Source organism: Oceanobacillus sp. FSL W7-1293 (assembly GCF_037969815.1).
GTDB classification, from domain to species: Bacteria; Bacillota; Bacilli; order Bacillales; family Amphibacillaceae; genus Oceanobacillus; species Oceanobacillus oncorhynchi.
This window is the reverse complement of sequence record NZ_CP150212.1, coordinates 854,045-911,715: the sequence shown is the minus strand read 5'-3', so window position 1 is coordinate 911,715 and position 57,671 is coordinate 854,045. Positions and strand designations below refer to the sequence as shown.

58 protein-coding genes and 2 riboswitches (2 of these 60 running past the window's edge) are annotated in these 57,671 nt (G+C 39.9%); of the genes, 29 read left to right on the top strand and 29 right to left on the bottom strand.

Translation table 11 applies throughout. The features are described 5' to 3' along the window. Together MKY65_RS04495 and MKY65_RS04490 are read left to right on the top strand one after the other, a co-directional pair. A protein-coding gene (locus MKY65_RS04495) for a MarR family transcriptional regulator (protein WP_339182729.1) crosses the window boundary here: on the top strand, nt 1–196 show its end. The gene continues 239 nt to the left of window position 1, outside the view; the window shows 196 of its 435 coding nt (coding positions 240–435); its start codon lies beyond the left edge, outside the window; it ends in the stop codon at nt 194–196. A gap of 24 nt (nt 197–220) precedes the next feature. Continuing rightward, entirely contained in the window at nt 221–820 is a 600-nt protein-coding gene (locus tag MKY65_RS04490) for an alpha/beta hydrolase (protein WP_339182727.1), read from the top strand. A 26-nt stretch (nt 821–846) separates the two neighbouring features. Here the strand turns inward: MKY65_RS04490 and MKY65_RS04485 are convergent, their stop codons facing one another. Continuing rightward, complete coding sequence (locus tag MKY65_RS04485; RefSeq protein ID WP_339182726.1) at nt 847–1,797, bottom strand: calcium/sodium antiporter; 951 nt, start codon at nt 1,795–1,797, stop codon at nt 847–849. 86 nt (nt 1,798–1,883) lie between these two features. Next, nucleotides 1,884–2,741 carry a VOC family protein gene (locus tag MKY65_RS04480; protein ID WP_339182725.1) on the bottom strand — a complete coding sequence of 286 codons (858 nt, stop codon included), beginning with the start codon at nt 2,739–2,741 and terminating at the stop codon, nt 1,884–1,886. 366 nt (nt 2,742–3,107) lie between these two features. Here MKY65_RS04480 and MKY65_RS04475 point away from each other — a divergent pair, with 366 nt between their 5' ends. From MKY65_RS04475 to MKY65_RS04455, 5 genes are all read left to right on the top strand, one after another. Next, nucleotides 3,108–3,950, top strand: coding sequence for an ABC transporter ATP-binding protein (locus MKY65_RS04475; protein ID WP_339182724.1), 843 nt, complete (start codon nt 3,108–3,110; stop codon nt 3,948–3,950). Continuing rightward, the gene (locus tag MKY65_RS04470; RefSeq protein WP_339182722.1) at nt 3,883–4,662 is read left to right on the top strand and encodes an ABC transporter permease; all 780 of its coding nucleotides are present in this window, start codon (nt 3,883–3,885) and stop codon (nt 4,660–4,662) included. Before MKY65_RS04475 ends, MKY65_RS04470 begins: the two co-directional genes overlap by 68 nt. Nucleotides 4,663–4,679: 17 nt before the next feature. Then, entirely contained in the window at nt 4,680–5,666 is a 987-nt protein-coding gene (locus MKY65_RS04465) for an ABC transporter substrate-binding protein (RefSeq protein WP_339182721.1), read from the top strand. A gap of 192 nt (nt 5,667–5,858) precedes the next feature. Further along, nucleotides 5,859–5,903: riboswitch (PreQ1 riboswitch) on the top strand. A gap of 8 nt (nt 5,904–5,911) precedes the next feature. Beyond that, nucleotides 5,912–6,394, top strand: a complete 483-nt coding sequence (locus tag MKY65_RS04460; protein WP_339182720.1) for a QueT transporter family protein — start codon at nt 5,912–5,914, stop codon at nt 6,392–6,394. 145 nt (nt 6,395–6,539) lie between these two features. Then, nucleotides 6,540–7,307: a DUF3891 family protein gene (locus MKY65_RS04455; RefSeq protein WP_339182719.1), complete on the top strand. Its 768-nt coding sequence runs from the start codon at nt 6,540–6,542 to the stop codon at nt 7,305–7,307. An 88-nt stretch (nt 7,308–7,395) separates the two neighbouring features. On the opposite strand, the gene metA is transcribed toward MKY65_RS04455, so the two are convergent. After that, nucleotides 7,396–8,310, bottom strand: coding sequence for a homoserine O-succinyltransferase (gene metA / locus MKY65_RS04450; RefSeq protein WP_339182718.1), 915 nt, complete (start codon nt 8,308–8,310; stop codon nt 7,396–7,398). A gap of 345 nt (nt 8,311–8,655) precedes the next feature. Between metA and MKY65_RS04445 the strand changes: the two genes are divergently transcribed. Continuing rightward, nucleotides 8,656–10,254, top strand: a complete 1,599-nt coding sequence (locus MKY65_RS04445; RefSeq protein ID WP_339182716.1) for a catalase — start codon at nt 8,656–8,658, stop codon at nt 10,252–10,254. Between the two features lie 48 nt (nt 10,255–10,302). Here the strand turns inward: MKY65_RS04445 and MKY65_RS04440 are convergent, their stop codons facing one another. Together MKY65_RS04440 and MKY65_RS04435 are read right to left on the bottom strand one after the other, a co-directional pair. Next, the gene (locus MKY65_RS04440) at nt 10,303–10,797 is read right to left on the bottom strand and encodes an SRPBCC family protein (protein ID WP_339182714.1); all 495 of its coding nucleotides are present in this window, start codon (nt 10,795–10,797) and stop codon (nt 10,303–10,305) included. An 89-nt stretch (nt 10,798–10,886) separates the two neighbouring features. Further along, nucleotides 10,887–11,492, bottom strand: a complete 606-nt coding sequence (locus MKY65_RS04435; RefSeq protein ID WP_339182712.1) for a TetR/AcrR family transcriptional regulator — start codon at nt 11,490–11,492, stop codon at nt 10,887–10,889. A 171-nt stretch (nt 11,493–11,663) separates the two neighbouring features. On the opposite strand from MKY65_RS04435, the gene MKY65_RS04430 reads away from it, so the two are divergent. Further along, nucleotides 11,664–13,370 carry an FAD-dependent oxidoreductase gene (locus MKY65_RS04430; protein WP_339182711.1) on the top strand — a complete coding sequence of 569 codons (1,707 nt, stop codon included), beginning with the start codon at nt 11,664–11,666 and terminating at the stop codon, nt 13,368–13,370. A gap of 481 nt (nt 13,371–13,851) precedes the next feature. On the opposite strand, the gene aroD is transcribed toward MKY65_RS04430, so the two are convergent. From aroD to MKY65_RS04415, 3 genes are read right to left on the bottom strand one after another with little or no spacing between them, the layout of a single operon-like run. Continuing rightward, nucleotides 13,852–14,622, bottom strand: coding sequence for a type I 3-dehydroquinate dehydratase (gene aroD, locus MKY65_RS04425; RefSeq protein ID WP_339185119.1), 771 nt, complete (start codon nt 14,620–14,622; stop codon nt 13,852–13,854). A 41-nt stretch (nt 14,623–14,663) separates the two neighbouring features. Further along, nucleotides 14,664–15,077, bottom strand: coding sequence for an MFS transporter (locus MKY65_RS04420; RefSeq protein ID WP_339182709.1), 414 nt, complete (start codon nt 15,075–15,077; stop codon nt 14,664–14,666). After that, nucleotides 15,046–15,894: an MFS transporter gene (locus MKY65_RS04415; protein ID WP_339182707.1), complete on the bottom strand. Its 849-nt coding sequence runs from the start codon at nt 15,892–15,894 to the stop codon at nt 15,046–15,048. The genes MKY65_RS04420 and MKY65_RS04415 overlap by 32 nt, the downstream gene beginning before the upstream one ends. Before the next feature lie 325 nt (nt 15,895–16,219). Between MKY65_RS04415 and MKY65_RS04410 the strand changes: the two genes are divergently transcribed. From MKY65_RS04410 to MKY65_RS04390, 5 genes are read left to right on the top strand one after another with little or no spacing between them, the layout of a single operon-like run. After that, nucleotides 16,220–17,098 carry an ABC transporter ATP-binding protein gene (locus MKY65_RS04410; RefSeq protein ID WP_339182705.1) on the top strand — a complete coding sequence of 293 codons (879 nt, stop codon included), beginning with the start codon at nt 16,220–16,222 and terminating at the stop codon, nt 17,096–17,098. After that, nucleotides 17,095–17,790 carry a hypothetical protein gene (locus tag MKY65_RS04405; protein ID WP_193064020.1) on the top strand — a complete coding sequence of 232 codons (696 nt, stop codon included), beginning with the start codon at nt 17,095–17,097 and terminating at the stop codon, nt 17,788–17,790. Before MKY65_RS04410 ends, MKY65_RS04405 begins: the two co-directional genes overlap by 4 nt. A 30-nt stretch (nt 17,791–17,820) precedes the next feature. Further along, nucleotides 17,821–18,198 (top strand): GntR family transcriptional regulator, encoded by a 378-nt coding sequence (locus tag MKY65_RS04400; protein ID WP_339182702.1) that lies wholly within the window; start codon nt 17,821–17,823, stop codon nt 18,196–18,198. After that, nucleotides 18,195–19,076 (top strand): ABC transporter ATP-binding protein, encoded by an 882-nt coding sequence (locus MKY65_RS04395; protein ID WP_339182701.1) that lies wholly within the window; start codon nt 18,195–18,197, stop codon nt 19,074–19,076. The genes MKY65_RS04400 and MKY65_RS04395 overlap by 4 nt, the downstream gene beginning before the upstream one ends. After that, nucleotides 19,073–19,780, top strand: a complete 708-nt coding sequence (locus MKY65_RS04390) for a hypothetical protein (protein WP_339182700.1) — start codon at nt 19,073–19,075, stop codon at nt 19,778–19,780. Before MKY65_RS04395 ends, MKY65_RS04390 begins: the two co-directional genes overlap by 4 nt. A 76-nt stretch (nt 19,781–19,856) precedes the next feature. Here MKY65_RS04390 and MKY65_RS04385 read toward each other — a convergent pair whose 3' ends face one another. Together MKY65_RS04385 and MKY65_RS04380 are read right to left on the bottom strand one after the other, a co-directional pair. Continuing rightward, complete coding sequence (locus MKY65_RS04385) at nt 19,857–21,590, bottom strand: ABC transporter ATP-binding protein (protein WP_339182698.1); 1,734 nt, start codon at nt 21,588–21,590, stop codon at nt 19,857–19,859. Beyond that, nucleotides 21,591–22,403 carry a MerR family transcriptional regulator gene (locus tag MKY65_RS04380; protein ID WP_339182697.1) on the bottom strand — a complete coding sequence of 271 codons (813 nt, stop codon included), beginning with the start codon at nt 22,401–22,403 and terminating at the stop codon, nt 21,591–21,593. A gap of 387 nt (nt 22,404–22,790) precedes the next feature. Between MKY65_RS04380 and MKY65_RS04375 the strand changes: the two genes are divergently transcribed. Genes MKY65_RS04375 through MKY65_RS04365 form a run of 3 tightly spaced genes read left to right on the top strand, consistent with a single transcriptional unit; the run spans nt 22,791 to nt 24,942 of the window. After that, nucleotides 22,791–23,243, top strand: coding sequence for a helix-turn-helix transcriptional regulator (locus tag MKY65_RS04375; RefSeq protein ID WP_339182696.1), 453 nt, complete (start codon nt 22,791–22,793; stop codon nt 23,241–23,243). Further along, nucleotides 23,240–24,157, top strand: a complete 918-nt coding sequence (locus MKY65_RS04370; protein ID WP_339182695.1) for an ATP-binding cassette domain-containing protein — start codon at nt 23,240–23,242, stop codon at nt 24,155–24,157. The genes MKY65_RS04375 and MKY65_RS04370 overlap by 4 nt, the downstream gene beginning before the upstream one ends. Beyond that, nucleotides 24,157–24,942, top strand: a complete 786-nt coding sequence (locus tag MKY65_RS04365; protein ID WP_339182693.1) for a hypothetical protein — start codon at nt 24,157–24,159, stop codon at nt 24,940–24,942. The genes MKY65_RS04370 and MKY65_RS04365 overlap by 1 nt, the downstream gene beginning before the upstream one ends. A 162-nt stretch (nt 24,943–25,104) precedes the next feature. On the opposite strand, the gene MKY65_RS04360 is transcribed toward MKY65_RS04365, so the two are convergent. The 10 genes from MKY65_RS04360 to MKY65_RS04315 form a co-directional block, all read right to left on the bottom strand. Then, a complete protein-coding gene (locus MKY65_RS04360) occupies nt 25,105–26,316 on the bottom strand; it encodes an MFS transporter (protein ID WP_339182692.1) in 1,212 nt (403 codons plus the stop codon). A gap of 215 nt (nt 26,317–26,531) precedes the next feature. Next, a complete protein-coding gene (locus MKY65_RS04355) occupies nt 26,532–27,461 on the bottom strand; it encodes a prenyltransferase (protein WP_339182691.1) in 930 nt (309 codons plus the stop codon). Between the two features lie 144 nt (nt 27,462–27,605). Then, nucleotides 27,606–28,193, bottom strand: coding sequence for a hypothetical protein (locus MKY65_RS04350; protein WP_339182690.1), 588 nt, complete (start codon nt 28,191–28,193; stop codon nt 27,606–27,608). Nucleotides 28,194–28,489: 296 nt separating this feature from the next. Beyond that, entirely contained in the window at nt 28,490–28,741 is a 252-nt protein-coding gene (locus MKY65_RS04345; protein ID WP_339182689.1) for a hypothetical protein, read from the bottom strand. Nucleotides 28,742–28,915: 174 nt separating this feature from the next. After that, on the bottom strand, nt 28,916–30,586 hold the full coding sequence (ilvD, locus tag MKY65_RS04340; RefSeq protein WP_339185117.1) for a dihydroxy-acid dehydratase: 1,671 nt from the start codon (nt 30,584–30,586) through the stop codon (nt 28,916–28,918). Nucleotides 30,587–31,205: 619 nt separating this feature from the next. Continuing rightward, on the bottom strand, nt 31,206–32,543 hold the full coding sequence (locus MKY65_RS04335; protein WP_339182687.1) for a CitMHS family transporter: 1,338 nt from the start codon (nt 32,541–32,543) through the stop codon (nt 31,206–31,208). A gap of 158 nt (nt 32,544–32,701) precedes the next feature. Further along, complete coding sequence (locus MKY65_RS04330; RefSeq protein WP_339182686.1) at nt 32,702–33,430, bottom strand: response regulator; 729 nt, start codon at nt 33,428–33,430, stop codon at nt 32,702–32,704. Then, nucleotides 33,423–35,078 (bottom strand): sensor histidine kinase, encoded by a 1,656-nt coding sequence (locus MKY65_RS04325; protein ID WP_339182685.1) that lies wholly within the window; start codon nt 35,076–35,078, stop codon nt 33,423–33,425. The genes MKY65_RS04330 and MKY65_RS04325 overlap by 8 nt, the downstream gene beginning before the upstream one ends. A gap of 485 nt (nt 35,079–35,563) precedes the next feature. After that, complete coding sequence (locus tag MKY65_RS04320; RefSeq protein ID WP_339182684.1) at nt 35,564–37,156, bottom strand: ABC transporter permease; 1,593 nt, start codon at nt 37,154–37,156, stop codon at nt 35,564–35,566. After that, complete coding sequence (locus tag MKY65_RS04315) at nt 37,153–38,055, bottom strand: ABC transporter ATP-binding protein (protein WP_339182682.1); 903 nt, start codon at nt 38,053–38,055, stop codon at nt 37,153–37,155. Before MKY65_RS04315 ends, MKY65_RS04320 begins: the two co-directional genes overlap by 4 nt. A gap of 147 nt (nt 38,056–38,202) precedes the next feature. On the opposite strand from MKY65_RS04315, the gene MKY65_RS04310 reads away from it, so the two are divergent. Further along, the gene (locus MKY65_RS04310; protein WP_339182681.1) at nt 38,203–38,802 is read left to right on the top strand and encodes a TetR/AcrR family transcriptional regulator; all 600 of its coding nucleotides are present in this window, start codon (nt 38,203–38,205) and stop codon (nt 38,800–38,802) included. Between the two features lie 35 nt (nt 38,803–38,837). On the opposite strand, the gene brnQ is transcribed toward MKY65_RS04310, so the two are convergent. Beyond that, a complete protein-coding gene (gene brnQ, locus MKY65_RS04305) occupies nt 38,838–40,175 on the bottom strand; it encodes a branched-chain amino acid transport system II carrier protein (RefSeq protein ID WP_339182680.1) in 1,338 nt (445 codons plus the stop codon). A gap of 257 nt (nt 40,176–40,432) precedes the next feature. Here brnQ and MKY65_RS04300 point away from each other — a divergent pair, with 257 nt between their 5' ends. The 6 genes from MKY65_RS04300 to MKY65_RS04275 all read left to right on the top strand — a co-directional run bounded on the left by MKY65_RS04300 (nt 40,433) and on the right by MKY65_RS04275 (nt 45,864). Beyond that, nucleotides 40,433–41,602, top strand: a complete 1,170-nt coding sequence (locus MKY65_RS04300) for a pyridoxal phosphate-dependent aminotransferase (RefSeq protein WP_339185115.1) — start codon at nt 40,433–40,435, stop codon at nt 41,600–41,602. Between the two features lie 61 nt (nt 41,603–41,663). Then, nucleotides 41,664–41,760, top strand: a riboswitch (SAM riboswitch). Between the two features lie 137 nt (nt 41,761–41,897). Further along, nucleotides 41,898–42,917, top strand: coding sequence for an ATP-binding cassette domain-containing protein (locus tag MKY65_RS04295; RefSeq protein ID WP_339182678.1), 1,020 nt, complete (start codon nt 41,898–41,900; stop codon nt 42,915–42,917). Further along, the gene (locus MKY65_RS04290) at nt 42,913–43,581 is read left to right on the top strand and encodes a methionine ABC transporter permease (RefSeq protein ID WP_339185113.1); all 669 of its coding nucleotides are present in this window, start codon (nt 42,913–42,915) and stop codon (nt 43,579–43,581) included. Before MKY65_RS04295 ends, MKY65_RS04290 begins: the two co-directional genes overlap by 5 nt. A 14-nt stretch (nt 43,582–43,595) precedes the next feature. After that, nucleotides 43,596–44,741 (top strand): alpha-hydroxy-acid oxidizing protein, encoded by a 1,146-nt coding sequence (locus MKY65_RS04285; protein ID WP_339182676.1) that lies wholly within the window; start codon nt 43,596–43,598, stop codon nt 44,739–44,741. Between the two features lie 105 nt (nt 44,742–44,846). Further along, nucleotides 44,847–45,617, top strand: coding sequence for a 2-keto-4-pentenoate hydratase (locus MKY65_RS04280; protein ID WP_339182675.1), 771 nt, complete (start codon nt 44,847–44,849; stop codon nt 45,615–45,617). 28 nt (nt 45,618–45,645) lie between these two features. Further along, nucleotides 45,646–45,864 carry a hypothetical protein gene (locus tag MKY65_RS04275; RefSeq protein WP_339182674.1) on the top strand — a complete coding sequence of 73 codons (219 nt, stop codon included), beginning with the start codon at nt 45,646–45,648 and terminating at the stop codon, nt 45,862–45,864. Between the two features lie 109 nt (nt 45,865–45,973). Here MKY65_RS04275 and MKY65_RS04270 read toward each other — a convergent pair whose 3' ends face one another. Together MKY65_RS04270 and MKY65_RS04265 are read right to left on the bottom strand one after the other, a co-directional pair. Next, entirely contained in the window at nt 45,974–47,098 is a 1,125-nt protein-coding gene (locus MKY65_RS04270; protein WP_339182673.1) for a tyramine oxidase subunit B, read from the bottom strand. Further along, nucleotides 47,095–48,441: a sodium/glutamate symporter gene (locus MKY65_RS04265; RefSeq protein WP_339182672.1), complete on the bottom strand. Its 1,347-nt coding sequence runs from the start codon at nt 48,439–48,441 to the stop codon at nt 47,095–47,097. The genes MKY65_RS04270 and MKY65_RS04265 overlap by 4 nt, the downstream gene beginning before the upstream one ends. Before the next feature lie 147 nt (nt 48,442–48,588). Between MKY65_RS04265 and MKY65_RS04260 the strand changes: the two genes are divergently transcribed. The 3 genes from MKY65_RS04260 to MKY65_RS04250 all read left to right on the top strand — a co-directional run bounded on the left by MKY65_RS04260 (nt 48,589) and on the right by MKY65_RS04250 (nt 51,706). Next, nucleotides 48,589–49,434, top strand: coding sequence for a MurR/RpiR family transcriptional regulator (locus tag MKY65_RS04260; protein WP_339182670.1), 846 nt, complete (start codon nt 48,589–48,591; stop codon nt 49,432–49,434). Nucleotides 49,435–49,784: 350 nt separating this feature from the next. Continuing rightward, nucleotides 49,785–51,041: an acyltransferase gene (locus MKY65_RS04255; protein WP_339182668.1), complete on the top strand. Its 1,257-nt coding sequence runs from the start codon at nt 49,785–49,787 to the stop codon at nt 51,039–51,041. Between the two features lie 5 nt (nt 51,042–51,046). Further along, on the top strand, nt 51,047–51,706 hold the full coding sequence (locus MKY65_RS04250) for a DUF6320 domain-containing protein (RefSeq protein WP_339182666.1): 660 nt from the start codon (nt 51,047–51,049) through the stop codon (nt 51,704–51,706). Between the two features lie 69 nt (nt 51,707–51,775). Here the strand turns inward: MKY65_RS04250 and MKY65_RS04245 are convergent, their stop codons facing one another. Together MKY65_RS04245 and MKY65_RS04240 are read right to left on the bottom strand one after the other, a co-directional pair. Then, nucleotides 51,776–52,207, bottom strand: a complete 432-nt coding sequence (locus MKY65_RS04245) for a hypothetical protein (RefSeq protein WP_339182664.1) — start codon at nt 52,205–52,207, stop codon at nt 51,776–51,778. A gap of 167 nt (nt 52,208–52,374) precedes the next feature. Beyond that, nucleotides 52,375–53,115, bottom strand: a complete 741-nt coding sequence (locus MKY65_RS04240) for an Rpn family recombination-promoting nuclease/putative transposase (protein WP_339182662.1) — start codon at nt 53,113–53,115, stop codon at nt 52,375–52,377. Between the two features lie 193 nt (nt 53,116–53,308). Here MKY65_RS04240 and MKY65_RS04235 point away from each other — a divergent pair, with 193 nt between their 5' ends. Together MKY65_RS04235 and MKY65_RS04230 are read left to right on the top strand one after the other, a co-directional pair. Next, nucleotides 53,309–53,674 (top strand): YugN family protein, encoded by a 366-nt coding sequence (locus MKY65_RS04235; protein ID WP_339182660.1) that lies wholly within the window; start codon nt 53,309–53,311, stop codon nt 53,672–53,674. A 58-nt stretch (nt 53,675–53,732) separates the two neighbouring features. Next, a complete protein-coding gene (locus tag MKY65_RS04230) occupies nt 53,733–54,089 on the top strand; it encodes a DUF1992 domain-containing protein (protein ID WP_339182659.1) in 357 nt (118 codons plus the stop codon). Between the two features lie 89 nt (nt 54,090–54,178). Here the strand turns inward: MKY65_RS04230 and MKY65_RS04225 are convergent, their stop codons facing one another. From MKY65_RS04225 to MKY65_RS04210, 4 genes are all read right to left on the bottom strand, one after another. Further along, on the bottom strand, nt 54,179–55,201 hold the full coding sequence (locus MKY65_RS04225; protein ID WP_339182657.1) for a serine hydrolase domain-containing protein: 1,023 nt from the start codon (nt 55,199–55,201) through the stop codon (nt 54,179–54,181). A 296-nt stretch (nt 55,202–55,497) separates the two neighbouring features. Beyond that, nucleotides 55,498–56,349 carry a DUF72 domain-containing protein gene (locus MKY65_RS04220; protein ID WP_339182656.1) on the bottom strand — a complete coding sequence of 284 codons (852 nt, stop codon included), beginning with the start codon at nt 56,347–56,349 and terminating at the stop codon, nt 55,498–55,500. A 21-nt stretch (nt 56,350–56,370) separates the two neighbouring features. Further along, a complete protein-coding gene (locus MKY65_RS04215; protein WP_339182654.1) occupies nt 56,371–57,405 on the bottom strand; it encodes an AbrB family transcriptional regulator in 1,035 nt (344 codons plus the stop codon). Nucleotides 57,406–57,605: 200 nt separating this feature from the next. Next, nucleotides 57,606–57,671: the 3' end of a PTS glucose transporter subunit IIA gene (locus MKY65_RS04210; RefSeq protein WP_339182652.1), read on the bottom strand. Its footprint extends 423 nt past the window's final position; 66 of the gene's 489 nt are visible here — the last part of the coding sequence; its start codon lies beyond the right edge, outside the window; its stop codon occupies nt 57,606–57,608.

The window sequence follows — 57,671 nt, the reverse complement described above, 5'->3', positions numbered from 1 at the left end:
CCGGACAAATTGTCCTGATGACAGAAGAGCAGTCTATTTAGAAATTACAGCAAAAGGAAAACAAATGATGGATGAAATTTTCCCGAAGCATCAGCAGGTGATTGAAGAGGTTTTCCAAGGAATTTCAGAGAACGATAAGGAAACCGTTATCGAGGTATTAAAAAAGGTTGGCCATCAAGCTGCCGAAAAAGAATAACGCAAGTGGGAAGGATGAACATCAATGAAGTATATCTATGAAGAAAAAGCGGGTCCAGATGGACCTACCCTGCTTCTCCTGCACGGAACAGGCGGTACAGAGAGTGATTTATTACCTTTAGCGAATATCATTGATTCAGAGGCAAATGTTTTGAGCGTTCGCGGTAACGTATTGGAAAACGGCATGCCCCGTTTTTTCCGCCGTTTGGAGGAAGGTGTTTTTGATGAAGAAGATTTAATCAAACGCACAGAAGAATTACATGAATTTTTAAATGAGGCTAGCCAAAAAGAAGGGTTTGACCGAAAGCAAGTTACAGCACTCGGCTATTCGAACGGAGCTAATATTGCCGGAAGCCTTTTATTCCATTATAAAGGCTCCCTGCAAAAGGCAATCCTTCATCATCCGATGGTTCCGAGAAAAGGCATTGACCTTCCGGATTTAACTGGTACAGACGTATTTATTGCTGCGGGTAATAATGATCCGATGTGCCCTCCAGAAGAAGCGGAGGAATTACAGCGTTTGCTCGCAAACGCCGGAGCTAGAGCTGATATTCATTGGGAGAGTAATGGACACCAGCTGACGATGAGTGAAGTGAAAGCAGCTGCCAGCTGGTATACAAAGTAAAAGAAGGAGACCGGTTCTCCTTCTTTTTAATTTCTTATAATAATATAGACGGTATACGCTACATATATAAGAGCAAGTATAATCCCCTCTCTCCTTCCAATTCGAAAGCTCGTTCGGGAAAAAATCAATAATAGGATGGTCAGCACAATCATTATCCAAATATCTGTGAAGATAACAGGATTAATGGGTAAAGGAGAAATCAGCGATGCTGCACCAAGAACGAATAAAATATTAAAAATTCCGCTGCCAACCACGTTCCCTAAGGCAATTTCACTTTCATTTTTTAGTGCTGCAGATATAGAGGTAACTAATTCAGGCAGGGAGGTTCCTACTGCGACGATGGTCAGACCGACCAGTGCTTCACTCATCCCCCATGACAAAGCAATTTCTGTTGCATTGGTCACAACGAATTGTCCTCCCAGAATAATCGCAGCCAGCCCAAGAAGGGTGATTAAGGTACTCTTCCCCCATTTTACATTGGAATCTTTAACAGCTGTGGTTTCTTTCCTGCTTTTCAAACCGACCTCAATGATGTAATACATAAAAATCGCTAAGAACAGAAAGAATATGATTCCATCGCTTCTGCTGAGGATATCTGTTGTCGAACCTTGCAGCAGCACATCGCTACCTAAGGCAAACAAAGCTACTGCCGCCAGCAATGCAAAAGGAATCTGTTTGACGATCATTTCATTTTGAACCCGAAGCGGATAAATCGCAGCTGCCAAACCGATAACCATGGTAATATTAAAGATATTGCTTCCAACGACGTTTCCTACTGCCACATCAGCTGTTCCTTGCACTGCCGCAATAATACTTACCGTTGCTTCCGGCGCACTTGTTCCTAAAGCAACAATCGTTAATCCGATTAAAATCGGGGGAACGCGCAGCAGCTGAGCAACATTAGAAGAACCGTCAACAAACCAGTCTGCCCCTTTTACTAACAATCCAAATCCAATAATTAATAAAATATATTCCATGGAGGTGCTCCCATCTCTCACTGTATATTGTGTTTTTATTCTACCGCAATTGGATTTACCTATCCACTTTTTCAAGCAGATGTTTTTTATTTTGCTGCAGCAGTTAGAAAAATATGATTCCCCGCAGGGTCCTTTACCATTCCTTCGTCAGCCGGATAACCTAATGCTGCCAATCTTTGAACCGCTTTGTCTATCTCCTCTTTATTCGGGTACGTTATTGTAAAAAACTGCATCCCAGCCGCTTGTAAATCTGGAATCGGCACCCCTTCCCCATTCCATGTATTAATCGCAATATGGTGATGATAACCGTTGTCAGATAAAAAAGAAGCTCCGGGAAGTCCAGTTACCTCTTGAAAGCCCATTCCTTTGATATAAAATTCCCTTGCTGCCGGTAAATCATTCACATGGAGATGCACATGTCCAATACGTGTTTCCACAGGCATCCCCTGCCAATCACCAGCAGCCTCTGCCAGCAGTCCATCTGCATCAAGCGGATCCGTACTCATTTGCACGGATTCATCTACCCACTTCCAGCTTTCAGACAATCGGTCTCTGGCAACTTCGATTCCATTTCCATCCGGATCAGAAAAATAGAGTGCTTCACTGACAAGGTGATCGGCAGCTCCTAATTGCAGGCTATATGCTCTCCCCGCTTGCAGAATATGCTTTAAAAATGCCGCCAAATCCGCTCTTTGAGGCAATAAAATGGCAAAATGATACATCCCTGTTGTTCTGCCTTGTTTTGGCAGTACTCCTTCCGGCTGTTCCAGCGTAATTAAAGCCTTCCTTCCATCTGTTGAAAGAATGGCTTGGTTTCCCTTCTCCTTCATCACTTGAAAGCCTAAAAAAGTATGATAAAACTCGACAGAGCGCTGTAAATCAGATACTTGAATGGTTATATCTGATACATACATTGCCGGAGCTTCAAAAAATTTATTTTCCATTTTATACTTGTCACCTTCCTTAATCGATTTATATTTAACTAAAAATAATAAACTTACTTTATGTAACTCATTATAAATAAAGTAAGTTCGATGGTCAAAATTTTTGCAAGGCTTTTCTTTTTTTATGTTTTTTTCGAATATTTAAATCTCTCTTTCCAAATAGAAAAATTTTTTCTAAAACTGCTTTTGAGAGAAAACTCATGAATCTTTCCCTCCATACCTGTTATTTAGACAGGATTTTATAATTCATTGGATAAAATATAAAACCTATTATAATACAAGTTCCCTTGACGCTTTTTTTTGCATAATATATAATCCTTATAAGTTTACTTATATTTATTTAATATTTTGAAGGAGAGGGTCTTTATGAAGGTAAAACTGGAGCAGGTAAATAAAAGCTTTCCCAAAGGCAAAACAGATTCGCTCCATGTCCTGCATGATATCGATCTCCAAATTGAAGCAGGCGAGTTCGTTTCTTTGCTTGGACCTTCCGGCTGTGGCAAGTCCACGATTTTGAATTTAATCGCTGGTTTGGACAGTCCGACATCTGGAGAAGTGTATGTGAATGATAAAAAAGTCCAAGGACCGGGTACAGACCGGGTCGTTGTTTTCCAACAAGGCGGTTTATTTCCATGGATGAATGTAATGGATAATGTTACATATGGACTGCTGTTGAAAAAAATGAGTAAAAAAGAAGCGGAAGAAAAAGCAATGGAAGGACTTCGGATGGTGCATCTCGGGAATTTTGCGCAAGCTTTTCCCCATGAATTATCCGGAGGTATGCAGCAGCGCGTAGCAATTGCCCGTGCTCTCGTGATGGACCCTGACGTTCTTTTGATGGATGAACCATTTGCGGCGCTTGATGAGCAGACACGGCTTATTTTGCATCAGGAGTTGCAAGAAATTTGGCAAAAAACCGGAAAAACCATTCTGTTTATCACGCATAATATTCGTGAAGCACTCACCCTATCGGAACGGGTATTGCTTATGAGCACAAGACCGGGAGCAATCAAAAAATCTTTCAGAGTACAGGCGGCGCGCCCGCGTAACCCTTCAGATAGTGTAATTGTAGATTTGGAAACACGTGTGATGAAGGAATTGGAAGAAGAAATGGAAAAAGTGTTGAAGGAGGAGTTCGGGGATGATTACCGCCTTAAGACGAGTGCTGTTCGTGATCGTGATCGTGACTATATGGGAGATCATATCTAAAACCAACCTGTTTCCGACCTTTATGTTTCCTCCTTTGCTGATTCCGAATGATCCCGGCGGAGTCACGGTGTTAAGCACATTAGTGAACGGTCTGATTTCCGGGCAAATACTCGGAGCTACCGGAATGACGCTTGGGAGGCTGCTGCTCGGTTTTTCCATAGCAGTGGTTTTAGGTCTAATTTTTGGATACTTGATCGCCCGTTATAAATGGGTGGATGACACGCTTGGATTTTTTGTGACTGCGTTACAGTCCATCCCGAGTATTGTCTGGTTCCCTCTGGCTATTGTCTGGTTTGGGCTTGGGAACGTAGCGATTTTATTTATTGTCACTATTGGAGCAACCTGGACAATGACAGTAAATGCAAGCACCGGATTTAAAAATGTGCCCAATCTTTATTTAAATGCCGCACGTACATTAGGTTCATCGGGTACGCATCTTGTGCGAACCGTGATTCTTCCGGCATCTGTACCGCATATCATCTCCGGTCTTCGTGTTGCTTGGGCTTTTGCCTGGCGCGCAATCATGGCCGGGGAACTTCTCGGAGGAAACGGCGGCCTGGGGTATTTGTTAGATATGGGACGCTCCTTGCAATCAATGGATTTAGTGCTCTCTATTATGATTGTGATCGGTGTAATCGGTACGATTATGGATAATCAGGTATTTCTTAGAATGGAACGCTCTGTTGCAAGAAAATGGGGTGTTGGAGCTTAATGGAAAGGATGAAGGATATGAAAAAAATATTATTCGGCCTGGGTGCGCTTCTTTTATTAGGAGCGGCGGGCTGCGGCTCAGAAGAAGCTGCCGATGAAATACACATTGGATATTTTCCTAACTTTACACATATCACCACGGTAGTCGCACTGGAAAATGGTTACTTTGAAGAAGAAATGGGAGAAGAGGTAAGTATCGAAACCTCCACATTCCCGGATGGCAGTGCCTTTATGGAGGCTATGTCCACACAGGATATCGACATTGGTACTGTTGGCCCGTCACCAGCAACAACAACTTATTTAAGAAATCCGGAGCATGAAATCATTGCCGGAGCGGTGAACGGCGGAGCTGTCCTTGCCACCCGTGAAGATTCAGGTATTGAAAGCGTTGAAGATCTTGATGGCATGCGCGTAGCAATCCCGACTATTGGGTCTACGCAGGACATCATGTTGCGAGAAGCATTAGATGATGTCGGTCTAAAAGTAGATGACGAGGGCGGAACCGTAAGCTTGGTACCGCAGGCTCCTGCTGACACATCCACGCTGTTCCTGCAGGGAGACGTCGATGCTGCGGCCACGCAGGAGCCTTGGGGCGTATATTTGGAAAATCAGGCAAACGCCGACATTCTCCTTGATGAAGAAGAATTTGCTTGGGGAACAGAATCAACAACAACTGTTGTTACTGCGCGGAAATCATTTACGGAAAGCAATGAGGAATTAACACAGGCCTATTTGCGTGCCCATGCCCGTGCTGTAGAATTTATTGAAGAGAATCAGGAAGAAGCAGTTGAATTGTTTGTCAATCACATTGAAGAAACGACAGGCAACGAGTTGGATTATGAGGAGACGCTGGAAGCAAGCGAACGTCTCAATCCGACGTATGAAATCAACGAAGAAGTGCTTCAGGAAATGGCAACAATCAGCTACGAAGCTGGGTATATGCAGTCAGATGAAATTGAAGGATTGGTTAATCGGACATTTTTGGAAGCAGCACTGGAAGAATAACCTGATAAAGACGAACTCCCGGTTTGGCGACCGGGGGTTTGTTTTGGTTTGATTTCATTTTCACGTCGACTTCTTCTTCATTCTGACCGCTCTCAGTTAAACTTGTTTTTATTCAAAGACTTCGCGTTTTCCAAATCATTACATATACAAAACGATTGTTTTCCTTCTTCGATACTGGTATGATAGGCTAGGTTCAACGTGGTTCGTAACCATCCCACGCTAAAAAACTAGGAGGAAAACAGGATATGAATATAAAGACACTTGTAGTTAACGGGATTATTGCCGCATTGTATGTCGCTGTATCCCTGCTGGTCTCCCCAGTTGCATTTGGGGCGATTCAATTTCGAATATCAGAGATGTTTAACCATTTGATTATCTTTGATAAGCGTTACTTTTTCGGCATTACGATTGGTGTATTTGCATCTAATTTATTTTCAATGGCAGGCGGATTGGATCTTTTATTCGGGACAGCACATACCGCCATATCTTTAGGAATTATTATTTTCTTAAAAAAATATATTAAAAACAAGCTGACACTGCTATTTCTAAATACATTGATTTTCAGCTTTAATATGTTTATTATTGCCTTCATGCTAAATATAGCTTTACAATTACCATTCCTGCTGACATGGCTTACAACCGGAGTCAGTGAATTGATTGTATTACTGATCGGCATCCCAATCTTCTATACTTTATATAAACGCATACATTTTGATAAAATGATATAATACGGAGAAAAAGACGGTGGAGAATAAATCCATCGTCTTTTTTAAGAATGGAGAAGTAATTTTTTTAATGATATGAAATTCTGCCGGAGGTTCTAGTACTTTTTCGTTCTTCACGCAATCAATCACAAGGAAAGGAATGAGTAACATGATTATCCGAAATCAGAACGGCCATTTTATTTTTATATCACAGGTAGACCATGCTTCTGTATCTGGGGAAATAGTTAAAAATCTGTCCTCGGATTATTTCGATCATACACCTTATAAAGATTCCGTTATCTATGCAGCTGAGCAGCATGACTGCGGCTGGGAGGCCTTTGACAAACAGCCTTTTTGGAATGACCAGGCAAACCTTCCTTATTCCTTTATTGATTTTCCAGATATACCCAAAACCGTCTTATATACACAGGGTATTCAGCAGGTTCAAGAAAAGGATAAATATGCCGCATTATTATGCAGTGAACATTATAAACGTTTTCTCGTAACATCCACGCTCCCTGAAGCAAAAGCATTTGTTCAGCAGGAAGCAGAGCGGCAGGAATGGCTGATTAGCAGGATGGATCATTTTAATCAAGATATGTTTGAAATGGATTATACGCTTTTACAGTTTTCCGATACGCTGTCTCTGTTCGCATGCATGAATGAACCGGGAGCTGCAAATAAAGACCTTCATCCTTTTTTTAAAAACGGCGTATCCGTTTCAAACACCGCAACCTCCTTTCCATCTGCTTTTTCTGTCAGCTGGGAAGATACGGAGACAATAACAATGGAACCTTTTCCATTCTCAGCAGACTTTTCAGTTACTTTGCTGTACAAAAGCATTCCTAAAACAACGATTCAGCAGCAGGGGCTGGTGGATGCTTATGAGCATGCCTCTGTTTTATCAAAAACGATAAGAATAAACACCAAGAAATAAGGCTGGCAGCTGCTCCAGCCTTATTTCTTGGTGTTTTTAAAAAGGACCAGACGCATCCAGTCCCTTCTCTGCTTCATTCAATCTATTTTTACTCTCCTCCCCACACATAAGGGGTTTCTTGATACACATAATAATTCAGCCAGTTGGAAAACAGCAGGCTGGAGTGACTCTTCCAACGGTGCTTCGGCTGTTTTTCCGGATCATTATTTGGATAATAGTTTTCCGGTATTGCTGTATCGATTCCTCGTGCATGGTCTCTTTCATATTCTTCCTTCAATGTGTTTGCCATATATTCTAAATGCCCGGTTGCCATGATATGCTTTCCATCCTCAGAAGCAAGTAAAAAAACCCCTGCGTCATCGGATACAGCAATCAGCTGCAGATCAGGATGATTTTCGATTTCTTCCAAAGAAACCGTTGTATAGCGGGAATGCGGTGCTAAGAATACTTCATCAAACCCTCTCACCAGCCGTTCTTTCGGTGTTAACACATCATGTTCAAAAATCCCAAAGCATTTTTTCGGAAGCGGATGCTTATTAATTCCATAATGATGATATAAAGCAGCCTGTGCTCCCCAGCAAATATGCAGGGTGGATGTCACATGATCATTCGTCCAGTTCATAATCTCCTGCAGCTCTTCCCAATAATCAACATCAGTAAAAGACAGATGCTCCACCGGGGAACCCGTAATAATCATACCGTCAAATGTTTTATCCCGGACCTCTTCAAAGGTCTTATAAAAGGTATCCAAATGATTCTGGCTTGTTGTTTTTGATTCATGTGAAGCCATTCGTAAAAAAGAAATCCGCACCTGTAACGGTGTATTTCCTAAATATCTTAACAATTGCGTTTCTGTTTTTTGCTTTTCCGGCATTAAATTAAGAATAAGAATACTAAGCGGACGAATTTCCTGTGCATCCGCGCGCTGTTCATCCATCACAAATATATTTTCCTCTTCCAGAATCTCTTTTGCAGGCAACTCTCTCGGAATTTTAATCGGCATTGTCTGACCTCCACTTTTTAAACTTAACTTATCTCAAACGTTCTATTATCAATATGGATTATATCCGTACTGAATGTACAGCTTTTCCAAATTATTTGTCTATTTCTATTGTAATAGCTGGCAAGAAAAGTTCAAGTCCTCTCCCCTATTTTCCTTTAGAAAATCAAAAATGAATTGGATTTGAAAACATCAGGAGGAGCATTTTGTTCTTTTTGAAAATAGTCCAAACTCCCTTACGCTGCATTTTTTCCATCTCAGATAATAATCCTCCAAAGATACGATTAATTTTATTTGGATTGGCAATGCTAATGAGAAGAAATTTATAATGGAAATGAGGATAAATCTATGGCTGATAAAGAAAAATCCACGCATCAAACCAACATGGAAAATGATAAAACCTTAACTACCCGTCAAGGGCATCCGGTAACCAACAACCAAAATATCCGGACCGTCGGCAATCGTGGTCCTGGAACGCTGGAAAACTATGATTTCATTGAAAAAATAAGTCATTTTGACCGTGAAAAAGTTCCAGAACGTATTGTTCATGCACGCGGTGCAGGGGCGCATGGCTATTTTGAAACATATGGAACGGTCGGTGATGATCCGGTTTCCAAGTACACCAGAGCAAAAGTTTTTCAGGATAAAGGGAAGCAGACTCCTGTATTTGTCCGCTTCTCAACAGTAGTGCACGGCAACCATTCGCCGGAAACCGTTCGTGACCCGCGCGGTTTTGCGGTTAAATTTTACACAGAGGATGGCAATTGGGATCTGGTCGGCAACAATATAAAAATATTCTTTATTCGTGATGCAATGAAGTTCCCGGATATGATTCACGCTTTCCGTCCAGATCCCGTAACAAACATTCAGGATTCCGAGCGTTTCTTTGATTTTTGTTCCAATTCTCCAGAGTCCTTTCATATGGTGACCTTTATTTACTCCCCATGGGGCATTCCTGCCAACTACCGCATGATGCAGGGTTCTGGTGTAAACACCTATAAATGGGTCAATGAAGAAGGAGAAGCGGTGCTGATTAAATACCATTGGGAGCCGAAGCAAGGGATTAAAAATTTAACCGCCAAAGAAGCAGCGGAAATTCAAGGTGAAAATTTCAACCATGCGACTCAAGATTTATATGATGCCATTGAAAAAGAAGATTATCCAGAATGGGAGCTGCTGGTGCAAATCATGTCAGACGACGATCACCCGGAGCTTGATTTTGACCCGTTGGATGATACCAAGCTATGGCCAGAGGATAAATTCCCATGGCTGCCAGTCGGGAAGATGGTATTAAATAAAAATCCTGAGAATTATTTCACCGAGGTAGAACAGGCATCGTTCGGCACTGGCGTATTAGTTGACGGACTGGACTTTTCAGACGATAAAATGCTTCAGGGACGGACCTTCTCTTATTCAGATACACAGCGCTATCGTGTCGGAGCGAACTACCTGCAAGTACCGATCAATGCTGCGAAAAAACGGGTGGCAACCAATCAGGAAGGCGGACAATTACGTCAGGAAAATGATAAGGCACCGGGTCAAAACCCGCATATCAATTACGAGCCGTCTGTACTCGGCGGTCTGGAGGAAGCAGAGCAGACCGGAAAAGAATATAAACCTTTTGTAGAGGGTCATCTTGTGCGCGAATCCATTGACCGCAATGATAATACAAAACAGGCAGGCGAAACCTTCCGTCAGTTTGAAGACTGGGAAAAAGATGAATTATTGTCCAATCTGATTGGCGATTTATCGACCTGTGACAAGCGGATTCAAGATAAAATGATTGCACTCGCAGAAGAAGCAGATGAAGAATATGGACGCCGCCTGCGAGAAGGATTAGAACAGGCGAAAAAGCATGGCACCAGTCAAAATCCATTAGGTGCAACGGATGCAGAACAAGCTCCAAAGCACGCAGAAGAGTTAGGACATGACGCCGACCCTTATTAAAATAAAACAACAGTGCCTCGAAAGTTTCATCTCTGAGGCACTGTTGTTTTATTTATCTTCCTTCAAAAATGGATTAATCTTTTTTTGATATGCTTTATAATGCGCTTCCCATGATTCCTTTGGAAAATCCATTGGTTTTCCTTCCAGCGCTGCCTGGAACATCTCTAAACATACCTGCCATCCAGCTAAATCCTTCGGGATATGATTGTTTAGCGCCGGAATATATTCCTTTAATAAAAGCACACACCCATTTTCTACTGGTTCCAATTCAAACCGGACAGAACCGTCTCCCCATTCAAATTGCCAATAGGTTAGCTCCTGAAAATCTACAATAGCAATCTCGAAGGAGTTACCTGTTCCATCATTCATATTGAATTTCATTGTTCCGTTTTTACGAAGGTCTACCACTTCTAAGTTCGGCATCCACTGCTGCAGTTTATCATTTTGTGTTAATGTGCTCCACACTGCTTCAACAGAGCTTTTAAATCTGCGTTCAAAGGTTGCTGAATAGCCCTTTTCTGTTTTTTCTACAATGGCTAACATCTATTTTCCTCCAGTAACTAAGTATTAATTCAACTTGTATATATTATAACCGTTTTCCAGCTGCTTAACGATATGCTTCACTCATTTCATCAGGAATCCCCAGTAATAAACGATTCCGCCGGATAGTAATTGATTATTTTACAAAGCTGATTTGCCATATAATCCGGCGATTGTTCAAAATCGTTTTTAATCCAATCTAAAATAATGCCTAAAATCCCATAAGCGTAAAACGAGGTATACATATTATTATTTAATCCATCATGATACGGGGTAATCAAATTAATATCCTGTTTAAAAAATTCCGTGATAGATTCTAAAAAAGTTTCATAGAATCCTGGAATAGCCTCAAATTCCTTCCAAAGCCCATAAAAATGCTTGTTTTCGAGAATATGATTAAAAATCACAATCTCTGAAGGAGCTAAGGCGTTTAAATGAATATAGTTATTTTTCTTATAAGGAACACGGAAGGCTTGAATAAGTCCGTTTGTCTGGGCTGTGATTATTTCCTTCACTAAATCTGCCTTTTGGTTATAATGCCGATAAAAAGTAGCTCGGTTATAATCCGCATAATCAACGATATCTGTCACTGTTATTTGCTCATAATGCTTTTGCTGCATCAATTCAAGCAGCGCATGCTTCAGTAATTTTTTCGTTCTTCTTACCCGCCTGTCCATTATCATATCCTTCGTAACCACGCAAACCACCCCAAATCCTTTTCGTTTTTAAACATATTGCAGCAATCTGTTGTTTATGTGTACAGACCATAATATATTACTGATTGAAAGCGCTTTATTTCCACTTTATACTTAGGTTAACTCGTACTTATAGCTTATCATAATTTCAAGATTGATTGGGAGGTCATGACATTGGAAAATCAGTGGAATGAGCAATATGATGTCGTTGTTGTGGGTTCAGGCGCTGGCGGATTAACAGCTGCTTTAACAGCTTGTTTGCGCGGATTATCAGTAATTGTCATTGAAAAGACTGCACTATTTGGCGGCTCCACTTCCAAATCCGGCGGAACCATCTGGATTCCCAACAACCTTTATCTGGAGAAGGCCGGGGTAGAAGACACGTATGAACAGGCAAAAACGTATCTGGATGCTACTGTCGGAGACCGAGTTCCAGATGTATTAAAATCGGCTTATCTGCAAAAAGGACCCGAAATGGTAAAGTATCTGCATGAGAATACAGCGCATTTCCGATGGGAATACACTCCTAAATACTCCGATTATTATCCTGAATCACCTGGAGGCTTGGCATCTGGGAGAGCCTTTGAAGCTCAGCTTTTTGATCTTCGCAACTTAGGAGACGATTTGAAATATTTACGTACTTCCGGCTTGCCGACAAAAGGGATGGTACTAAAATCAAGTGAATTCCACAAAGTAAATATGATCATGAGAACGTGGATTGGAAAAGTAAAGGCAATGAAAGTAGGAATGCGCCTGATTCGCACACTCCTTTCCGGGTATAAACCTACTACCTTAGGAGAAGCTGTTGTTGCCCGCCTGTATACCTCGCTCAAAGAGGCTGGCGGGGAAGTTTGGCTTAACACCCCATTTAAAGATTTGATTTATGAAAATAATCGCGTTACAGGGGTTATCGCCGAAAGAGATGGAAAGGAACTCAACATTCAGGCTCGGGAAGGTGTGGTTTTTGCTTCTGGCGGGTTTTCCCATAGTCCGGATTTACGGGAGAAATATTTACCGCAGCCTTCCAATACGGAATGGACACTGTCAGCTGAAGAGCAGACAGGTGATATCATTGCAGCAGGTGTCAAACTGGGTGGACAATTGGATTTGATGGATAAAATGTGGGGAACTCCTACATCAGCTCCTCCTGGGGCGCCTGCATTTATGCCTGTTGCTGAACGCGCCACGCCCGGCTTGATTATCGTCAACAGCAATGGCGAACGCTATATCAACGAATCGGTTCCGTACCATGAATTTGTTGATCAAATGTATGAAAATAATCATGAAAAGAGCTCCACGATACCATCATGGATGATTTTTGATCAACGGGTGAAGAATCGTTATCTGGTATTCGGAATCATGCCGTTACAGCCGCTTCCTAAAGAATGGTTTGAGACAGGATATGCCAAAAAAGCAGAAACTCTGGAGGTATTAGCCGAGCAGATCAATGTGTCTCCAGAGAAGCTGGCTAATACCATTTCCAAATTTAATACATTTGCAGCCAATGGGCAGGACGAGGATTTCGGACGCGGGAATAGTGCTTACGACAGATATTATGGTGACCCGACATTGGATAACCCTAACCTTGCTCCGCTGAACAAAGCACCATACTATGCAATCCCAATCTACCCAGGCGATATTGGCACCAAAGGCGGTCTGGTCATTGATGCATCAGCCAGAGTCGTCAGGAAAGACGGCAGCCCAGTTACAGGACTATATGCTACTGGAAATTGCACCGCTTCTATTATGGGCGAAACTTATCCCGGACCAGGCGCAACGATTGGAGCATCGATGGTATTTGGTTATACAGCAGCAGTGGATATAGCTGAGAAAGTTGGAAGGAAAGAAAGCCCTATTCCTAAGGTAACCATGACAGTTTAAGTGTATTTCTGATTTCAAGATGCAGATGCAAGATTTTTCGAAAGACATCCTAATCGGCTTATAGTCTGATGTAAAAGAGGATTCCGATTTACAGATTGCTAAATCGACATCCTCTTTTTTCATGTATTCCAATCTACCTCGCCCCTCCCTTCAAACGAACAGCAGAAGTTTTCCAGATCTTCTCTTTCTTCTTTTTCGGTTTATTTTTACAAAGCCTCGCTGATTTCCTTACATCCTCCATCCGATAATCAATATGACTTTTCAAAGACTCATACGTAAAAAACATGGGATAAATCAGCTCCTGAAAATAAGTTATTTGATACGTTTATTGTATCGACTTATTCTCTCCCGCACATCGGGTCGGTGACTGATTTATCCCTTGAAATTTCCGCTGCTTCAGATGGAAGAAAAACTCCGACTTCCGGTTGAGGGCAGCTCCGTCCTTCTCAAATTCACGTAGATATACCTTCCGTTAAACCAGTTAGCTTACATCCATTGATTTCTCAATTACCTCTAACACCTGCCGCAGCTCCTGAACCGGAACCTGCCCGGGTGCTGAAGTTCTTTCCCCTGCTCCAAAGGTTAAAACAGATCCGAAAATCTGGCCGGACAGCCGGCTGATTACACCAAGCGGGCCCATTGCCATTGTTATCATGGGCTTCGTTGTATATTCTTTCATCTCATTAGTCGCTGTGAGCAGTTCTAAAACATCCGCTGTCTGATTAGGCATCACAGCAATTTTTAAAATATCACCGCCGAGCTCTTCTGCCCATTTTAAGCGTCGGACAATTTCTGATTTAGGCGGTGTTTTTTGAAAATCATGATTGGAAACAATCACATATGTATGCTGCTGATGCGCTGCAGAAATCAGATTTTTAACTGCCTCCTCTCCCTGATACAATTCCACATCCACAAAATCAGCAAGTCCTGTCTGGATCACAAATTGATTCAGAGCGATATAATCTGCCTTGGAAAGCTCCTTTTCTCCCCCCTCTTGATGGCTGCGGAAGGTAAAAATAAGCGGAATTCCCTTTAAAACTGCTGTTAAATCTTTTAACATCTGTTCCACAGCTGTATGATTTTCCACTTCTTCAAATATATCGGCACGCCATTCAACAACATCTGCTCCTTCTTGCTGATAACGCTCCGCCTCTTCCATAAGTGCTGCTTTGTCAGAAGATGTTAAAGGAATACAAATACTTGGTTTCCCTTCTCCTAAGGTTACGTTTCTAATTGTTAATGCTTCTGTCATCATACAACCTCCATTCTTTATTAATTAAAAACCCGATTCTATCACGCAAGATAGTTATCTTTTTTCTTCCCAAAAAAGTGAAAAACTCCCCATGCTCCCCCTACAAATAACATAACCATACTGGAAAGATAAAATACAGCAGAAATTCCATATAAATCGATAATAATAAATGATAGTAAGGGACCAATTGCTGCTCCTAAATCAACAGCTACTGTATGCAGCGTCATCATCTTAACAGGATCTGTTTTAGCTGCAGCATCTCCTGCCAAAGTATCTGTTATTGTTAAAAATATCGTTGTTACCACTTGAAAAAACATGATGATGATTAACAAAGGAATAAACGATTCCACACTGCCTAACATTAAAAAAGCAGCGCTGCCAAGGAATATTGGAATAAGAATCCAATAATACTTTTGCTTTTGTTTATCGACAAAACTTCCTATAACAGGGGGCAAAAAAAGGATCCCAAGCCCAGCGAACTGCTTGAATGATTCCAGCCAATGTTGCTGCCCCGATAACCATGCCAAATACGGACCAATGCGGATGATATGACTGCTCAATCAACGGGCTCAAGGTAGAGTTAAAAATACCCATGGTAATATACCCCATCGTTCCTCCGGTAATAATGACGAGAATAATATATGGCTGACGTATTGATTGCTTCTCCTTTTCCGGCACATGACGATTTACAGCAATCGTATCTTTCTCCGCAGTTGTATTGTTTTTTGGCACCAGTTTGAAGATAAAAGGAAAAACAGCGACAGCTGCCAGCGCAAACAGTGTCGTCACAAAAGGTATCGACAACTGATCTGCTAAAAATCCTCCTGCCAGCATACCGGCTAAACCGCCTAATCCCCATAGACCATTGTATAATCCCATATAATGCCCTCTAGTCTGTTCCGAAGAAAACGATACAACCGTAAGCATCCCTCCCAGCTTCACAAATGACCAGGCGATTCCCCATAAAATTCTGGCAAGCAGAAGAAGCCAAAATCCTTGAAACTGACCATAGAAGAACGTGCTTAATGCTGCAAAAAACACAGAAATCACTACACCTGAACGGATATCGAACTTGTTGTAAAACATTCCTACAAATGGCGTAATCGGCAAACGGACAAAACGATTAATAGATAACAGGACACCGATCTGCCAAATAGCTGTTAATCCAAAATCCTGCCAATATAAGGGCAAGACTATAAAAAGCATGGCATCCCCCAGCAGCGTGATTGCTGTAATCAGGGCAATCCCGATAACTTTTCCTTTATCACTCATGGGAATTGCCCGCTAAGATTAAATGGCAGCGCCCTTTTTTCATCATCCGTCCCTCCTGCCTTTCATTTAACCCTCGTAAGATTCTTTTAACGTTTTTGCTTCTTATATGTTTAACTTATATTCCAATATATCATAAGTTCCAAAACAATTTCTTCGTAAATTTATTATTTTTAGAAAAGCTTCGTTTCGTTTTATCAAAGCCTATTTTTCAGAAAGCTTTCTATATTTTATTGACAACTAACTGTAACACTGTTATGGTTATACACATAAGTATATAACCATAATACAGTATGACTTAACTATTAATTTATAAAGGAGAATGTATATGGCTTATCCCATTGAAGTACGCCATTTAACGGTACATTATAAGAAATACAAAGCGTTAGAAGATGTAAGCTTCACGCTGTCTCCAGGAAAAGTTCACGGAATACTAGGAAGAAACGGGGCCGGAAAAACAACCCTGTTAACATATCTTGCTTCTTTCCACAAAGTAAAGCAGGGCACGATTGTCATTGACGGCGAAGACCCTTTTGAAAATGAACGAATTTTGCAGGGAACATCTTTTATTTACGATAAAGATAATACCTATGACTACGATAAAATCACTAAAATACTCAAGGGTATGCTTTATTTCCGTCCGAATTTTGACGAAGCTTATGCCAAAGATTTAGCAGCTAAGTTTAACATTCCGATGGATAAAAGTGCCGACCAATTATCCAAAGGGCAGTATTCCGCTCTACAGGTTACCATTGGCCTGGCAAGCAGAACACCGCTCACCATTTTTGATGAAGCCTATCTCGGAATGGATGCGCCGGCAAGAGAGTTATTTTATAAAGAAATCTTATTGGAGCAGGAGCGACATCCGCGTACAATTTTATTTTCCACCCACCTTGTTTCAGAAATGGAGTACCTTTTTGATGAAGTGCTTATTATCGATAATGGGGAGGTTTTATTGCAGGAAACAAGTGAGCAGCTTCTGGAAAAGGGCTTCTCTATTACAGGGCCTAAAGAAGATGTCGATTCATTTACAGAAACATTGGAAGTGATTCATGAGAAGTCGCTCGGCGGCACTAAATCTGTAATGGTGTATGGAACGTTGACAGAACAAGAACAGCGGGAAGCGGCTGAGCTTGGCTTAGAGGTTGGCACATTATCTTTAAATAATCTATTTATTCATTTGACAAAGGAAGGTGAGGAAGCATGAAACAATCTCAATTAGGATGGTCTTTATTCGTAGAACAGCTAAAATGGGCAGCTTGGTTTTTTGGTATTATGATTATTTTGACGATTGGAATTACGGCAGCAAATCAATGGGGTTTCTTGGATAACCTCGATGTCAGCAATACAACTTCGAATGTATTTTTGTTGATTATCGGATTGCTTTATTCTTATGGATTTTTAGACTACTACTTTAAATTGGGGATCTCCCGGAAAAAGTTCTTTAAAGCTTCCTTATTCGCGTCTGTGTTGCTTTCCGTTATTTTAGCTTTTGCCATGAGTCTCATGATTGGTTTATTTGAGACACTTGTTCCAGCTTTAGGCTTTACTGTTCCATGGTCAGATTTATTGAGCAGCGGCGGCGTATTATCTTTTATAAAAAGTATAGCCGATTATTCTGTCAGTCATTTTTTCTATCTTTTAATTGGCTGGTTTATGGGGCTTGGTTTTTATCGTTTTCGCTGGAAGATTGGATTATTGTTCATCCTTCTTTCCTTTCCATTTTTCGGCATATCCGCATTGTTGCAGGATCAGGATGACATTGCACATACGATTAACTTTTTCACCTCTAACTCGCTCATTATCAGTATGGGACCGTATGTTATTTTCTTTATCATGATAGTCATTTTAATTATATGTAACTACCGTCTGACCAAGGACGCACCAATTCGATTATAAAACCCTGCCAGAAAGGAGGCTATACACACGATGTCTACACAATTTCGAAGTGATAAACCTATCTTTGTCCAAGTTCGCGAACAGATTGAAGACCAGATAGTCAATGACCAGCTAAAGGAAGGCGAACAGGCTCCTTCTACCAACCAGCTGGTCCAATTTTACAAAATTAATCACGCCACCATCTCCAAAGGCGTCACACAGCTTGTAGATGAAGGCATTCTATACAAAAAGCGAGGTGTCGGCATGTTTGTCGCAGAAGGAGCAAAACAAAAACTCGTTCAAAAACGGAAGCAGGCGTTTATGGATGATTACGTTATCGGTTTAGTCCAGGAGGCAGAAAAGCTTCGGATTACAGAGGAAGAAATTATTGATTTAATCAAAAAAGCAAGAAAGGGGGATAAAGCATGAGTTATGCCATCGAAGCAAAGGATGTCAGTGTACGTTATAAAGATTTCACCGCCATCGATCAGATCAGTTTTCAGCTGACGTCCGGAAAAATCCATGGTTTGCTAGGTAGAAACGGAGCGGGGAAAACATCCTTATTATCGGTTCTATCCGCTTTTCGAAAAACAGATACAGGCAATCTTATCATTGACGGCGAAGACCCTTTTGAAAACCCAAGAATCATGCAGGACACGATTTTCATATTTGATCAGCACAAGGATTTGGAATACAGCTATGATAAGGTTGGCGAAACATTAAAAGAAATGGCTTACTTTCGTCCAAATTTTGATGAAACCCTGGCCCTTCAGTTAGCTGAAAAGTTCAAGCTTCCTTTAAATAAAAAAGTGAATCAGCTGTCAAAAGGAAAAAAATCAGCATTTCAGGCTATTATCGGCTTAGCGTCTAGAGCGCCTCTAACTATTTTTGATGAAGTTTATCTCGGTATGGATGCGCCGACAAGAGAAACTTTTTATAACGAGATTTTAAATGATCAGGAAAAGCATCCAAGAACGATTATCTTTTCAACCCATCTCGTTTCGGAAACCGATTATCTATTTGATGAGGTGCTGATGATTCATAACGGAAAGGTTTTATTGCAGGACGCTAATGAACAGGTTATTTCCAAAGGCTTCTCTATCACAGGTTCATTGGAACAGGTGGATGATTTCACAAAAGAATTAGAGGTTTTAAACAGTCAGCTCCTTGGCGGAACAAAATCTGTGATGGTATACGGCGAACTATCTGAACAACAAAGGTACGCAGCAAATCAAGCCGGGCTTGAAATCGGCCCCCTCTCCCTTCATGATTTGTTTGTGCATTTGACAAAGGAGGAAAAGGAATGAGTGCGATTATCTTATCACCGACAACAATGGCTAGATTCTTATTTATGGAACAATTGAAATGGACCATGTGGTTTCTTTCCTTTATGTTTGTAATTTATATTGTCGTCGTCAGTTTTGCTTCTGGCCCCCATTCCAGTTTTATTGATTTGGTAAACTTTTCAAATGGGTCATCATCTATTTATATGTTCGTCCTTGGCATTCTGACAACATCCTCCTTCTTTTATTATTACATGCTGCAGGGGGTAACCAGGAAAAGTTTCTTTCTCGGTACGATGATATCGTCTGTTCTGCTGGCAGTAGCCATAACAATCATCCTGATTGTGTTAGCCTTCCCCCTTCAATTTATTTCTGGATGGGCTGGCTGGAATATCCATGCACAGGAATTTGATTATACAAGCAGCTTTTCCGCATTCATTTATGTCTTTGGCAGCCTGGTTATGTTGCACCTTATTTACTTTTTAATCGGCTGGATGATAGGTCTGACCTTCTATCGTTTGGGCTGGCGATATGGACTGCTCTCTATTGCATGCAGCATTCTTATTATCGCAATAGCAGGCGTTTTTATAGAGGCCACTCATTTTTCCTTTTTCACAAATATCATCACGGTGCCGACGTTTATAGCGATGCCATTGAGTATTGTATTAATTGTTCTGCTTCTTGGCGTTAATTATCGTTTGATTAAAGATATCACGATAAAAATATGACTTTGTATCTGTTTAGATGCAGCATTAAAAAGAGCAGCGCATTTCTTCGACGAAGAACTATGCGCTGCTCTTTTTTCTATTTCAACTGCTGTTCCGCAAAAGAACGATACAGTTCATGTGACTCCAGTAATTCCAGATGTGTTCCTTTCCCGGTAATCTCTCCATTTTCAATAAAGATAATTTGATCTGCATCAATTATCGTTGCTAAACGATGGGCAATCACAAATGTCGTTCTTCCCTCCATTAATCGCTGCAGGGCTTTTTGAACCACCTGCTCCGATTGACTGTCGAGACTTGCCGTTGCTTCATCCAGCAATAAAATCTTCGGATCACGTAAGAAGGCTCTGGCAATATTAATACGCTGGCGCTGTCCGCCGGATAATTTCGTGCCGCGCTCGCCGACTTGCGTATCCATTCCATTTGGCAGCTCTTGAATAAATTGTGCGGCATAAGCCATTTCCGCAACGGCCCAAAGCTTTTCAATGGCAATTTCTTCTGCATCTTCCAGGCCATAGGTTAAATTATCTCGAATCGTACCAGACATCATCGAGCTTTCCTGGGACACATATCCGAGCTGGGAGCGCCAGGACGCCAATGAAATATCCTGAATTGATTCGCCGCCTAGCAGGATAGCTCCCTCATCGGGCTCATAATAGCGTTCAATCAGGCCAAATACAGTGGTTTTTCCTCCGCCGCTTGGTCCGGCAAATGCCACCATTTCTCCTGGTGCCGCAGAAAATGATATGTTGTTTAAAACCTGCTCGCCCGCTTCATAAGAAAAGCTGACTTCTTCAAATGCCAGCGGAAGCTCGCTAATTTGTTTTGCAGAACCAGGCAATACTTCTTCCTCTTCTTCCTGCAAAATTTCTGAAATTCGTTCCGTAGCACCTTTTGCTTTTTGCAATTCTGTAAAGAACATCGCAAATGTCGTAATCGGGAAAACGATTTGGAATAAATATAACAGAAAAGCAACAAGCGATCCTGTCGTCATGGTTCCCTGCTCCACACGGATGCCGCCGTAGCCGATAATCATGACAATTACAAGCATTACAATCATATACATAAATGGTGCAATGACTGAGAAAATCTTTGCTTCTTTCAAACCTGTCTGCAATAGCTTGAAAATCCCCTGTAATCCCCGCGTTTCTTCCTTCTGTTCTGCCGTGGAAGATTTCATCAATTTAATTTCACTGACGGTCTGCTGAATCTCCCCTTGGAAATTAGCTGTTTGATCCTGCAGACTCCGGGATACTTTTGCCATCTTATTCCCAAGCGGCAGCATGACAATCAGCGTAATCGGAACAGCGATAAACATGATCAATGTCATTTTCCAGTCCATAAACAGCAGGATAATGACCGCTCCAATAATAGAAATCAGACCAGAAATAAATTGCGGAAAATGCTGAGAAACCAAATCCTTTACAATTCCCGTGTCATTGATCACACGACTGACGGACTCCCCGCTCGGCTGCTTTTGAAAATAAGAAACCGGCAGGCGAATCAGCTTTTTCCATAATATTTCTCTGAGTCTTGCCACTACCTTTTGCCCGACATAAGCTAGTGCATAAGCTGACAGCCCATCCACCAGCGCATGTACGATAAATACGCCGATGATCAGAACAATAAAGCGCCAGTCTAAATCGGCAATGGAAAATCCGTCCACGAGCTCTCTGGTCAACAGCGGGATGGTCAGCCCTACCAGTGTCGTCAGCACACTCCCTAATAACCCTAATGTTAAAACCAGCTTCGGTATCCTGGTAGATAATATCAGTTTGATAAAATTACTTGATGATTGTTTCGATGCTTTCATTTACTTCTCTCCTTCTTCCTCGTCCCGTAATGGACCCATATAATCTGTTGTTACTTGCTCGATCCATGCTTCTTCCTCCGCTGTGATTGGAGACGGAACAAGGCGTTCTATCTCTTGAATATACGTATTTACACGTTCTTCGTTCGCTTTATCCTCCATATCCAAGGTGAAAATATCAGCCAATTCTTCCAAGGAATCCATCCCCACTACCTTCAGGATAAGACGATAAAACTCATCCAGCATCTGTTGAACTTCCGGATCATCTGCCGGCTTGCCAAAATGCTGTTTGACTCTCTTATAAAATGTCAGCAGCCCTTGTTCAAAAAGCATTTTTTCTTCAGCTGTCTGAGGAAACATCTTCTTCATTACCTCATCCTTAATGATTCCTTTTGCCAGCTCCTCCTGTTTCTTCTCATTTTGCATACTCGCCAGTAAGCTGATGAGTACAGCCTGGTCAACTTCCTTTTCGTTTTCCAGAAGATATACCGTCCGCTGGATGGCTTCCAACGCAATATCAATCTGTTCCCTATCCTTGATCAGCTTCGATTCCTGCAGCCTCAACGTCTCGATAAAGCTTAAATCGAACGTATCCGGCTGCATATGATGCTTGATGTCATCCAAGCTCATCCCTAAAAATTTCATCGTCATGATTTTATGCAGCTGAATCATATCCTCTTTTTCATAAATACGATGTCCCCTATATTCATCCCGTTTTGGCTTTAATATATCCTTCTCATCATAATAATGCAGTGTTCGCACAGATACGCCAGTTGATTTAGCAAATTCGCTGATGGAGAATGTTTCGTTTTTCATTTCCGCTCTAATCTCCTCTCACTTGATAGCTCTATCATACCACCTCACGTAACGTCAGGCGCAAGCCTAAAACGAAACTTCATTCAGTGGGAGTTTTTTCTTTTCTTCCACTGAATGATTAGTTGAATGATCCAGGGAGTTAGCGTCCGTTATCTCCCGCCTTAATAAATTTATTTATACTCTTTATTTTGAGGCGGGAGTTTTACGGACGATTCTCCGTGATAAATTTTTTATTATAAAGAATTGGCGGAAAAACTTCTCTAGAAGGAAGTTCGTTTTATTTATAATACGCAACTAACGTTAACATAAATGGTTATCCTGCGTTGGTTGTTTCCTTTTCGTTAACGGGTAAAATAGAAGTATACCCAAACGAAAGGGATGCATGAGATGAATAAAATTACTTTATCACGAAATCTTTCTTTTTTAAGAAGAGAAAATAATTACTCTCAAGAAGAATTAGCAGAAAGAATTGGCGTTACCAGACAATCCATTGCGAAATGGGAAAATGGAGAATCTTTACCCGATATTATCAATTGCGATGCGCTTGCCTCTTTATTCGATGTCTCTTTGGACAATTTCATTCATTACGATCAAAAAGACAGCGGCTTTCCCATCCCTCCGAAGGGGAAGCATATGTTTAATACAACCCCTTTGGAGAAGGATGGTTATGTCAAATTACCGAAAAAGGCTTTGGATATGGTTCGCATGCAGGAAGGCGACCAGTTTATGGTGTTAGGCGATGAAAATCCAGAAAGTATGGGCATCGCCTTAGTCCCGACAGACTTTTTTACAACCATGGCAGCTGGCATTTTAAATCGTACAGGGGATACTAAAAAATGACGAAATATATTCTGGAAGCAAAAAATATCTCCAAAGTCTATAACGGTTTTCAAGCATTGGAAAATGTATCAATATCCTTGAAAAAAGGGAAAATCTATGGGTTAATTGGTCAAAATGGAGCCGGGAAAACAACATTTATGCGGATCATTGCCGGCCTTTCCTTCCCTGCTTCTGGAGGGCTGTATTTCTTTCATCAATCCGGTCAAAAGGCATTGCAGGCTGGCCGGAAGCAAATGGGAAGCATGATTGAAAACCCGAGTATCCTGGGGCATATGAGTGCAAAAGATAATCTCCGTGTCCACAAAACAATGAAAGGGATAAAAGAAGAAAATGCGGAACAGCGCGTGCTCGATATCGTTGGATTAGCATCTGCCGGCAAAAAGAAAGCAAAGGATTTTTCCTTAGGAATGCGCCAGCGCTTAGGGATTGCTATCACATTGCTGGGCAATCCAGAGATATTGATGCTTGATGAGCCGATTAATGGTCTCGATCCCAGCGGCATTGCTGAGATTAGACAATTAATCAAGGAATTAGCGGCCAACTATCAAATGACGATTCTGCTATCCAGCCATCATTTAGCTGAGCTTCATCAAACTGCGGATGAATTTATTATTGTAAATAAAGGGAAAATCCTGAAAACACTCAGCCATGACAATTTAGAGCAGCAAATCGATAAGCATCTTCTGATTGCTTGCAACGAACCGGAAAAGCTGCAAAAGGTACTGAGAGAATCGCTTCATACAGAGAATTTTATTGTACAGCCTGATCAAAGCATTAAATTATATGACTTCACGGATAAAAAAGAGGAGCTGTCAAAATCCCTGATAGAACATGATATTATCGTTACCATCTTCGCAACACAGGAAGAAACGTTAGAAAGCTATTATCTCCAATTAATTGGAGGTGTAAGCTGATGCAGCTGTTAAAAGCAGATTTCTTTAAATTAAGCCGGTCGATTTCACCATGGACACTATTTATGCTAGCTCTTATCAGTGCCATTGTTTTTGCTGCCTGCTCACATTATGTTGCGATAGACAGCTTAAGCATAGAAACTGCGTCCGGCAGCTTGTCTTTATTTTCCGAAACGCAGATGATGGCATTATTGGGAAGTATCGCTGCGGGCATTTGCCTGACAACTGATTTTGAAAATAAAATCATTGAAAATGCCATTTCTGGCGGACATAGCAGGAACGCGATTATGATTAATAAAATGATTACCTTTTTTATTTTAATCGCGTTATTATATCTGCCTTACGCTGCCATTACACTTCTCTTTGCTTTTACAGATACAGCATTCAGCGGCTTTCTCCCGACACCGACCTTAAACATATTATCTGGAGCAGCAGAACAGGTATCAACAGCAGGTTTATTCGGGAAAATTTTATTGGTAAACGGCTTATCCTTCTTTATTTTTTTCAGCCAGCTGATGGTCAGCATCTTCTTTATGTTCCTGTTTAAAAAGGCTGTTCTTGTTATCGCTGCTACGTATATGACCAGCTTGATTCTTGGACCAGTCTCAAGCTTAAATGAAACAATTCATTCTGTGATGGCTTATACTCCTTATGGAATTGATTTATCTCAGCTGACATTCCACATGAGTGGTAAATTTATCGGGGAAAGCTTCCTTATCAGTTTTGTATTTATTCTTGTTTTCTATCTGGCGAGTTTTCTTATCTTTCGGAAGGCAGAAGTGAAATGACGTTACTATTTTATCTGCAAACTTTCCATATTTATTTTCTGAAAATGATAAGATGAAACACCTCTAAAATCCGGACATCCTTTTTTGTCCGGATTTTTTAAATGTAGCATTTTCTATCTGCAGAGTGCTTTTGCAATACTTGAATCTATTAAACGATATGCCTTATCTGCCGGAAACCGAAGTTGATTTCTTCATTCTTTTCTGCACAATCGTTACAATGACTAAATAAGCCACAGGCATTATCCCCGCCAGCCAAACAATAGCATGCCATCCTGCTTGATTCCAAACAGGGCCTACTGCCGTACTTCCGAATGCTACGCCGATATAATAGGAGACAAGGTATAAGCTGGATGCACTTCCTTTATGATGTGCTGCCTGCTCAGTTACGAAGGTTGCCGTTAAAGAGTGCGCTGTAAAAAAGCCGAGACAGATCACACATAAACCGGCAATGATCCAAGGCAAGGAGACAATGCCTGTCATCAAAATACCTGCCGACAGGGTAATAATTCCCGCAACACGAACTCTGTTCAACCCTAAAGAGCTGGCAAGCCAGCCGGCAACCGGTGCGCCGATGACACCAAACCCATATGCCAGAAATGTATACGAAATAGCCTGTGACGAAAGGGAAAATGGTTCTCCTTCCAAATAAAACGGCAAATAAGTCCAGATAGAAGTGAAGGAAACCTGAAAAATAATTCCCATACCAAAAAATAAAAGCATTACCGGGCTTTTAATATGAAAAAGCATTCCTTCAATATCTTTTCGGAACGAAAGATAACTGCGTTCAAAAAATTGCGATTTAGGCAGAAAAAGGATTACTGCTATTGCAATTATCAGCCCTATCCCTGCAAAGATATAAAATATCGTCTGCCAAGCTTGATCTTCAGCTAAAAAACTCGCCAAAAACCTTCCGACCATTCCTCCAAAGGCATTACTTGCTATGTATAAAGCTGTTGCAATTCCAATACTCCAACGGTCAATTTCTTCATTGATATAAGCAAGTGATGCTGCAGGCAAACCCGCCATAGCAAATCCTTGGATAAATCGCATCAGAATGAAAAAAGTAAAGGAATCAATCATCGGAATCAATAGAAACGGAATAGCCGAAACAATTAAGGAACATTTGATAAGCGGAACCCTGCCGATTCGATCAGAATAAAACCCAAGAATAATCAAGCCGAGAATCAATCCAAAAACATTCACAGATAATGGTAACGTGGCTTCTGACACAGACACATTAAAATCTCTGACAAACAATGGGGCTAACGGCTGCACCACATAAAGACTTGCAAATATAAAAAAAGAAGCTGCAGCTAAGCATAAGGTAATTTTCCAAAAGTAGAAATCTGTTTTATTGTACTTTCGCTTCTCCATCCCATAACACTCCCTATATTTCATTATACTAGGAAAATGGAAATATTCACCCTATTTCAAATGAAATATTTATATATATAGGAAGTGTATTTACAGTCTACTATTATGATGAAGTGATTTACCCTTGTTTTGAAAAACTTTTCCGAAAAAAATCGCATCTTAAAAGCTGAATTTTTCGTCCAACTCTTAACATGCGACCAAATGTAATCCTTCTTTTAAACAAAGCTCCCCAGCCATATCGCTGTTACAAAAGCAAGAATAAGCAGCTTTTTCTCATCATTTGTTACTTTTTCTACATCGTCAATATCCATTTTTATCACGAGATAGATTGCATAAATCAGGAGAATGCCAGCGCCTATTGCTCCGGCCGGACGTGTGAAAGCTGTCCAAAGAAGCAGCAACCCGATTAAGATAAAATAAAGCATGGCAGGCAGTTTAGCACCGCTTGCTCCAAACTTATTCTCTGCCCACACCACAGAGGTTTGCTTCAGGGGCACTGCTTTTCTATCCGCATGCCGGTCCGGAATATGATGAACCATTACCCACGCCATACACCAGATTGCATTAATCAATGCATTTTGCCATGTCCAGGCAGGGACTTGTCCAAGTAAAATCCAAGGGGCAGCGATTCCCAGCATCAGCATGGTTGGGAATAAACTGAGCCATTCTCCCGCAAATGGATAGTAGGCTAACTGAAATGGTTTTAGTGAGTAAGATACTGCTCCCCAGATACCGACCAAGGTTAATACAGCAAATTCCGTAAGTCCGAGAAACGCAAACAGGATAGCCATCAGTAATAAGAAAATCGTCATCCAGATACCTAATTGCTTGAGCATTCCTACAGACATTGTCCCTGTCTGCAGCACTCTGCTTCCTCCAGAAAGAACGCCGGGGCTGTATTGATCTGTGCCCGATTGATAATCTGCAATATCATTCAAGGTGTGAGTCAGCATGCCATGAATAAATACAGCACCGATTAATAATACAGAAGCAACGGTCATCACAGCGCCGGCCGACAAATCCGTATAAAATAAAAGCGGCAATACCGTTGATAAAATAGCTGCTATACTAGAAAAAACAACAGCAACAAGACGTAATAACATAACAATACTTTTTCGGGTAAGAGCTGGTTGTGCTGGAATCATTATCATCATCCTTTTATAAGAAATCAGTTGATATTCATTTCCTTTTCTCTTAGCATACTAAACTTTTCTATCTTTTATACTAGTTCACTGCTAATAAAACAGCAAAGTATCTTTTCAGGTTTCCACCCTTCACAGAAATTCAAATTAATCGCGCCATATGTGCATACCCGAAAATGACTTTTCATAGTCGATACATGATGTTTTGCTTTGTACCAGAGCTTGTATAAAGGCGCCAATGGTTTGTATCCAGCTTCCAACAAAATCAATATGTTCTCCTCGTTCCCCTTTTAGTTCAATAATGCCTGATAAACCCTGCAAAGCATTTCCAATAGATTGAAGCAGTGCTCCATAGATTTCATATAGCGTATCCATAGTTATCTCAGCGGTATCCAATAAATCAGGAAGAGCCATGCTGCTTCCGGCAGCTTGAAATAAATTTCCTTTGATGGTTACTTTTCTTTTTGTTTCTTCAGTAAAAGGAATGACTATTCCGCTAATCACGATAGAATTCCCCATCGCTTGGACTTGATTTCCAATTTTATTTAAAGTGAGCTTTTTTTCACTATCGGCTGCTAAAGCACTGCCTGTAGCCTGCATGACATTTCCTGCTAAATCCAAATTCGTTTGCTGCGTTTCATTCAGTTTAAAGGAAGGCGTACTGGCTATAGCAGAAAGAAGTGCGCCTATGGCTGCCTCCCACGAACCGAATAACACTTTCAGATTATTATCCATATTAAACGTCCTGCCTTGGGGTTATTTAATAATCTATTCTAATGAACATAATTGGTAACGACAAATAGCAGCTATTTAATCGGCGCTCCTATCCCCCTTATTTAGGGTGCCTATATTCCCCCGGTTAAATAATTGTCAGCTGTTTAAATCATGGTCACAAAGCTTTCGAATATTCACTTGTGCAGTCATCAACAATTAAAAAAAGAGATGCTGCCGCTTTCTATACACTGTTCCCTGATTAAACATGGCTCACCTGAAAATTTATTATTCCTCCAGCTTCTTTAACCGTTTATTTTTCATTCCGTTTTGTTCTGAAATGCATCTAATTTCCTTTCTATTGCAGCCAGTCTTCCCTCCAGCTGCTGGTCCTTCTCATTTTGCTCTTCCGATTCCTGTAAAAATTCATCGATTGCCAAGCTTGCAGCATAGGTGCTGATAGCATCACCCAATGTAGCTAACAGACCGCCAATCAAAGCTAATTTTAAGCTATAAGAAACCTGTATATCTTGATCTGAATGGTTAGAATGATTATCCTTTTTTTCATCCATTTCCCCTCAACCTCTCGCTTCAAATCATCTTCCGTTATTTATATTATTCAAATTAGACGTTTATCGTTAACAGAATATAAAACAAAACTTCCTTCTGCGGGAGGGCTATGGGCGATTTGCTCCATAATAAAAGAAAAAACGTCACAGCGATTAAACTGTGACGCAGATTTTCAATTATATTTCCATCACTCCGCCAGTGTTCGCAGAAGTGACAAGTTTAGAATAACGGCCAAGCCATCCCTTTTTCACTTTTGGCTCAAAGCCTTTCCAATTGGCTTTGCGTTTTTCAAATTCCTCATCCGAAACCAGCAGGTTCATTTCACGGTTTTCAAGGTTTAATTCAATTATATCTCCATCCTCTACAAAGGCTATGGGACCTCCTTCTGCAGCTTCTGGTGAGATATGACCAATGGAAATCCCTCTGGATGCGCCGGAGAAACGTCCGTCAGTAATTAAACCAACCTTTGCACCAAGTCCTCGTCCTACAATTTGTGAGGTCGGCGCAAGCATTTCCGGCATTCCTGGTCCGCCTTTAGGGCCTTCATAACGAATAACAACCACATGACCTTCTTCTACTTTGCCGGACTCAATTCCTTCCAGTGCTTCTTCCTGTGAATCAAAGCAGACAGCCGGTCCTTTGAAATAACCGCCTACCTCTGGGTCAATAGCGCCTACTTTGACGATAGAGCCATTCGGCGCCAGATTTCCAAACAATACAGCCAGTCCGCCTCGTTCGGAATGCGGATTATCTAATGTATGAATAACATCCTTGTCCAGAATTTCCGAATCCTGAACGTTTTCCCGAATCGTTTTCGCAGACACACTCAAATTGTCTCCATGGAACGCTCCTGGCTTTTTCAATAATTCATTAATAATTGCACTGATTCCGCCCGCCCTGTCAACATCTTCAATATGATAATTTGAAGCCGGAGCAACCTTAGCCAAATGCGGCACACGATTTGCGATTTCATTAATACGTTCCAGCGGATAATCTACTTCTGCCTCATGAGCCAAAGCCAATGTGTGCAATACTGTATTCGTCGATCCCCCCATTGCCATATCTAATGCAAAGGCATTATCAATTGCTTCCTTCGTTACGATATCGCGCGGTTTGATATCTTTCTTGATTAATTCCATTAATTGTTTTGCAGAACGTTTTACAAACTCTTTACGTTCTTCTGCAACAGCAAGAATCGTACCATTCCCCGGCAGTGCAAGTCCAATTCCTTCTGCCAGACAGTTCATTGAATTTGCGGTAAACATTCCCGAACAGGAACCGCATGTCGGACATGCATTTTGCTCTAACTCTAGTAATCTTGCTTCATCAATTTTTCCAGCTTGATAGGCTCCTACCCCTTCAAAAACAGAAGTCAGGGAAAGCGGATTACCAGCACTGTCTGTACCAGCCTTCATCGGACCGCCGCTGACAAAAATAGATGGGATATTTACACGAAGAGACCCCATCAGCATCCCCGGTGTAATTTTGTCACAGTTCGGAATACAAACCATGCCGTCAAACCAGTGCGCATTTGCCACTGTTTCCACAGAATCGGCAATCAGCTCCCGGCTCGGCAGGGAATACCTCATTCCAATATGCCCCATCGCAATGCCGTCATCTACCCCAATCGTATTCATTTCAAATGGGATCCCGCCAGCTTCACGAATTGCTTCTTTTACAATTTTTCCGAATTCTTGTAAGTGAATATGTCCTGGAACAATGTCTATATAAGAGTTGACCACCAGAATAAATGGTTTTCCTAAGTCTCTTGTTTTTACTCCTGCAGCATGTAGCAGGCTTCGATGCGGTGCACGATCCACACCTTTTTTAATCATATCGCTGCGCAATTCCGCCAATTTCCTTACCTTCTTTCTAAGATTTTTACTAAAAGATTAGAGAATAGCTCTCTCTTCCCTTGCTTATTCTGGAATGCCTCAGACACATCACTTATCTGAAATAATTTTCAACAAATTAAGTTTTCAAATTATTTCAAGCTACTGCTTCTAAAGATGATTGTATCGAAAATAAACATTCTAATTTTTCTTATTTTACTACTTCTGGATAGAAATTTATATACTAAATGACAAATTAAATGAAAATCTTAAAAGATTATGGCAGAATATGCAACAAAATAGCGAAACCTTTACTTTTTATGCGATAAAATTAACGTCCCTCCAGCTGTTTCGTATCCTTTCCAAAGATTCGCCTTTCCTTTTTTAATTATTTGCTCAGACAAGCTGATCCTCCCATTTTAATTTCTTCATTAAAAAAATGCAGGAATTGTATATAACTAAACAATTCCTGCATTTTCAGTAAACTAAACCTTTTTAATTCCCTTTCTATATCTCTTAAAAAATTTATTAATCAGATAAAATTTTTCGTCATATGTTTCGTAATCTACGTTATTCGGTTTCCCCTAAAAATAAGAGACACAAACTTCCCTATATAATGTCGAATAGAGCCCTCCTAAATAACTCCAATAAATACTGCAATGATTACTAATACAATACTTAATCCCCACAACCAAGGAAGAGAATATTTGATATGACGCCCCATTTCTAAACCAGATAAACCAAGTGCCAGCCAAACTGCTGGTGCAAGCGGACTAACAAATGTCCCTACAATGTTTCCAATAACCATTGCATATGCTGTAGATACGGATTCTACACCAAAACCTGATGCAATCTGTTCTACAACCGGCAGCAATCCAAAATAATACGCATCTGTACTCGTTAGTAAGTCAAGCGGTACTCCTAAGAAACCAATAACCAGATGTAAATATGGTCCGACAGCTTCAGGCATGATTTTCACACCATCTTCCGCTATAGCGTCCATCATCCCTGTGCCGGTTAAAATTCCTAAAAATGTTCCAGCAGCTAAGATGATGGTCGCCATTGTCAGGGCACTTGATGCATGCGCTTTTATTCTTTCCGTTTGATCTTTCATTTTTGGATAATTGATTGGTAATGCAAACCCAAGTCCAATCATAAATGCAAGACCAGCAGGGATAATCCCTGATACTAACAGCGCGATAACACCTAATGCAATAATCGTATTTATCCAAAGTAATTTCGGCCGTGCGTTTGGATTTTCATTGGAGGAACCCTTCTTATCATACATATTGTCAGCATCTATATCTTTCGCAGTCTTCTCCAATGCAGCAGCACCCTCCAGTTTTCCAAAGCGCTGTTCCACTTTCTTTTTTTCCCTAAATCCAAGAAATACCGCTATACCAATCATCAAAACCATCCCAATGATCTGGACGGGAATGAGTGGATACCATAATTCCGTAACATCTTCACCTAAAACAGAAGCAGTACGTCCTAAAGGTCCGGCCCACGGAACCATATTCATAATGGCTGCACTTCCTCCGACCAAAAGTAGCAGCAAATATGGATTCATATTCAATCGTTTATACAACGGAAGCAGTGCTGGAATCGTAATGAGAAATGTTGATGCTCCAGAACCATCCAAATGAGCAATCGCTGCAATAAACACAGTAGCTACACTTACAGCGATAATATTCCCCCGAGAAATCGCAACCATTTTATTAATTAATGGGTCAAATAGTCCGGCATCTGACATCACACCGAAGAAAAGAATTGCAAAAATGAACATAACAGCAACATTGATTACAGTAGCAATTCCTTCATTAAAAAATTCTCCAATTTCTCCTAAACCAAAACCTGCAATAAACGCACCTAAAATAGGTATTAATACCATAGCAATAATTGGTTGAACCTTACCCCGAATCAATAAAATAACAATTGCCAATATTGTTAAAAATCCTATTAAACTTAACATCCCTATCTCTCCTTATTTCATACTATTGACTACCCTTGTAATTGCTAGCTAATTACACCCCTTTTTTGAAAGCGTTAACAAAAATTCAATTAATAAATAAAATAGCATGAAAAAAAAGAAGGCGGAACCTTCTTCTCATAAGTTGTTTATTACTTATATTAATCATTTTGTTCATAAGTTTCACGAAGTATATACTCACGTTCTGGTCTGCCGACAGTTCCGTATTTTAAAGTCGTATGAACCTCTTTCGCAGACACCAGGTATTCCAGATACCGGCGTGCCGTAGACCTGCTTGTCCCAATTTTCTTACTCAGTTCCACTGCAGTGACTCCTTTCCCTTTATCTGCCCCCAAAAGCTGCTTGATATCATTTAACGTAATCGGATCAATTCCTTTAGGTAAATTTGTGTTTGTACTACTGGAGCGAGATGGATAACTGCCGTCTGTCACACCTGTAAAAGCATCAATTTCCATTTGTTCTAACGTCTCTTTAGCAGAAAAGGTTTTTCGGTATTCTTTATATCGCTCTAAGGACTGCGCAAAACGATCCGCATCAACAGGTTTTACAATGTAATCAAAAGCGCCTCCCCTTAATGCTTCTTTAATAGTTATTGTTTCATTAGCGGCAGTAACAGGAATTAAATCGATATCATGATAGAGATGACGTATTTGCCAAAGCAGCTCCAATCCTGTTACATCAGGAATGTAAATATCAAGCAGAATCAGCTGCGGACGAGAAGTGCACTCTTTAAGATAGGCAAGTGCTTCTTCCCCTGTTTTTACCACTCCCTGCACCGTATACCCTTCTATCCTCTCTATGTATCTCCGGTTGATTTCAGCAATTCGGAAATCGTCTTCGATAATAAGAGCCTGTATGCTATCATTCATCCGAGTCTCCTCCATTTTTAGGTATAATCATTACAAAACAAGCGCCGCCCATTTCTCCTTCTTCCAGCATGATTTGACCACCTTGCTTATGGACGGCATGTCGTGTCAACGCCAACCCTATTCCACGATTTTTCTCTCCTTTTGTGGAGTACCCCTGTTCAAAGATATGAGCTGCCGCCTCTTCTGATATACCCTGACCAGAATCATCCACCTCTACCACGATGTCATCCCCAATGTCAGTGAAAAAGAGACTGATTTGCCGCTCGCTCTCCTGATTACCTTTCACGGATTCCAACGCGTTTTCAAGCATATTTCCAATTCCAGTAATTAAGGCCTCCTGCTTATCCCCATAGTAAGCATGATTAAGCTGGCTGTCCGGGTGAATGGAAATAGTCACCCCAAGCTCATTCGCCTGATTGATTTTCCCTTGCAAAAGTCCCTGAACTACTGGATCGGCTGCATGTTGCGTTAAGATTAGCGATTGCTTCTCTTGGATATTTCTTTTCTTTTTAATAAAATCGATGGCTTCTTTGTGTTCTCCTAACTGAAGCAAACCGAGAATGGTATATAAACTATTGGAAAATTCATGTGTTTGAGCACGTTGAGCATTTGCATACTGTCTAATTTGTTGAAGCTCCTGGGTCACATGCTCTATCTCTGTTTTTTTCCGGAAAGTAGAAACTGCCCCAGCTATCTTCCCTTCCATATAAACAGGTGCTTGGTTTACTATGACAATGGATTCACCAAGAATCATTTCCTTGTCGTACTGGCTCTTCCCGCTTTCCAGTACTTCACACAAACCAGTATGAGGAATCAGTTGATCAATCGATTTTCCGGAAGAATAATCAAACTGCTGGGCCTCCGGAAACAAAATCTGTTTTGCGGCTTTGTTCATCATGATTATCATTCCATTATGATCAACCGCTATCATTCCTTCATGAGTAGACTGTAATATCGCTTCCTTTTGCAATAGCAAATAAGAAATATCCTTTGGTTCCATATTAAACAATAACTTTTTAATATGATAAGCAATAAAAATGGCACCTGCAATTCCTAATACAATAACTCCGATCATGGTAAGCCACAGGGACTTGCTCTGATTCGCTATAATGCTTTGGACATCCTCACTTAGAAAGCCTACCGATACGACACCGATAATATTTCCTGATTCATCTCTTACTGGCACTTTTCCACGAATAGATAATCCAAGTGACCCCTCACTCTGAGATACATAAGCTTCTCCATCTTGTAAAGCACGGGTATTGTCTCCGCCAATCATTTTTTCTCCAATTCTTTCTGGGTTTGGATGGGAATAGCGAATTCCTTCTTTGTTTCCTACAACAATAAATTCAGCACCCGTTTCTTCCTGAATCGGAGCTACCGTTTCCTGAATGACCGAAGCAGGATGATGTAACTCGAAGGCCGCAATGATTTCTGGTGTATTGGCAACACTTTGAGCTACACTTAGCGCCCGTTTCCCTACCTGGTCTTCAATGGTGTTGGTAATAAACGAGTGGAGAAACCAAGTAAAAAGAATAAAAATACCAAAAATCAGCAGGCTAATCAGGATAATCATCTTGCTTTTTAAACTTAACACTGTTTTAGATTCCGAATTTTCTTTTTTATTTGATTTACGAAAATAAAACATATTGTTGGTCTCCTCATTATGCAAAACTCGTAAGAAAGATTATCTTTCGGCAGCCTGATTCAAATCCCACTGTCTCAAGTTTTTCTAATCTTTTCTGTCATTCTATTATAAAGGGAACGAGATATGTATGTCACTTTTTCAATAAATATACCATCATTGTATAATCTTAATTGCATTTGTCCAAACATTGACTGCAAATCCATTTCCATTCTTATCTCTAATTTTTTCCGCAGGCATCCTCAACCTTTTTTCTGAGCCGACGGATACTTATGCTTTTCACTTTCGTGACAGCATGCCCCCTTCCAAATGCATACTGATTTGCTTCTTTCCACTCTATTATATTACAAATAAAAAAGTAACCTCTTATGGCAATCAGTATAAAAGAGATTACTTTCAATTAAATTATAATTATATACCGGTTTTCTTCACAAACGAGGATTTAAATCTTTGCTTGAAATTTCTACAGACATGATTTTTTCCATCTGTTACCCTTCTATATCACGCCGCTTATATCCCAATGCACCAATAAATATCAATAATACACTTATTCCGCATAGAATCAGTAACGCTGCATAAGACAGCTCCTCACTAGGGTAAACTGGTACATGTTCATAGACCGATAGATTTCTTACCCAATCCGGAAGCTCTAAAATATCTCCCAGATAGATTACGATAAACCCGTAGACAAGAAACAGCCATACAAGTGAAGCTGCTCTCGGCAGCCAGCCAATGAATAAAACAGCCGTACCCAATACGAATAAAAGTGCGGGGATATAAACCATAGAAGCCCCCAGTACATCTGAAAATGGCATCATGTCTTCACTGATGACCGCTCCAAAACTCCATAATGCTACCGCCTGCAATATCGGCACCAGAACCGCAATCAGGATAGCTGGAACGAGATAAGCCCTCAAAAGCTGTATCCGCGATACTGCCCTGCTGAAGACAAGTTCTGTCCGATGAGCTTTCTCTTCACCCCGAAGCCTTAAGAAGCTGATAATTACTGGTGCCGTGATAAATAATGCCATGATTCCCATTAATAAAACAATAAATTGCTCCATTACATTGCCTTCCCCTGTTAAAAAGGCCTGCATCGCTTCATTCTCTAAAAAGAAGGTCTCTAAATCTCCTAATATAAGTGCAAAAACGATATTAAGCAGCAAAATGCCAAGCGTCCACATAAAAATCATTGTTTTTTGTAAACGAAGGATCAGTCCCGTCTTTGTTTTTAAAAAGGCAGAGGCATGAACAGAGCCTGCCCGTTCCGGTAATAATCCATCTCCTATATCACGTTTTGCCTGCAGGATAAATGCTATAATTCCCAATCCAAGACTGCTTACCAGCAATAAACCAATTGGAAAGACGTTATTTTCTACGAAAACGTACGCTCTTGATAACCAGCCAAGCGGACTGATCCAAGATAAAAATGCGACATTCACATCCCCGATAGCACGTAAAAGATAGAAGAAAAACAGCGCACTAAAACTAAATACACTCGCCCCCCTTGAAGAGGTAACAAAATGAGCAAAGAATGCTGTCATTGTACCAAACAACAACCCAAAGCTTCCCAAAAGGGCGCTATAAAGAACAACTCCAGAAAATCCAAAACTATCTATTTGCATAGAGCCCATTGCTGCCGCCAGCAGGAGAACGAATAAAACATTCGCAGTCAGCATTACCATAAAAGAAGCGGTCAAATAGCTTAAACGTCCGACAGATCTTGATTGGACCAGCTCTAAGATGCCATTCTCCTCATCATCCCTTGTCAGCTTAGACATGAGTAAAATATTCATAATAGCCACTGCAATCGCAGAAAACAACAGCATTTCCAACGCAAATAAGCTGCTTGCCTCCTGATAATGATCATACCCTATTCCAAGCATAGCAATCATAGCCGGGTTTTCCATTGTGATGGAATAAGCTTCTCTGGATGCCTGATCCGGATACAAATCTGGATAAGCATAAGCTACGGAGCAAGTCACCAAAACAAGTCCCGCCAGCCATAACAGCAATCGCAGCCTGTGCTGCCTTATTAAGATTGGAAACAGTACCCTTGTTCCTTTGATATGCTTCCTCATTGTGCATTCCCCTCACCGCTGCGTTCTTCATAATGGCGCATAAATAAATCTTCTAAAGTTGGTGGCGTGCTCTCTAATTTCCGAACACCATATTTATTTAGATAATTAATAATCTCCTCCATATGATCTGTATCTGCTTGAAAAGTAAATTGTCTCCCTGATTCTTCCAATTGATGCACACCGGACAGCTTTACTAACCCTTCTGGAGCTTCCCTGGTTTCCACCTGCATCTGCAACCTTGTTAAATGACGCAAATCATCCAGTGTACCTCTTTCAATAATTTTTCCTTTACGAATAATCGCAACACGATCACAAAGTTTCTCGACTTCCGATAAAATATGACTGGATAAAAGCACCGTCTTCCCTGCTTTCTTCACTTCTTTGACACCTTGCTGAAAGGTATGCTCCATCAATGGATCGAGCCCCGAGGTCGGTTCATCCAGAATAAACAAATCAGCTTCTGAAGCAAATGCAGCAATCAGAGCAATCTTTTGCCGGTTCCCCTTCGAATAAGACCTTGCTTTTTTCGTCGGATCAAATTGAAATCGTTCCACCCATTCATCGCGCTTTTTCTCAGAAAAGCTTCCATTCATTTTCAGTAAAACATCAATCACTTCTCCGCCCGTTAAATTGGGCCATACATAAACATCTCCCGGCACATAGGCACAGCGTTTATGAATTTCTGCAGCATCCTTCCACGCATCCTTCCCAAATAAGGTCGCGCATCCCTCTGTTGCCTTTAACATTCCTAATAAAATACGTATCGTTGTTGACTTACCCGCTCCATTCGGTCCAATAAATCCGTAGATCTCCCCTTCTTTTAATTCCATCGACACTTGATCCAGCGCTTGAAAATCACCAAATCTTTTCGAAATCCAATCCAGCTGCAGTACAGTCATAAGAATCCCCCTCAAAAGTTTTGAAATATTAAACCTTATATATTTCATAATATAGATAAAAAGTTCTTTCGTCAATAAGTTTTGAAATATTATTGTGTTTATATTTCATTTTCAAATATGATATGATAAGGATGGAGGTGGCAGGCTATGGATGGATTTGAACGAAGAACATCAATCAAAAAAGAAAAGATTTTAAATACAAGCACAGCATTATTTCAAAAAGAGGGCATCAAAAAGGTATCCATCTCGAAGATTGCAAAAGAAGCAAATGTGTCACAAGTAACCATTTATAATTATTTTGAGAGCAAGGAAAACTTATTGCATGAAGTGCTTGTCTACTATACTAATCAAATGTGGGAAAAATATCATAAACTCATTGAAGAGCCGATATCGTATGAAGAGAAGATGAAGCAGCTTATCTTCTCTGAAGCACAAATCGTAAATGATGTACACGAGGAATTTTCCAATTATATGATGGAGCAATATAAAATACCAGGTAATTTTATCGAGCGTCTCTACCAGGAAAAGGCACTTCCAGCAATGATGCAGCTCGTTCAACAGGGGAGGGATGAAGGTTTTATTGATCCTGCTATCAGCGATACGGCTATCTTCGTCTACCTTCAGATGTTTAGCGATTATTTACAAAAAGGAGATGCCATCGAACAACTCGTCCCTTTAACAGAAGAATTAATGAAATTGTTTTTCTACGGTATTGCAGGAAAAAATGAACAAAAAAAACCTGACTGAGCGTTTTCAATCTGCCAGTCAGGTTTTATTTCATTTTATTTTTTCACTTTCGCTACAATAATCATTACTACTGCAACAATTGCTGCCGGCAAGAGCCAGCCTAAGCCTTCTTCATAAAGCAGAAGATTCTCCACAAGCATCTTATCAAGTGAATCCAGCCAGCCAGGCAATTCCAATCCTATTGAATCAAAAAGCGCTAAAAGACCGTCTATGATACTAAAAATGAACGTGACCGCTATGGTCGGAATGTACACTAAACGTGAATGATTGAAAAATGGTGAAACAAAAGTTAATAAAACCAACACCATCGCCAGCGGATATAAGAACATCAACACTGGAATAGAGAAAGAAATAATGTTTTCCAGTCCAAAGTTAGCAACGACAAACGTTAAAATGGAAAAGAAAAACACCCATGGCTTATAAGCAATGGCAGGAATGATGGAATGAAAGTATTCCGCATTCGCTGTAATCAGTCCAATTGCTGTTGTCAGACAAGCCAATATAATAATAGCTGCCAGCAAAATAGCTCCAAATGTACCGAAATAATGCGTTGCTGCTCCACTTAATACAGGTCCCCCGTTTTCAAATATACCCAATTCTAACACACTGGTTGCTCCTAAATAGGAAATCCCGACATAAATGATAGCAAGTAACGCTGTTGATGTTAAACCGATTTTCGTAACTGCTGAAAGAATTTGATTGTTATTCGTAATCCCAAATCCTTTGATAACATTAATAATAATAATCCCAAATACTAATGCAGCCAAGGCATCCATCGTGTTATAACCTTCCAAAAATCCAATGAAAAAGGCAGAAGACTGATATCCTTCTTCTGGAGACTGAATGGATCCCATCGGATTAAAAAATGCAACGGCTAATAAAACAAGCAGTAAAACCACCAGCGCCGGCGCCAAAAATTTCCCAATATTATCGACAATTTTTGATGGGAATAACGAGAAAAGCAGAGTAATTAAGAAAAAAACCCCTGTAAAAATCAAGAGTACCGTTGATTGTGCTCCTTCACTTACATATGGTGCAATACCAACTTCATAAGCTACCGTTCCTGTTCTTGGAGCTGCAAAGAATGGACCAATCGTTAAATAAAGTAAGGCTGTAAATGCAAGACCATAAACAGGGTGAACACGACTTGCAAGCTCCTGTAAATTATTTTTTCCAGAGAAGCCCATTGCCATAATACCGAGAAAAGGCAGCCCTACTCCAGTTATTAAAAAGCCAATCGTAGCCGGGATAATATTATCCCCTGATAACTGTCCCAGTTGTGCAGGGAAAATCAGATTTCCCGCTCCAAAAAATAAAGCAAATAACATAAATGCAATTGCTAAATAATTTCCTATACGCAGTTTGGTATTCATTTTTATTCCTCCTACCTCCAAACCAAATAATTCTTGGAATTATCTAATTATTTAACATAATTTGACACGATTTCTATCTTACTACTTTAACATATGAAATGCAACGGAAAAAGGGATGAATAGGGATTATAGAAAAAATTCCCATACATCCTTGGTTTGCTGTTCTCTCATATTTTTTATAGACAATCGCACTGCAAACTTATACTATTAGATGTAATTATAAAATTTACAAACTAGTATAAAGAGGTCGATAGATGATGAAGTTATCCCGTCGTGTAGAAAAGCTTCCTGCTCAATTTTTTGCATCCCTTGCCGCTAAAGTCGCTACAGCACTAGAAGAAGGAAGAGATATTATAAATCTCGGACAAGGCAACCCGGATCAGCCGACACCGCCGCATATTATCCGTGCCCTTCAGGAAAGCGCCGAAAATCCGGTTGCCCATAAATATTCCCCTTTCCGCGGTACCGATGAATTAAAAAAGGCTGCAGCACAATTTTATAAAAGAGAATATGATGTCGATTTAGATCCTGCTTCAGAAATTGCTATTCTGTTCGGCAGTAAAATCGGTCTGATAGAGCTCCCTTTAGCTGTTATGGATGAAGGCGAATTAATGCTCTTGCCAGACCCTGGATATCCAGATTATTTGTCCAGTGTTCCATTAGCAGATGTTACTTATGACACCTTCCCATTATTAGAGGAAAACAATTTTTTACCAGATTATGCTGCCCTGACGGCGGAACAAAAGAAACTTGCCAAGCTATTATATCTCAACTATCCAAACAATCCGACCGGAGGAGTTGCAACGAAAGAATTTTTTGAAGAAACCGTTGCATTAGCGGAGGAAAATGATATCGGCGTTGTTCATGATTTCGCTTATGGAGCCATCGGTTTCGACGGCCATCAGCCAGTAAGCTTCCTGCAAACAAAAGGAGCGAAAGATGTCGGCGTTGAGCTGTACACCCTTTCCAAAACCTATAATATGGCTGGCTGGCGAGTCGGTTTTGCTGCCGGCAACAAAGATATGATTGAAGCGATTAATATTCTGCAGGACCATTTATTTGTCAGTCTTTTCCCAGCTATTCAAAAGGCAGCTGCGGAAGCATTATCAGGTGATCAAAGCTGTGTCACCTCGCTTGTCGAACGCTATGAACAACGCAGAGATGTCCTCATAGAAGAATGCAGACATATCGGCTGGGAAGTCACTGCACCGAAAGGCTCTTTCTTTGCCTGGCTCCCTGTACCAGCGGCGTTTACAAGTGAAGCATTTGCCGATTATTTATTACAAGAGGCGGATGTTGCCGTTGCAGCCGGGAATGGTTTCGGAAGGAATGGAGAAGGTTATATACGCGTCGGATTACTCGTAGAAGAGGAGCGTATTCGTGAAGCTATTCGACGTATTGAGAAACTGCAGCTGTTTCAAAAATAAATATTGACGAAACTTGTAAAATAAGATACTTTTAAAGAATACAATTCAATTACGATTATACCTCTTATCCAGAGCAGCTGAGGGACTGGCCCGTTGAAGCTCGGCAACCTTTAAAAAGGTGCTAATTCCAGCAAGACATCCGTCTTGAAAGATGAGAGCAGAAAATAAGATTACATTTTCGAGCCTCTCTTTCATCTAGAGAGGCTCTTTTTACAAATTGTATAGATTTTGATAAGAAAAGCTGCTGATAACTACCAGTTCAGCATAAATGATAGAAAGGCAGGAAAAACAGCAGATGATTAAATTAGAGAATGTCACCAAAATTTTCCCCTCCAAAAAAGGAAAAGATGTTACTGCACTGGACAATGTGACGATTTCTGTCAACAAAGGAGAAATCCATGGCGTAATCGGCTACAGCGGTGCAGGAAAAAGTACATTAATTCGCTGTGCCAATTTACTGGAATCCCCTTCGAAAGGCAAGGTTTGGATTGATGGAATTGACTTAACCAAATTATCAAAAGAAAAGCTCCGGCAGACAAGACAGAAAGTCGGCATGATTTTTCAGCATTTTAATTTATTAAGGACTGCCAATGTCTATGAGAATATTGCGATTCCATTAAAATTACTCGGCGTACCGAAGGCAGAGGTTAAGGAAAGAGTCATGAAATACTTAGATATTGTCGATTTAGCCGAGAAAAAAGATGCTTATCCTTCTCAGCTTTCCGGCGGTCAAAAACAGCGTGTTGCTATTGCCAGAGCACTGTCCCAGGAACCACAGGTTCTCCTGAGCGATGAAGCAACCAGCGCACTTGATCCAGAAACAACAAATTCCATTCTCGAACTATTATTAAAAATTAATGCAGAGCTTGGAATCACAATTCTATTGATTACGCATGAAATGAACGTCATCCAAAAAATATGCGATTATGTTTACGTTATTGAAAACGGAAACCTCATTGAACAAGGGTCGACGATAGAATTATTTACAAAACCTAAACAGCCGACAACCAAAAAATTCTTAAATACCATTTCACAACGAAAATTATCGGACCGTTTGATTGATGATTTGAATTTAGAGGGCAAAGTAATTCGTTTGACCTTCCTTGGTGAAAATACAGGACAGCCATTGTTATCTAAGGTTACACAGCAGTTTTATGTAGAACCGAATATCTTGACGGCAAATATTATCGAATTAAAAAATGGCATTGTTGGTAACCTTGTCGTTCATTTAATCGGCAGTGAGCATCAAGTGGAACATTCTCTCTCCTTCTTGCAGGAACAAGGCGTAGAAGTAGAAGAATTGGGGGTAAATTGACATGCAGGCATTTATTGATCAATGGGGTTCAGAGTTTTATGATGCCATAATAGAAACCATTCAAATGGTTTTAATCTCTTTGTTTTTCGCTGTTATTATCGGCGTTATTTTAGCTATTCTCTTAGTTTTGACACGACCGGGACAACCATTACAAAATAAATTTGTTTATCAGTTTTTAAACTTACTGATTAACGTTATCCGATCGATTCCGTTTATTATTCTTTTATTCTTCATGCTTCCTTTTACCAAATTGATCGTAGGTGTGACCATTGGTGTCAAAGGGGTTATTGTACCGCTCGTTGTCAATGCAGCTCCTTATATTGCCAGACTGATTGAATCCTCCCTGCTGGAGGTCAACCAAGGTGTTATTGAAGCATACCGGGCGATGGGAGTAAAAACACATCAAATTATTTGGAATGTGATGCTGCGGGAAGCGAGACCAGCTATTGTTCTTGCATTAACTATCGCAACAATCAGCCTTATCGGGGCAACCGCTATGGCCGGCTTAGTCGGAGCAGGAGGCTTAGGTGACCTTGCTTACCGGTTTGGACATCTGCGTTATGAAACAGATGTCATGTATGTCACCGTTATTATGCTCGTTATTATCGTTCAAGGTCTTCAGTCTCTCGGTAACCGGCTCGCCGAACGATTGAAAAAAGATTAATTGGGGGAAAAAATATGACAACCTCATCCAAAAAAGGCTCTTTCTTAGAGCATATAACCATACAGGATTCCTTTCCGATTGGAACTGTACAGCTTGAAGCTGCAGCAAAGCATGCCCTGCCGGCAGAAGTGTTTGGCCACATCCGCTCCGGTGCCGGCGGGGAAGAAACGTTAAGAAAAAACAGGGAAGCCTTTGAGAAATATTCAATTGTTCCCAGATTTTTACGTAATGTCTCGGAAGTGGACACATCTATACGTATTTTAGGAAAAGAATATGCTTCCCCATTGATGGTTGCTCCGATAGGTCATTTAAAAATGGTTCATGAAGAGCCTGACTTTGCCGTTGCAAATGTTGCAGCTTCAATGAATATTCCATATATCCAAAGTACGGTTACAGCAAGATCTATCGAAGAAGTCTCAGAGGCTGTTCCTCATGGGCCAAAATGGTTTCAGTTATATTGGGCCAATAATGATGCTATTTCCTACAGTATGGCAGAACGCGCAGAAAAAGCCGGGTATGAAGCGATTGTCGTCACCGTGGATACCATGATTCTCGGGTGGCGTGAAGATGATATGAGGCATCAGTACTCCCCATTGAAAAAAGGATATGGAAAAGCAAACTATGTCCAAGATCCTGCATTTCAAGAAGGATTAAAGGATGGCCAGGATGAAATTGAATCGATTATTGAAAACCTTCATCATCCATCGCTCCATTGGGACAATATAACAGAATTACGGCAACGCACGAAGCTGCCGATTTTTCTAAAAGGCATCCTTCATCCGGAAGATGCAAAACAAGCAATAAATGCCGGCATAGACGGAATAATTGTGTCCAATCATGGCGGCAGACAAATGGATGGAATCATACCAAGTCTGGAAGCATTACCAGCTATACGCGAAGCTGTTGGCCCAGATTTTCCTTTGCTGCTTGACAGCGGTATCCGCCGGGGAGCAGATGTCATCAAGGCTCTGGCGCTTGGCGCAGATGCAATTTTATTTGGACGTCCTTATACCTACGCGCTTGCACTTCAGGGAGAAGCAGGGGTTCAGAAGATATTCGCCAACCTTGCGCAAGAAGTTGCTGTATCGATGGCATTATCTGGAGCTAAGTCAATAGAAGAAGTAAAGCAGCTTACATTGAAAATTGCTGCTGATAACTAAGTATATATACAGAGCGGCCTCTTGACGGAGACGCTCTTTTCTTTCATCATATAATAATATAATATTTTGAAAAAGGATAAAAATAGGTGAAAGGAGATTTTAAGTATGAGCGTTATTCCCGAAATTTTAACACATATCGAAACAGCTTACCGGACGCATAGCCCTGTTTCATTTATTCGTGAAGACTATACGATCAGCGAAGACGAAGCATATCAAGTGCAGCATGCGTTTATAAACAAACGTGTTCAGGAGAACGATGCGGTTGCCGGCTATAAAATCAGTATGACTAGTAAAGAGACACAGGCAATTGCTGACACACATGAACCTGCCTACGGAACGATTCTAACTTCCCAAGTGCTACAGGGAGATTCTGAATATGCACTATCTCATTTATTCTCCCCTTTGATTGAACCGGAGCTGATGTTTTTCATCAATGAAGACATCTCGAATGACGCAGATATTCAGGAAATCATCGAAAAAACTTCTGTTGCACCAGGGATTGAAATTCCAGATGCAAGATATATCGACTGGTTCCCGAATTTTTCATTAATGGATTTGTTATCTGACAATACAGCAACAGGCAGAATAGTTACAGGCAGCCCTGTCCCTTCCCCCAGCATAGAAAAGCTCGGTGCAATTGATCTCGATTTAAAATTTAATGGGAAAACAACACATATCGGACGCTCTGATGCAGTATTAGATAATCCTGTCAATGCGGTTAAATGGCTTGTGGAGAAATTAGCCGAGCATAACCTGTCCCTGCAAAAAGGCATGGTGGTTTCTTCTGGAACATTTATTTCGCCATTTAAAGCAGAAGCAGGTGAATATCTTGCCAGCTACCGTGATATTGGCAGTGTAAAAATAACCTTGATTTAAGCGTGATATAGAGAATATGGGGTGACTTATGATAAATAGGAAAGAGAACATTATATCAGGGGTTTTATTTATTATTGCAGGGATTTTAATTACTTTTTTCTTAAATACAGCAACTATGATTATTGCACTTTTTTTAATTACTGTACCTGCAATTTACGACTGTTACAAGAAGCCGACACTTGCTAAAATACTTTTTTATATTATTGTATTTGGAGCCTTTTCTGTTTATCTCATTTTCTTTCTTTAGATTAAAGCTAAAGATGGGATTGCTATTCTTAATACATCGGAATAGCAATCCCTTACTTTTTTAGCTATTATTTAGCCCGCAGAAGCCAAATAGAAACAGGAAATCTGATTTATTTCGTTAAATAGGAGCTCTCCCATAGCGGAAGTGCTGTTCCTATCTTGTTCTTTAATGCATTTTGATATACTTTATATGCCCAGGCAACATCCTCTGTAGGAAGACCTCCAGTCATGCAAATAATAACCTCATCTTCTGATTTCCTTCCCGTTTTTTGACCTGAAATAATATCCCCAATATCATCAATTGCACTGTCATCATATTCACCGTTATGGATGAGCTCTAATAGTTGACCTGACATTGTCCAATCACGAATACTGGCTATACCCTCAGGATGCGATAACCCATCTTCCAGCCATTTTTTATGCATAGACCATAAATCCGATACAATTCTTGAATGATTGTAAACCTCTTGAGATAAATCTGCTGCTCCTGTCAGAATAATAAGTGCTCCAGGCTTTATACTATCTTTTTTAATTTCTGGCTTACTTTTCCCAGATGTAGCAACAGTTACAATGTCAGATTGTTGAATACAACGATTCATATCATCGACTACTTCAACGAAAAGGTTTAATTTCTGTTCCAATTTATTAGCAATTTGCTTCCCTTTTTCTAAATTAATATCAAAAAGGACAATCTTTTCAAGTGTACTAACGGAGGTTACTATCGCTTCGATACAAGACTGGTTGATTGCACCTCCTCCAACAGCACCTAAAACTTTTGCGTCTTTCTTAGCGAGATGTTTGGAAACAACTCCCGGCACTGCACCAGTTCTCATAGAACTGACTAAGTTTCCTGCCATAATTGCAAGCGGTGCTCCTGTTTCTTTATCATTAAGCGTAAAAGTATGAATAGAACGCGGCAACCCTTTATCCATATTTTCAACATTGGAACCATACCATTTATTACCGATCACATCGAATTCTCCTCCAAGATAGGAAATAAGCGACATAAATCTCCTATCTGGACCTGCTTTTGGTATATTTTCAAATGGCTCTTCTTTATTAAACCAAAGCATTAAACCATGATCGTTTCTATTTGGCCCCCCCAGCATATAATCGCCTTTTCCCATAAGATGAAACATTTCCTCCATGGTGTTGACACATTCTTTCATATCAAGAATACCGGCCTCGATCAGTTCTTCTTCCTGTAAGTATAATAATTCTACCTTCTCACTCACTTAGATCTCTCCTTTGAATTTAATATAATCCATTTTTTATAGTAGGATACAATAAGTATTACTAAACTAAGTACGATTGTAATCACGACAAAGAGCCAATGATGCCCATTTAAAATAAGCAGCGGGGAGAATGTAATAATCGCAATCTCCACAGGAGCTATTGGTATATATGCCAATCCAAATTCATCTAACGTATTGCTTTTTAATTTTGGGTCAACAATTCTTAATAATGCAATTGCTGTTGCAACAGCTCCGGTAATCCATCCAAATGTAAAAATTCCTTTTTCAAACCAATTTTCCTGGAAATAATACCTCGATAAGACTTTATAAAAAATATAGCTGAGAATGATACCAAATATAATAAGAATGCTAAATGGCACAATATTATCAGCTACGACGGTCAGGTTAATAGATGCAATTCCAAATGCAACTAGAAAATCGGTTGCATTACCGCCTATACTGCTCATGATTTTGTTATCAACATATTCATCTGCTTTGACCCACTCCAAAAAGTATTTCAGTAATAGACCGACTAAAAAGGCAAGAGAGAATGCTGGAATCGATAAACTTGCATATAAAGATTCGCCCAGCTGGCTTAGATAATACCCAATTGAAGTAGCTATCAAGACAAGAATCAGATGAAATGCAAAAGGATCAATTAAAATACTTGATACGGTATTTTCGCCTAGTGAATCTCGTTTATCTTTCGGCAACAAACCAGATTTCAATTCATTTGGAAGCTTATCAAAACTGCTAATATAATTTGTATTTCCTTTGTTTGCATTAAATTTAATTAACAGCAAACCTACTCCTATCGCCAGAATAGCTCCTATGGTTGCTGAAGTCATTGCTAATGTGGTGGCTTCTTCCCAGCCTTGACTTTGGAATGCTTCTCCTATCGCAGCTGCGGTGCCATGCCCTCCCACAAAACCTGCTGCCAGCAGCAAACCAAATCCATTATGCACATCAAAAATCGGTACTAATAACACTAATGCAAATAATAATCCTCCTCCCCACATAAGAAGCATAATAACCTGCGAATAAGACCATAATCTTCCCACTTTATCAAACATATCTGACCATTTAAATTTTGGTGTTGCTAAAGGAAGTGCAGCAAATACGAATGCAATCAATAAAGAAGGATAAGTGCTTATTAGTTCTGAAAATGGCAGTATATTTAATCCATGATTTCCTAAAACCAGGCCAAGGATTCCAGCAATAATACTTGCAGGCATAAACGACCGTTGAAATATTCCCACTTTTGCTCTCAAAAAAGTTCCAATCAGCAATAGTGCAGAAATGATACCAAAGTCGATTAAAATATCCCAAACACTAAATTCCATATTGTAACCCCTTTCATGTTGTTTTATAATACTATATCATTGAACAAGGAAAAAATAAACCAAAATATTTAGAAAAGAATTATTTTTCCTTAATTATAATATATTCTATAAACTGATATAATTGTAATGACAAAGGAGGAATGAACTTTGGACTTAAAAGATAGATTAATAGCTATTCAGAATGATTTGCCTCGCCAGCAGCAAAGCCTGTGTAAATATGTCATAAAGAACATAGATGATGTATCAACAATGACAATTAATGAATTATCGAAAAATAGCCAGGTAGGGACAACAACCATCCTAAGGTTTATTGATAAAATTGGTTATAAAAAATATCCAGATTTTAAAAAGGACATCATCAAATATGCTTTCAATAATAAGAAAAATACATGGTGGCATTTACAAAAATCATTAGAGGAAATAGACGAATCAGAGAACTCGATGATGAAGGTTGGATATAGCAGTATACAAGATATTGAATCCATGTTAGGAGAGCTTGATTTAAAGCAATATACTCACTTTCTAAACATGCTCCTCCAATCAAAAAATCTGTACTTTCTAGGGATGAGAACGTCGATATCAATTGCTCTTTATTTTGAATTGATGCTTCGGGGCATCAGGGACAATATGACACAATTAAGCGGCAACAATGATTTTTTATACGATGAATCTTTAAAATTTAACCAAGGTGATTTATTGATTGTAATTGCTTTGTCTCCTTATACAAAACAAAGCATTGATTTTGTAAAATATTGCCGTAGCCATAAAGACATCTCTATCGCACTGATTACCGATATCGAAACATGTCCTATCATTCCGGATAGTGATGCACACTTAGTGGTCGGACAGAGTAAAAATCGCTACAGCATTATCCCTGCTATAGCTTTAATCGAATCACTCATCATTGATTCAGGAAAAAAACATCCTGATTCTGTTGCTAAAATTTCAGAATTAAATAAAGTGCATCAAGATAATCATATTACTACAATATAAATGAATGGGTTGCGAAAAGATCTATATAATTTTTTTCGTGTTTAAAACTTAACTCCATTTTTCAAAATTGATATTTTTCATAGTATAAAAAATGAGCGCCATCTGTTAAAGTAAAAAATAAAGCTTATAAACCGTACTTCAAACAGCAGGTATTTTTGTTTTTCTCCCACTGATTAATTAGTTGAGCGGTTCAGGGAGTTAGCGTCCTGTATCTTCTGCCTAAATAATTTTATTTTCTCGCTTTTTTTGAGGCAGAAGTTTTTTGAGCTATTCTCCGTAATAAAAGAATTGATTTTTACTCAAATTAACAATATACAAGTAAAGCAGTACGTAACAGGGGTGTGCGTAAGATGAATGAATGGTACAAACTTGATAATGCAGGAAAAATGTTTCATGCTGTCTCTGAACAGACAAATTCTTCCGTTTTTCGGATGGCTGCGGTAATGAAGGAGCCCGTACAACCTGATAAGCTTCAGCATGCACTCGACGATGTTCTTAAGCGCCTGCCTATGTTTGCTGTAAAGCTAAGCAAAGGCGTGTTTTGGGATTTTCTTGTGGAAAATAAAGAAAAACTTTTTGTACATTACGAAAATCAATATCCGTGCGCTCCTATTGACCCATTGGAAACAAATGGATTTTTAATGCGCGTTACGTATTATAAAAAAAGAATTGCTGTGGAATTTTTTCATTCTGTAACAGATGGCACTGGCGCTTTAGAATTTATTAAAGCACTTGTTTATCAGTATCTCGTTCATCTGGGGAAAGACGTAAGCTATGCAAGTACATTAATCGATATTCACGATGAACCCAGCTATTACGAAAGCGATGACAGCTATCAAAACTATGTCACTGATGAAAAAGCCGAAAAATTTAAAGAAGCACCTTCCTATCAAATTCGCGGCGGAGCAATTGACCAGACAGTAGTCGTCCATGGAAAAATGAGTGCGGAGAAGGTACACCAGCTTGCTAAAGCGCATGGAACGACCATTACTGCGTTTATTTCAGCACTTCTTATTGCAGCTATTTATAAAGAGAGATTGAAATTCCGTGCTTATCAGGAGGAAATAAAAATCGCCATTCCCGTCAATTTAAGAAATCTTTTTCCTTCAAATACACTTCGTAATTTTTTTGGTGTCGTTAATATCGGGATGGCAGTAACGGAGAAAACAACTTTAGAAGAAATCATTACAGAAATATCAAAGCAACTACGGGAAAAAGTACGGAGAGAAAGCTTACAGCAAAGTATTAATGATCGGGTGAAATGGCAGACCAGACTGACAGCAAGGTTCATTCCACTTCCGCTGAAATACCATGCAATACGTTATGGATATAGAAGCTTTAGTGAACGCACCAAAGCAATGACGATGACAAATGTCGGAAAAGTACAGCTACCAGAATCAATGAAATCACATATTTCACATATGGAACTCATTTTATATCCAACCAAGAAAAGTCCCATTAATGGTGCGATGATTGCAGTTGGCGATGAACTTGTAATCACATTTTCCAGAATGATTAAAGAAGCGGATATTATTCGTACCTTTTTCAGAGAACTATCTAAGACATATAACTTGGAGATAGAGGTCTATTCCAATGACAGCAGGTGAAAACAATGCAACATTATTGCAATAATTGCAATACCTATACAAAACAGCAATATTGTCCTCTCTGCAAGAATAAGCTTTCTCAAAAAACAGGAGACAATGAATATTATCCTATTTATGAAACCAAAGTCAAACGACGCCGTTTTGCACAGCGGCTTGTCTTATTTATTGCCATTTTTATTGTCAGTACCAGTATATTAATTAATTTACTGACTAACCCGGATAAATTATGGTTTTTATATGTGTTAAGCCCAGTACTATACAGTCTATTAACCATAAATCATACCATTCTTTCCAGAGCACACATTGGGTCCAAGGTGGTTCTTCAAGTTATTGCACTCTCTGTTATGCTATTTATTTTAGATGCAGCTTCCGGAAGCTCTAAGTGGTCCATTCATTATGTTATTCCGTTTCTTGTTACGCTGGCAACGTTACTTGTAACAATCATTGTGCTGCGGAAACCTATGAAGTGGCGTGAATATATCGGTTATATGACTACGATGGTTATTCTCGGCTTCCTTCCTGTTATTCTGTTCTTAAGTTCGTGGTCCACTGTATTATGGCCAAGTGCTGCAACAGCTCTCTATGCTTTGATGACGCTGATTGGCATGGTACTGTTTTCGGAAAAAACGATGAAAAATGAAATTGTGCGGCGATTTCATTTTTAGCATAAAGGCACATGCAGTCTCTTCATTTATCAGCATGTGCCTTGTTGTTTCATACTAGTTCGTTACCATCTATTTATTCTTATTTCTCAATTCCTGCTGAATAACCTCTAATTGCTGTAGAGTTAAACCCGTCACCTGTAAAATGGCCGTTTGGCTTATCCCCTGTTCTAACATTTTGAGTGCCGTCTGTTTTGCAGATTCCTTTAGTGCGGACTCTGCTTCAAGCCTTTTTCGTTCCGCTTCTTTTCTTTTGATTTCCGCCTTTTCCTTCTGCTTTTCTGCCTCTTCCTTCTGTTTTTCTGCTTCATCTTTCTCCATTTTCATTTCTTCTCTCTGTTCTTTCATTTCTGCCATTTCCTGTTCCAACAACTCTCTATCACGCTTCTTGGATTGCTCATCTAAAATTTGCTTCAAACGGACTTCATATTCCCGACGTTCTTCTTCTGTACGGCTTAAATCTTCCCAGACCCGCATCGCAACATTTAACGTTTTATCCACCATCGCAATCTCCTCCAGTTCTTGATAGATATCATTATATAAAGTGAAACTTTATTCAGTGGGGTTCTTTACACCCCACTGAACATTTAGTTGAACCAATCGGGCCGTTACTGGCTGTTAGATCTCCCACTTAAAATTTTCATGACTTTTCTATTTTTAATGTGGGAGTCTTACAGCCAGTTACACTGCGAGAAGTGATTCTTCCGTCGGTCTACTGTTCCTAACAGCAGCAGCCAGCGCGTTAAGACATCTTCCCATGGATCCAGCTGGTTATTCTTCCAGGCAGTAATTAATTTAGGAATCTCCACAAAATGAAATTCAATCATATCGGTTAATGGATATTTCTGCTTCATCTCATACAGACGAAAGATATTATGAAAGGCGTCCGTTTCATCCAGCAGGTTAAAATGCATGATATTAATACTAATGACAGGGTACAATTCTTTATAGCTTTGCCCTTCTTTCAGCTGCTCTGAAAAAAGTCTCGACCAATAATACAGCGATCTTTTAATCATATTATACTCATTATTGATTTGAATTTCTATGTTGACCCATTCTTTATTCTCCGTCCTGATTAAGAGATCTAATCTGGATTTCTTATCTTCTTCATACTCGCCGCCAATTTCGATATTTTGAAAGTAAAGCTGCTGAATTGGACTTCTTCCTGATTTGGCTAAAATGGCATTGAGAAAGACGACAGTGATATCCTTATTCTTTTCGTTTCCAAATAGTTGTTTAAAAGCATAGTCTACTTTTAAATCCATTAATTGGAGATCCGGTATTCGATGCAGTGCTTTGTTGGTGCGCTCTTTTCTTCTTTGATATTTGTTGTATGACTTGGATTCTTCCTGTACATGCAAAGGGATTATTTCGGATGAGGAGTATACTTTTCGGAGACATATTTGGGGCATAAAAACACATCCTTTTATTTTGATAAGGTGAGTTTCTAAGGTGACTATCTAAACCCAGTATACCGAACAAACATTCTCTAATCAAGTCATTATTTATTTAATTTCCACAGATGGTATGGTCTCTTATTAACGTATGTTTCGCTTTTCAAAAGGCAAAACTAATCATAACAGAATGGAAAAGGAGAAACTAAAAATGATCGCATTACATACCAATTTGCCGGGTAAGCAAGGGGTTTTCCTAAAATTAAAGCTGCATTTAAAAGAGCTTGGATTTACGATAGTAGAAAATAGTAACTACCACGGATATTTTAATGGGCTTCTTTCCAGTCAGGCAGAGAGAAAACTATATTTATATCTCCCCTACCAGATGCTGCAAGAAGAACATAACCAGCCATCTGTTCAAATTGAATTTGGAAATCCTCAAATTATCCATCACGCCGACAATCGACATTTCGATTCATCTCAAGCCTATCTTCATAAATCAGATTTATATGATTGGAAACTTAAGGGAGAACAAGCTGTGCAGCAGATTATCAATCATATCGATAACAATCTTTAGTTGAACTTTCCCCCTTCATCCAGCATACTTAAAGATAGATTGCATAAGGAGGAGCGTTATGTATCACTTTGTGGAAGAGCAAATTAAAAAGGCAGCGGATGATGGAGAATTCAATAATTTGCCGGGCAAAGGAGAGCGTCTAGATTTGCGGGATGAATTTGCAGGATTGCCCGAAGAAGTAAAACAATCTTTCCGAATTTTAAAACGGGCAGGCTATCTTTCTGAAGAGCAGGAAAATCAGAAGCAGTATATATCGCATCACGACTTAATGAAAATTGCAACAGACGATAAAATGCAGACGGATTATACAGAGAAACAGGCTGCATTTCAAACTTTAACCAAAGAACGGAAACTTGATAAAAGCCGTATTTTTCATAGATATGCGAAAAAGATCAGAAATAAACTGTTTCGTTAAGAAAGGGACTAACCGTTATGGTTAATCCCTTTCTTTTCACGTTATCACGGAGAACCGTCCGTAAAACTCCCACTGAGTGAAGTTTCGTTTTATAAGATGCGCTCCATCTCTTTCAAAAGCTCGTAAGCTCCCTCAGATTCGTTTGAACAAACAATTATCGTCTTCTCCTCATACGGATAATGAACTGACCGGAAATTAACTCCCGGATCATAGCCCATTTGAATATGCTTTATAATGTTTTTATTGTCGTCTAATTCCATATAACCGGCGTATCCGTAGAAGATGTTTTCTTCTGCATCTACACATTCATGCGGCTGACATACTTGCTTTGTCATTTCTTCAGATAACAGCTGAAAGCTCTTCAAAGCCTTCCAGAACTTAGCCATATCAGCTACAGTAACATATGCACCTCCATCCGGGCCGCCCTTAGCTGGAAGGGAATATATATTTGCTCTCCATTTCCCATTCGGTTCTTCCACATAACCTAATGCTGTCCGTTCCGGCAAATCATCCATTTCAAAATATCCTGAATCGCTCATGTCTGCCGCTTTAAAAATATGTTCCTCTACAAAGGAAGAAAAACTGCAGTCGGTAACCTGTTCTACAATCAATCCTAATAAAATATAGCCTGAATTATTATATTGAAAGGAATCACCTGGATGTTTCTGCGTCTTTTTATGTTGAAAAAGCGTGAGAAAATCTTTTGGCGATCTGACTTTATACATTGGCAAGGACACCCACAGCTGCTCATAATCATCCATCTCTTCCTCATCAAAATAATCCGGCACACCCGAAGTATGCGTCAGTAAATGATGAATGGTAATGTTCTTATCAAAATAAGGAAACTCCTCCATCACACAATCATGCAGCTTTGTCTCAAAAGTTATTTTCCCCATTTCCACCAGCTTGGCTACAGCAACTGCAGTAAACAATTTGCATCCCGAGGCAATACCAAATCGTGTATCTGTCTGATTCTTTAGTTTCTCGGCTCGATTTCTATAGCCACTGCTTCCTGTAATGACTTCATCCTGCTTTTTAGCATAGAACGCTCCTGAAAAATGATATTTCTTTTGCGCTTCCATCAGTTTGTTCCGCTTATTTTCTATATTCATTTTTTGCCCCTCCTGAAATCCTTTTTTTCATTATGATTTTAAAAGGGAATCACTAAGATGTTCATACCATATAACGCATCATATGATTTTCCTCCGTTCGTCTTAAGGTTAAGGTTATTATATACTTACTTTCTGAAAATTTAAAGAGCACACTGCTTCTGTTAACTTAACCAGAATCATTTCTTTCTTGTTAATCCTTGTTTCGTAATAAAGCACAGTATGTTGCAGCTCAAAAAATAACCAAATCTATGATGGTTGAAACCTCATAAACTTGGTTATCTCTTTCATACATATAATTAAAACAGCCCTAACTGCTGCGAAGCCAATCCATCAAATTCAATTCCTAACATCTGCTGCAGCTGCTTCGCGTTTCCAGCAGCATGTCTTCCTGAATTGTTGTTAAACAATACTATAACCTCTTCGCATTGCTTTTCTAACCTTTTTACCTCTTCAGCTATCGTTGTTAATTCCTGCTCGTTATATTCATATAAATAACGGACCTTCCGCCAATTCGCATTTCCCGAGTAATTCCAGCCGTGGACGTTTCTTCCGTGCAGCCGGATAATGACTTTATCTTTTACTGTCACAACAGGCACAAAAGGAACCGACTTTTCACCAGCCTGCGGTTCATCCGCAACAGTATGAATCCAGCCTTCTTGTTTCATAAATTGCAAGGTTTGCTGCTGAAATCTTTCCTCATACCAAGATTGCTGCCTGAACTCCAAAGCAACAGGAATATCCTCCATTTCCTTTTTACAATAACGTAAATATTGCACATGCTCTTGTGTACAATCAAACCACGGCGGAAATTGAAACAGCACGGCTCCCAGTTTTCCTGCTTTTTGAAGCGGTACAATCGACTCCCTGAATGCTTGGAACATTTCTGCCTTCGTTTCAAAAGGGTTTACTTTCCCCTCCCGATCATGCCCGGTCATTCCTTGATAGGCTTTCACGATAAATTGAAAATTCTCCGGCGCCTCCCCCGCCCATTTTTCCATATTACGAATCGGCTGTACTGCATAGAAGGAGGAGTCTAATTCTACCACCGGGAAATGACTGCTGTATTCTTGTAATTTTTCATGTGCTTTTGTATCATCTGCATAAATAGAATCGTGGTCTCCCCATCCTGTTAGACCAATTTGAATCATTTTGAACACCTCACTCTTACACTATCCCCTGACTTTCCTTTGATCCCGTCCGACCATATATTTCACAAATGGGATGATAATAATGGATAAAAAGACAATCCGGAATAATTGGAAAGAAGTCACCACCGTCACTTCTGCTTGAATGGAAGCAGCGATAATCCCCATTTGATCCACACCGCCTGGAACAACACTTAAAAAGCTTGTAGCAAAATCCATAAAACGATGTGCCATCCATTCACTAATTAAAAACGCCACGCTGAGTAAAATCACACAAGACCCGATAGCATATGGAATATGCGATTTCATTTTCTTCAATTTATCACGTTCTAATAGTAAGCCTACATAGATTCCAATAAAAAGCTGAGCGATATGTAATAGATTTTCTGGCATTAGAGGCACCTGAATAGACAATAAATTGCATACCATAATAAAGAAAACAGGTCCTAATAAATAAGCGGTAGGTACTTTGATCAATTTAAAAGCCATTCCTGCTATGTAGCATACAATTAATAAACCGAATAAGGCCAGTGAATAGCTTTCTGCCGTATTATCGGATGCCATACCTCCATTATTACTCGATACAATAAACGGAACCAACGTAATAATCGCCAGCAGCCGGATGACTTGATAAAATGTCACCACAGTTATATTCAAGGTTTTTTGCTCTTCCGCAAAGACGACTACCTGCTGTAATCCCCCTGGAGCACAACAAGCCATTGCTGTCCCGATATCCAGCTTTGCCCATTTTGAAACCACAAAGCTGACACCGATAAATAAAATTAAAAAAATAATGTTAATGATAATCATCATCGGAAAATAGTTTACCATATCCTGCAGCGCATCTAATGTAAACGCATACCCAATCGTATATCCGGCAATAACCAGTCCGATATTACGAAACGTTGAATCCCATACGATTTTCCAGGATGATTTTAAATGAAACACTAATGTCACTATCATTGGACCGAGCAGCCAGGGCAGCGGCAGACCAAAGACCGAAAAGACAAGCGCTCCTAAGAGACCTATTGCAAACGTCCTCAGGAATAAATATATCATACAATTCCCTTCCTTCTTTCCCTATTATAACGTTTTCTTTCAAATACGAAAATCTATTATTTCGAATTTGGAAGTAAAATTAAAAAGAAATATAAAAAAGTAACATCTTTCCACTTAAAAGCGAAAAGCTGTTACTTTTTTATACTGTTTGCTCTTACCTTTTTTCAATCTCAACAAAATCAGGTTATTCGTAAGCCTATTTATTTAATAGCAATAACTACATCCTCACTTGCCCGAACTCGCTTCACATTTTGTTTATCTAACGT

What these genes read in the sequence shown, in the direction of transcription:
- MKY65_RS04490 (WP_339182727.1), top strand. Translation starts at nt 221, where the DNA reads ATGAAGTATATCTATGAAGAAAAAGCGGGTCCAGATGGACCTACCCTG.
- MKY65_RS04485 (WP_339182726.1), bottom strand. Translation starts at nt 1,797, where the DNA reads ATGGAATATATTTTATTAATTATTGGATTTGGATTGTTAGTAAAAGGG.
- MKY65_RS04480 (WP_339182725.1), bottom strand. Translation starts at nt 2,741, where the DNA reads ATGGAAAATAAATTTTTTGAAGCTCCGGCAATGTATGTATCAGATATA.
- MKY65_RS04475 (WP_339182724.1), top strand. Translation starts at nt 3,108, where the DNA reads ATGAAGGTAAAACTGGAGCAGGTAAATAAAAGCTTTCCCAAAGGCAAA.
- MKY65_RS04470 (WP_339182722.1), top strand. Translation starts at nt 3,883, where the DNA reads ATGATTACCGCCTTAAGACGAGTGCTGTTCGTGATCGTGATCGTGACT.
- MKY65_RS04465 (WP_339182721.1), top strand. Translation starts at nt 4,680, where the DNA reads ATGAAAAAAATATTATTCGGCCTGGGTGCGCTTCTTTTATTAGGAGCG.
- MKY65_RS04460 (WP_339182720.1), top strand. Translation starts at nt 5,912, where the DNA reads ATGAATATAAAGACACTTGTAGTTAACGGGATTATTGCCGCATTGTAT.
- MKY65_RS04455 (WP_339182719.1), top strand. Translation starts at nt 6,540, where the DNA reads ATGATTATCCGAAATCAGAACGGCCATTTTATTTTTATATCACAGGTA.
- metA (WP_339182718.1), bottom strand. Translation starts at nt 8,310, where the DNA reads ATGCCGATTAAAATTCCGAGAGAGTTGCCTGCAAAAGAGATTCTGGAA.
- MKY65_RS04445 (WP_339182716.1), top strand. Translation starts at nt 8,656, where the DNA reads ATGGCTGATAAAGAAAAATCCACGCATCAAACCAACATGGAAAATGAT.
- MKY65_RS04440 (WP_339182714.1), bottom strand. Translation starts at nt 10,797, where the DNA reads ATGTTAGCCATTGTAGAAAAAACAGAAAAGGGCTATTCAGCAACCTTT.
- aroD (WP_339185119.1), bottom strand. Translation starts at nt 14,622, where the DNA reads ATGACAGAAGCATTAACAATTAGAAACGTAACCTTAGGAGAAGGGAAA.
- MKY65_RS04415 (WP_339182707.1), bottom strand. Translation starts at nt 15,894, where the DNA reads ATGAGTGATAAAGGAAAAGTTATCGGGATTGCCCTGATTACAGCAATC.
- MKY65_RS04410 (WP_339182705.1), top strand. Translation starts at nt 16,220, where the DNA reads ATGGCTTATCCCATTGAAGTACGCCATTTAACGGTACATTATAAGAAA.
- MKY65_RS04405 (WP_193064020.1), top strand. Translation starts at nt 17,095, where the DNA reads ATGAAACAATCTCAATTAGGATGGTCTTTATTCGTAGAACAGCTAAAA.
- MKY65_RS04400 (WP_339182702.1), top strand. Translation starts at nt 17,821, where the DNA reads ATGTCTACACAATTTCGAAGTGATAAACCTATCTTTGTCCAAGTTCGC.
- MKY65_RS04395 (WP_339182701.1), top strand. Translation starts at nt 18,195, where the DNA reads ATGAGTTATGCCATCGAAGCAAAGGATGTCAGTGTACGTTATAAAGAT.
- MKY65_RS04390 (WP_339182700.1), top strand. Translation starts at nt 19,073, where the DNA reads ATGAGTGCGATTATCTTATCACCGACAACAATGGCTAGATTCTTATTT.
- MKY65_RS04385 (WP_339182698.1), bottom strand. Translation starts at nt 21,590, where the DNA reads ATGAAAGCATCGAAACAATCATCAAGTAATTTTATCAAACTGATATTA.
- MKY65_RS04380 (WP_339182697.1), bottom strand. Translation starts at nt 22,403, where the DNA reads ATGAAAAACGAAACATTCTCCATCAGCGAATTTGCTAAATCAACTGGC.
- MKY65_RS04375 (WP_339182696.1), top strand. Translation starts at nt 22,791, where the DNA reads ATGAATAAAATTACTTTATCACGAAATCTTTCTTTTTTAAGAAGAGAA.
- MKY65_RS04370 (WP_339182695.1), top strand. Translation starts at nt 23,240, where the DNA reads ATGACGAAATATATTCTGGAAGCAAAAAATATCTCCAAAGTCTATAAC.
- MKY65_RS04365 (WP_339182693.1), top strand. Translation starts at nt 24,157, where the DNA reads ATGCAGCTGTTAAAAGCAGATTTCTTTAAATTAAGCCGGTCGATTTCA.
- MKY65_RS04360 (WP_339182692.1), bottom strand. Translation starts at nt 26,316, where the DNA reads ATGGAGAAGCGAAAGTACAATAAAACAGATTTCTACTTTTGGAAAATT.
- MKY65_RS04355 (WP_339182691.1), bottom strand. Translation starts at nt 27,461, where the DNA reads ATGATTCCAGCACAACCAGCTCTTACCCGAAAAAGTATTGTTATGTTA.
- MKY65_RS04350 (WP_339182690.1), bottom strand. Translation starts at nt 28,193, where the DNA reads ATGGATAATAATCTGAAAGTGTTATTCGGTTCGTGGGAGGCAGCCATA.
- MKY65_RS04345 (WP_339182689.1), bottom strand. Translation starts at nt 28,741, where the DNA reads ATGGATGAAAAAAAGGATAATCATTCTAACCATTCAGATCAAGATATA.
- MKY65_RS04335 (WP_339182687.1), bottom strand. Translation starts at nt 32,543, where the DNA reads ATGTTAAGTTTAATAGGATTTTTAACAATATTGGCAATTGTTATTTTA.
- MKY65_RS04330 (WP_339182686.1), bottom strand. Translation starts at nt 33,430, where the DNA reads ATGAATGATAGCATACAGGCTCTTATTATCGAAGACGATTTCCGAATT.
- MKY65_RS04325 (WP_339182685.1), bottom strand. Translation starts at nt 35,078, where the DNA reads ATGTTTTATTTTCGTAAATCAAATAAAAAAGAAAATTCGGAATCTAAA.
- MKY65_RS04320 (WP_339182684.1), bottom strand. Translation starts at nt 37,156, where the DNA reads ATGAGGAAGCATATCAAAGGAACAAGGGTACTGTTTCCAATCTTAATA.
- MKY65_RS04315 (WP_339182682.1), bottom strand. Translation starts at nt 38,055, where the DNA reads ATGACTGTACTGCAGCTGGATTGGATTTCGAAAAGATTTGGTGATTTT.
- MKY65_RS04310 (WP_339182681.1), top strand. Translation starts at nt 38,203, where the DNA reads ATGGATGGATTTGAACGAAGAACATCAATCAAAAAAGAAAAGATTTTA.
- brnQ (WP_339182680.1), bottom strand. Translation starts at nt 40,175, where the DNA reads ATGAATACCAAACTGCGTATAGGAAATTATTTAGCAATTGCATTTATG.
- MKY65_RS04300 (WP_339185115.1), top strand. Translation starts at nt 40,433, where the DNA reads ATGAAGTTATCCCGTCGTGTAGAAAAGCTTCCTGCTCAATTTTTTGCA.
- MKY65_RS04295 (WP_339182678.1), top strand. Translation starts at nt 41,898, where the DNA reads ATGATTAAATTAGAGAATGTCACCAAAATTTTCCCCTCCAAAAAAGGA.
- MKY65_RS04285 (WP_339182676.1), top strand. Translation starts at nt 43,596, where the DNA reads ATGACAACCTCATCCAAAAAAGGCTCTTTCTTAGAGCATATAACCATA.
- MKY65_RS04280 (WP_339182675.1), top strand. Translation starts at nt 44,847, where the DNA reads ATGAGCGTTATTCCCGAAATTTTAACACATATCGAAACAGCTTACCGG.
- MKY65_RS04275 (WP_339182674.1), top strand. Translation starts at nt 45,646, where the DNA reads ATGATAAATAGGAAAGAGAACATTATATCAGGGGTTTTATTTATTATT.
- MKY65_RS04265 (WP_339182672.1), bottom strand. Translation starts at nt 48,441, where the DNA reads ATGGAATTTAGTGTTTGGGATATTTTAATCGACTTTGGTATCATTTCT.
- MKY65_RS04255 (WP_339182668.1), top strand. Translation starts at nt 49,785, where the DNA reads ATGAATGAATGGTACAAACTTGATAATGCAGGAAAAATGTTTCATGCT.
- MKY65_RS04250 (WP_339182666.1), top strand. Translation starts at nt 51,047, where the DNA reads ATGCAACATTATTGCAATAATTGCAATACCTATACAAAACAGCAATAT.
- MKY65_RS04245 (WP_339182664.1), bottom strand. Translation starts at nt 52,207, where the DNA reads ATGGTGGATAAAACGTTAAATGTTGCGATGCGGGTCTGGGAAGATTTA.
- MKY65_RS04240 (WP_339182662.1), bottom strand. Translation starts at nt 53,115, where the DNA reads ATGCCCCAAATATGTCTCCGAAAAGTATACTCCTCATCCGAAATAATC.
- MKY65_RS04235 (WP_339182660.1), top strand. Translation starts at nt 53,309, where the DNA reads ATGATCGCATTACATACCAATTTGCCGGGTAAGCAAGGGGTTTTCCTA.
- MKY65_RS04230 (WP_339182659.1), top strand. Translation starts at nt 53,733, where the DNA reads ATGTATCACTTTGTGGAAGAGCAAATTAAAAAGGCAGCGGATGATGGA.
- MKY65_RS04225 (WP_339182657.1), bottom strand. Translation starts at nt 55,201, where the DNA reads ATGAATATAGAAAATAAGCGGAACAAACTGATGGAAGCGCAAAAGAAA.
- MKY65_RS04220 (WP_339182656.1), bottom strand. Translation starts at nt 56,349, where the DNA reads ATGATTCAAATTGGTCTAACAGGATGGGGAGACCACGATTCTATTTAT.
- MKY65_RS04215 (WP_339182654.1), bottom strand. Translation starts at nt 57,405, where the DNA reads ATGATATATTTATTCCTGAGGACGTTTGCAATAGGTCTCTTAGGAGCG.